General features: G+C 69.5%; 49 protein-coding genes and 2 pseudogenes (2 of these 51 only partly in view). 26 read left to right on the top strand and 25 right to left on the bottom strand.

Going from position 1 to position 57,671, the window contains the following annotated elements; all coding sequences use genetic code 11:
- From GR130_RS22535 to GR130_RS40855, 13 genes and pseudogenes are all read right to left on the bottom strand, one after another.
- Positions 1-816, bottom strand: the 5' portion of a protein-coding gene (locus GR130_RS22535) for a class I SAM-dependent methyltransferase (protein ID WP_159506368.1). It extends 429 nt beyond the left edge of the window; only the first 816 of its 1,245 coding nucleotides appear in the window; its start codon is at positions 814-816; the stop codon falls past the left edge of the window.
- Entirely contained in the window at positions 813-2,054 is a 1,242-nt protein-coding gene (locus GR130_RS22530; protein WP_159506367.1) for a glycosyltransferase, read from the bottom strand. The genes GR130_RS22535 and GR130_RS22530 overlap by 4 nt, the downstream gene beginning before the upstream one ends.
- A gap of 2 nt (positions 2,055-2,056) precedes the next feature.
- Positions 2,057-3,307, bottom strand: coding sequence for an O-antigen ligase domain-containing protein (locus GR130_RS22525; protein WP_236573379.1), 1,251 nt, complete (start codon positions 3,305-3,307; stop codon positions 2,057-2,059).
- 55 nt (positions 3,308-3,362) lie between these two features.
- Positions 3,363-4,901, bottom strand: coding sequence for a right-handed parallel beta-helix repeat-containing protein (locus tag GR130_RS22520; RefSeq protein WP_159506365.1), 1,539 nt, complete (start codon positions 4,899-4,901; stop codon positions 3,363-3,365).
- 8 nt (positions 4,902-4,909) lie between these two features.
- Positions 4,910-6,886 (bottom strand): alginate lyase family protein, encoded by a 1,977-nt coding sequence (locus tag GR130_RS22515; RefSeq protein ID WP_159506364.1) that lies wholly within the window; start codon positions 6,884-6,886, stop codon positions 4,910-4,912.
- Positions 6,883-9,075, bottom strand: coding sequence for a bi-domain-containing oxidoreductase (locus GR130_RS22510; protein ID WP_159506363.1), 2,193 nt, complete (start codon positions 9,073-9,075; stop codon positions 6,883-6,885). Before GR130_RS22510 ends, GR130_RS22515 begins: the two co-directional genes overlap by 4 nt.
- A 50-nt stretch (positions 9,076-9,125) precedes the next feature.
- A complete protein-coding gene (asnB, locus tag GR130_RS22505; RefSeq protein WP_159506362.1) occupies positions 9,126-11,039 on the bottom strand; it encodes an asparagine synthase (glutamine-hydrolyzing) in 1,914 nt (637 codons plus the stop codon).
- Between the two features lie 3 nt (positions 11,040-11,042).
- Positions 11,043-12,563, bottom strand: coding sequence for a Wzz/FepE/Etk N-terminal domain-containing protein (locus tag GR130_RS22500; protein WP_159506361.1), 1,521 nt, complete (start codon positions 12,561-12,563; stop codon positions 11,043-11,045).
- Positions 12,560-13,957 carry a Wzz/FepE/Etk N-terminal domain-containing protein gene (locus tag GR130_RS22495; RefSeq protein WP_159506360.1) on the bottom strand — a complete coding sequence of 466 codons (1,398 nt, stop codon included), beginning with the start codon at positions 13,955-13,957 and terminating at the stop codon, positions 12,560-12,562. Before GR130_RS22495 ends, GR130_RS22500 begins: the two co-directional genes overlap by 4 nt.
- Positions 13,954-15,234 carry a glycosyltransferase family 4 protein gene (locus GR130_RS22490; RefSeq protein WP_159506359.1) on the bottom strand — a complete coding sequence of 427 codons (1,281 nt, stop codon included), beginning with the start codon at positions 15,232-15,234 and terminating at the stop codon, positions 13,954-13,956. The genes GR130_RS22495 and GR130_RS22490 overlap by 4 nt, the downstream gene beginning before the upstream one ends.
- Entirely contained in the window at positions 15,224-16,549 is a 1,326-nt protein-coding gene (locus GR130_RS22485; RefSeq protein WP_159506358.1) for a nucleotide sugar dehydrogenase, read from the bottom strand. The genes GR130_RS22490 and GR130_RS22485 overlap by 11 nt, the downstream gene beginning before the upstream one ends.
- 73 nt (positions 16,550-16,622) lie before the next feature.
- Positions 16,623-18,101, bottom strand: coding sequence for a sugar transferase (locus GR130_RS22480; RefSeq protein WP_159506357.1), 1,479 nt, complete (start codon positions 18,099-18,101; stop codon positions 16,623-16,625).
- Between the two features lie 720 nt (positions 18,102-18,821).
- A pseudogene (locus GR130_RS40855) lies at positions 18,822-19,051 on the bottom strand (IS701 family transposase); the annotation flags it as partial.
- A gap of 484 nt (positions 19,052-19,535) precedes the next feature.
- On the opposite strand from GR130_RS40855, the gene GR130_RS22475 reads away from it, so the two are divergent.
- The 5 genes from GR130_RS22475 to GR130_RS22455 all read left to right on the top strand — a co-directional run bounded on the left by GR130_RS22475 (position 19,536) and on the right by GR130_RS22455 (position 24,201).
- A complete protein-coding gene (locus tag GR130_RS22475; RefSeq protein WP_159506356.1) occupies positions 19,536-19,643 on the top strand; it encodes a keywimysin-related RiPP in 108 nt (35 codons plus the stop codon).
- 226 nt (positions 19,644-19,869) lie between these two features.
- A complete protein-coding gene (locus GR130_RS22470) occupies positions 19,870-21,663 on the top strand; it encodes an asparagine synthase-related protein (RefSeq protein WP_328707564.1) in 1,794 nt (597 codons plus the stop codon).
- A 36-nt stretch (positions 21,664-21,699) separates the two neighbouring features.
- Positions 21,700-21,996, top strand: coding sequence for a lasso peptide biosynthesis PqqD family chaperone (locus GR130_RS22465; protein WP_159506354.1), 297 nt, complete (start codon positions 21,700-21,702; stop codon positions 21,994-21,996).
- Positions 21,993-22,409: a lasso peptide biosynthesis B2 protein gene (locus tag GR130_RS22460; protein WP_159506353.1), complete on the top strand. Its 417-nt coding sequence runs from the start codon at positions 21,993-21,995 to the stop codon at positions 22,407-22,409. The genes GR130_RS22465 and GR130_RS22460 overlap by 4 nt, the downstream gene beginning before the upstream one ends.
- A gap of 106 nt (positions 22,410-22,515) precedes the next feature.
- On the top strand, positions 22,516-24,201 hold the full coding sequence (locus tag GR130_RS22455; RefSeq protein WP_159510147.1) for an ABC transporter ATP-binding protein: 1,686 nt from the start codon (positions 22,516-22,518) through the stop codon (positions 24,199-24,201).
- A 407-nt stretch (positions 24,202-24,608) separates the two neighbouring features.
- Here the strand turns inward: GR130_RS22455 and tatC are convergent, their stop codons facing one another.
- The 7 genes from tatC to GR130_RS22420 form a co-directional block, all read right to left on the bottom strand.
- Entirely contained in the window at positions 24,609-25,556 is a 948-nt protein-coding gene (gene tatC / locus GR130_RS22450) for a twin-arginine translocase subunit TatC (RefSeq protein ID WP_159506352.1), read from the bottom strand.
- A gap of 313 nt (positions 25,557-25,869) precedes the next feature.
- Positions 25,870-26,163 carry a Sec-independent protein translocase subunit TatA gene (gene tatA / locus GR130_RS22445; protein ID WP_201304969.1) on the bottom strand — a complete coding sequence of 98 codons (294 nt, stop codon included), beginning with the start codon at positions 26,161-26,163 and terminating at the stop codon, positions 25,870-25,872.
- A gap of 2 nt (positions 26,164-26,165) precedes the next feature.
- A complete protein-coding gene (locus tag GR130_RS22440; RefSeq protein ID WP_159506350.1) occupies positions 26,166-26,477 on the bottom strand; it encodes a hypothetical protein in 312 nt (103 codons plus the stop codon).
- Positions 26,478-26,791: 314 nt separating this feature from the next.
- A complete protein-coding gene (locus tag GR130_RS22435; protein ID WP_159506349.1) occupies positions 26,792-27,208 on the bottom strand; it encodes a hypothetical protein in 417 nt (138 codons plus the stop codon).
- Positions 27,209-27,495: 287 nt separating this feature from the next.
- Positions 27,496-27,924: an ATP-binding protein gene (locus GR130_RS22430; protein ID WP_159506348.1), complete on the bottom strand. Its 429-nt coding sequence runs from the start codon at positions 27,922-27,924 to the stop codon at positions 27,496-27,498.
- Positions 27,925-29,129: 1,205 nt separating this feature from the next.
- Positions 29,130-29,918, bottom strand: coding sequence for an anti-sigma factor family protein (locus GR130_RS22425; protein WP_159506347.1), 789 nt, complete (start codon positions 29,916-29,918; stop codon positions 29,130-29,132).
- A 25-nt stretch (positions 29,919-29,943) separates the two neighbouring features.
- The gene (locus tag GR130_RS22420) at positions 29,944-30,546 is read right to left on the bottom strand and encodes a sigma-70 family RNA polymerase sigma factor (protein ID WP_159506346.1); all 603 of its coding nucleotides are present in this window, start codon (positions 30,544-30,546) and stop codon (positions 29,944-29,946) included.
- Positions 30,547-31,338: 792 nt separating this feature from the next.
- On the opposite strand from GR130_RS22420, the gene GR130_RS22415 reads away from it, so the two are divergent.
- The 14 genes from GR130_RS22415 to GR130_RS22355 all read left to right on the top strand — a co-directional run bounded on the left by GR130_RS22415 (position 31,339) and on the right by GR130_RS22355 (position 42,157).
- Positions 31,339-31,632 (top strand): cupredoxin domain-containing protein, encoded by a 294-nt coding sequence (locus tag GR130_RS22415; protein WP_159506345.1) that lies wholly within the window; start codon positions 31,339-31,341, stop codon positions 31,630-31,632.
- A complete protein-coding gene (locus GR130_RS22410; protein WP_236573377.1) occupies positions 31,629-32,633 on the top strand; it encodes a metallophosphoesterase family protein in 1,005 nt (334 codons plus the stop codon). The genes GR130_RS22415 and GR130_RS22410 overlap by 4 nt, the downstream gene beginning before the upstream one ends.
- On the top strand, positions 32,630-33,079 hold the full coding sequence (locus GR130_RS22405; protein WP_159506344.1) for a hypothetical protein: 450 nt from the start codon (positions 32,630-32,632) through the stop codon (positions 33,077-33,079). The genes GR130_RS22410 and GR130_RS22405 overlap by 4 nt, the downstream gene beginning before the upstream one ends.
- Positions 33,080-33,395: 316 nt before the next feature.
- Positions 33,396-33,668 carry a hypothetical protein gene (locus tag GR130_RS22400; protein ID WP_159506343.1) on the top strand — a complete coding sequence of 91 codons (273 nt, stop codon included), beginning with the start codon at positions 33,396-33,398 and terminating at the stop codon, positions 33,666-33,668.
- 523 nt (positions 33,669-34,191) lie between these two features.
- Positions 34,192-34,353, top strand: a complete 162-nt coding sequence (locus tag GR130_RS42010) for a putative leader peptide (protein WP_443043645.1) — start codon at positions 34,192-34,194, stop codon at positions 34,351-34,353.
- 392 nt (positions 34,354-34,745) lie between these two features.
- On the top strand, positions 34,746-35,831 hold the full coding sequence (locus GR130_RS22395; protein WP_159506342.1) for an ABC transporter substrate-binding protein: 1,086 nt from the start codon (positions 34,746-34,748) through the stop codon (positions 35,829-35,831).
- A 4-nt stretch (positions 35,832-35,835) separates the two neighbouring features.
- Positions 35,836-36,687 carry an ABC transporter ATP-binding protein gene (locus tag GR130_RS22390; RefSeq protein WP_159506341.1) on the top strand — a complete coding sequence of 284 codons (852 nt, stop codon included), beginning with the start codon at positions 35,836-35,838 and terminating at the stop codon, positions 36,685-36,687.
- Positions 36,684-37,610: an ABC transporter permease gene (locus GR130_RS22385; RefSeq protein ID WP_236573375.1), complete on the top strand. Its 927-nt coding sequence runs from the start codon at positions 36,684-36,686 to the stop codon at positions 37,608-37,610. The genes GR130_RS22390 and GR130_RS22385 overlap by 4 nt, the downstream gene beginning before the upstream one ends.
- Positions 37,611-37,653: 43 nt before the next feature.
- Positions 37,654-39,006 (top strand): LLM class flavin-dependent oxidoreductase, encoded by a 1,353-nt coding sequence (locus GR130_RS22380; protein WP_159506340.1) that lies wholly within the window; start codon positions 37,654-37,656, stop codon positions 39,004-39,006.
- Positions 39,003-39,179: a hypothetical protein gene (locus GR130_RS22375; RefSeq protein ID WP_159506339.1), complete on the top strand. Its 177-nt coding sequence runs from the start codon at positions 39,003-39,005 to the stop codon at positions 39,177-39,179. Before GR130_RS22380 ends, GR130_RS22375 begins: the two co-directional genes overlap by 4 nt.
- A gap of 13 nt (positions 39,180-39,192) precedes the next feature.
- The gene (locus GR130_RS22370; protein ID WP_159506338.1) at positions 39,193-40,092 is read left to right on the top strand and encodes a TauD/TfdA dioxygenase family protein; all 900 of its coding nucleotides are present in this window, start codon (positions 39,193-39,195) and stop codon (positions 40,090-40,092) included.
- A gap of 322 nt (positions 40,093-40,414) precedes the next feature.
- Positions 40,415-41,284, top strand: a complete 870-nt coding sequence (locus GR130_RS22365) for a tRNA-dependent cyclodipeptide synthase (protein ID WP_159506337.1) — start codon at positions 40,415-40,417, stop codon at positions 41,282-41,284.
- Between the two features lie 72 nt (positions 41,285-41,356).
- A complete protein-coding gene (locus GR130_RS22360) occupies positions 41,357-41,902 on the top strand; it encodes a hypothetical protein (protein ID WP_159506336.1) in 546 nt (181 codons plus the stop codon).
- A 90-nt stretch (positions 41,903-41,992) separates the two neighbouring features.
- Positions 41,993-42,157 carry a DUF1737 domain-containing protein gene (locus tag GR130_RS22355; protein WP_236573373.1) on the top strand — a complete coding sequence of 55 codons (165 nt, stop codon included), beginning with the start codon at positions 41,993-41,995 and terminating at the stop codon, positions 42,155-42,157.
- Between the two features lie 486 nt (positions 42,158-42,643).
- Here the strand turns inward: GR130_RS22355 and GR130_RS22350 are convergent, their stop codons facing one another.
- Complete coding sequence (locus GR130_RS22350; RefSeq protein ID WP_236573371.1) at positions 42,644-43,009, bottom strand: hypothetical protein; 366 nt, start codon at positions 43,007-43,009, stop codon at positions 42,644-42,646.
- Positions 43,010-44,245: 1,236 nt separating this feature from the next.
- Between GR130_RS22350 and GR130_RS22345 the strand changes: the two genes are divergently transcribed.
- Positions 44,246-46,063 (top strand): ricin-type beta-trefoil lectin domain protein, encoded by a 1,818-nt coding sequence (locus GR130_RS22345; protein ID WP_159506335.1) that lies wholly within the window; start codon positions 44,246-44,248, stop codon positions 46,061-46,063.
- A 422-nt stretch (positions 46,064-46,485) separates the two neighbouring features.
- Here the strand turns inward: GR130_RS22345 and GR130_RS22340 are convergent, their stop codons facing one another.
- A complete protein-coding gene (locus tag GR130_RS22340; RefSeq protein WP_159506334.1) occupies positions 46,486-46,914 on the bottom strand; it encodes a VOC family protein in 429 nt (142 codons plus the stop codon).
- Positions 46,915-47,623: 709 nt separating this feature from the next.
- On the opposite strand from GR130_RS22340, the gene GR130_RS22335 reads away from it, so the two are divergent.
- Positions 47,624-48,016: a VOC family protein gene (locus GR130_RS22335; protein ID WP_159506333.1), complete on the top strand. Its 393-nt coding sequence runs from the start codon at positions 47,624-47,626 to the stop codon at positions 48,014-48,016.
- An 886-nt stretch (positions 48,017-48,902) separates the two neighbouring features.
- On the opposite strand, the gene GR130_RS22330 is transcribed toward GR130_RS22335, so the two are convergent.
- Positions 48,903-49,412: a hypothetical protein gene (locus tag GR130_RS22330; RefSeq protein ID WP_201304968.1), complete on the bottom strand. Its 510-nt coding sequence runs from the start codon at positions 49,410-49,412 to the stop codon at positions 48,903-48,905.
- The gene (locus tag GR130_RS22325; protein WP_159506332.1) at positions 49,409-49,594 is read right to left on the bottom strand and encodes a hypothetical protein; all 186 of its coding nucleotides are present in this window, start codon (positions 49,592-49,594) and stop codon (positions 49,409-49,411) included. The genes GR130_RS22330 and GR130_RS22325 overlap by 4 nt, the downstream gene beginning before the upstream one ends.
- A 420-nt stretch (positions 49,595-50,014) precedes the next feature.
- Between GR130_RS22325 and GR130_RS22320 the strand changes: the two genes are divergently transcribed.
- From GR130_RS22320 to GR130_RS22310, 3 genes are all read left to right on the top strand, one after another.
- Complete coding sequence (locus tag GR130_RS22320; RefSeq protein WP_159506331.1) at positions 50,015-50,332, top strand: hypothetical protein; 318 nt, start codon at positions 50,015-50,017, stop codon at positions 50,330-50,332.
- Between the two features lie 1,065 nt (positions 50,333-51,397).
- Positions 51,398-52,300, top strand: a complete 903-nt coding sequence (locus tag GR130_RS22315; protein WP_159510144.1) for an RNA repair domain-containing protein — start codon at positions 51,398-51,400, stop codon at positions 52,298-52,300.
- Between the two features lie 849 nt (positions 52,301-53,149).
- On the top strand, positions 53,150-53,659 hold the full coding sequence (locus GR130_RS22310; protein WP_236573369.1) for a hypothetical protein: 510 nt from the start codon (positions 53,150-53,152) through the stop codon (positions 53,657-53,659).
- A 421-nt stretch (positions 53,660-54,080) separates the two neighbouring features.
- Here GR130_RS22310 and GR130_RS22305 read toward each other — a convergent pair.
- Positions 54,081-54,815, bottom strand: a pseudogene (locus GR130_RS22305) (class I SAM-dependent DNA methyltransferase); the annotation flags it as partial.
- A gap of 483 nt (positions 54,816-55,298) precedes the next feature.
- Here GR130_RS22305 and GR130_RS22300 point away from each other — a divergent pair.
- The gene (locus tag GR130_RS22300; RefSeq protein WP_159506329.1) at positions 55,299-56,015 is read left to right on the top strand and encodes an LmeA family phospholipid-binding protein; all 717 of its coding nucleotides are present in this window, start codon (positions 55,299-55,301) and stop codon (positions 56,013-56,015) included.
- A gap of 63 nt (positions 56,016-56,078) precedes the next feature.
- Positions 56,079-57,671, top strand: the 5' portion of a protein-coding gene (locus GR130_RS22295; RefSeq protein ID WP_159506328.1) for an ATP-binding cassette domain-containing protein. Its footprint extends 255 nt past the window's final position; the window shows 1,593 of its 1,848 coding nt (coding positions 1-1,593); its start codon is at positions 56,079-56,081; the stop codon falls past the right edge of the window.

Raw genomic sequence — 57,671 nt, 5'->3', positions numbered from 1 at the left:
GTCGGCCACCCTGCGGGTCGGCTCGCCGGCCACCTCGGACGGCCTGGCCCACAGCCGGATGGAGCCGCCGTGCGTGGGCAGCAACTCGACGTCCACGAGCGCGAGTCCGCCGCTGGCCAGCGCCCGGGTCGCGGACGCGACCGTGTAGTACTGGAAGTGCTCGTGATAGATCGTGTCGTACTGGTTCTCCTCGATCAGGGTCAGCAGGTGCTGCACCTCGATGGAGACCCAGCCGTCGTCGGCGACCAGGGCGCGCAGCCCCCGGGTGAACCCGACCACGTCGGGGATGTGCGCGTACACGTTGTTGGCCACGACCAGGTCCGCCGGGCCGTGCTCGGCGCGGACGGCCGATCCGGTGGCCGGGTCCAGGAACTCGGTGAGCGTGGGCACACCCGCGTCCCGCGCCGCTGCGCCGACGTTCACCGACGGCTCGATGCCGAGGCAGCGGATCCCTCGGTCCACCATGTGCCTCAGCAGGTACCCGTCGTTGCTCGCGACCTCGACCACGAAGGCGTCCTTCTCCACGGAGTCGAGACCCAGCCGCGCTGCGGCGTCCGTGACGAACGTGCGCGCGTGCTCCACCCAGGAGGTCGAGTAGGAGGAGAAGTACGCGTACTGCGTGAACGTCTCCTCCGGCGTGATCAACGGAGGGATCTGCGCCAGCCAGCAGTCGGTGCAGACCCGCAGGTGCAGCGGGAACGCCGGCTCCGGCTGGTCGAGTTGGTCCGCGGCGAGAAAGCTCTCACATGGTGGCGTCGTCCCGAGATCGACGACGCTCGCCATCGCTTCCGAGCCGCAGAGTCGGCATCGTGTCATCTACTGTCCCCATCCCCCCTGCTCGCGCGGGTGTCCCCGCCGCGAGTGAGTGCTGACCGATCCGCGATCGCGGTGCGGTACTCATCCACCAGGCGCTCCAGCCCGACGGCCGGGCTGAACCCCTGCTCGTAACGGCGCCGGGCCGCCTGGCCCATCTCCCGGTTGCGGGCCGGCTCGGCCGCGATCCGGCGAATGCAGGACGCGAGCGAGGCGGGCTCGCCGGGCCGGTGCAGCAGCCCGGTCACCCCGTCCTCGACGAGTTCGACGAAGGCGCCGTGCCCGGCGGCGACGGCCGGGACCCCCGCCGCCATGGCCTCCACGACCACCAGGCCGAACGCCTCCAGCCACGTCGAAGGAGCCACCACGGCGACCGACCGCGCGACGGCCTGCCGGCACTCCGCCGGGTCGTACAGGCCGACATACCGCACGTCGTCCCGGCCCGCCGCCCAGGCGGTCACCTCTCCCTCCAGCGGCCCCGCGCCGGCGACCACGAGCGGCACGCCCACACCGCCGTCAGCGGCGATCTCGTCCCACGCGGCCATGAGCAGCCGCACGCCCTTGGCCTCCGCGAGTCGGCCGAGATAGAGCAGATGCTCGCCGGCGTCCGCTCGACAGGCGCCCGGGTCGGGCACGAAGTTGTGCTTCACCGCCAGCCGGTCGGCCGGCATGCCGGCCCGCACCAGGACGTCGCGCTGCGCCGCGGAGATGCAGAAGAACCGCTCCACGCCGGACCACCACCGCCGCCGGTTGACCGACAGGCTGACCGCGAGCGGCACCGTCGCGAGGCGGGAGCCCCGGTAGCAGCCGTGCCGGACGGCGGGCAGCGGCGCCGACCCGACGCACTCGGTGCACGGCCGGCCGTCCCGTTGCAGCGTGCCGGGCGGGCAGACCTGGGTGTAGTTGTGCAGCGTGGCGACGGCGGGCACGCCGGCGTCGGCGCAGGCGGCGAGCACCGCGGGCGACAGGAGCGGGAAGACGTTGTGGACGTGCACCACGTCCGGCCGCTCGGTGCGCAGCCGGGCGGCAAGTTCCGCGCGGACCGCAGGGTTCCACGGCACCAGCAGCGGCACCGCGGCCTTGCCCGGCAGGGACCGGGCGGCGATGTCGTCGCTGCGCCGCTCGAACACCTCGACCCGGTGGCCGGCGGCGCGCAGCAGCGCCACCTCCTGGTCGACGACCTTGTTCTCCCCGCTCGGCTGTGCCGAGGAGTAGTGGTTGTGCACCACGAGGACGTGCATGCTCAGGTCACCTCCGATCTCTGGGCCCAGCGCGGGATGCGTCGTAGAGGAACTTCGGGCGTCGGGGCGGGCGTGGCCGCGGCAGGTGCCGCCAGCAGCGAGGCGGCGACCGCCAGATGCAGCAGATACGGCGAGGCGTCGCCCAGCCCGGCCTCGGTGTACGACGCGATCGCGCAGTAGCTGATCAGGAAGATCGCGCAGGCCCTCGGCAGCGATGTCGGCCGCAGCAACGCGACGCCGCCCAGCACGATGATGATCGCCGCCACGAGGGCGACGCCGATCAGTCCCTGCTCGTTGTAGACGGCCAGCCAGCTGTTGTCGATCGGCAGCCCGCCGAACGACTTGTCGCCCAGGCCCACGCCGAACATCTGCTCCGAGGTCGTTCGGGGCGCTGCCAACAGGGCGTCCCAGACCTTGGCCCGACCGGTGAGGCTGGAGAAGTTCTCCTGGCTCTGCCCGCGCAGGAACCACGCCTCCAGCACGGAGCCGAGCGCCACCGCGGCCACCGCGGCGCACAGCACCGCCCAGGTGAAGAACCGGCGGGCGGCGCCGCTGGTCAGGATCAGCGAGCCGATCGCCAACGCCAGCCCGATGAACAGGCCGAGTGTGGCCGTCCGGGTATGGGTCAACGCGAGCAGGACGAGCGACGGCACGATGACGAACGCCGCGCCGGCCCGGTCGGTCCGGCGGCCCAGTACGAGCAGCACGGTGAGCCCGGTGATCACCGCGGCGTACTGTCCGATCTGCGGAGGGGTGAGCGGCCACAGCGCGCCCACAAGGCGCCCGCCGTAGAGGTCGGGCAGGGCCGCACCCGGTGAGACGACCAGGCCGGCGGCCACCGACCCGAGCACCGCGAAGTACATCCGGATGTGGTGCCGCACGAACGTCAGGCCGCCGTCCCACCAGCGGCTGAGCAACCACACCGTGCCGACGAAGAGAGCCAGCCGGACACAGCGGAACAGCGCGCCGACCCCGGATTCCAGGTGCGCACTGGAGATCACGCTCGACACCAGCAGCAGGGTGAGCAGGAACAAGAAGGCGCTGGGTCGGATGCGCAGCCGGACATTGAGAGCGAGCGCCAGCGCGAACGCGGAGACCAGCGCGCCCATGGTGACCAACTGGATCAGGGAGCGGGGCAGCGGAATGATGGTCTTCGCCCCGGCGGAGCCGAGCGTGTTGAGGACCAGCAACCCCCAGACGACCCCGACGGTTCTCGGTGTGCCGGCAGGGCGCGGTTCGGCGCCGGGCCGCATGCCCGCCGTATCCGGTCCGCCCGGCAGCCCACCGCGCCTCAGGTCCCCGCCCACCTCAACCACCGGTCCGTGGGTCGAAGGTGCTGCCCGCGTCCTGCTGGTACGGCGTGCCCTGCCACTGCCCGGAGTCGAGTATCCGGCTCGGGTCGTGGGCGACGAATTTCCACGGTCCGAGGTAGACGTTGTGGTGCCAGCGGTTGTGCTGCTCGGTGGTGATCGCCGTAGCCACCCGTTCGCCCTGGTACGGCGACCAGTCCGGATAGGTGCCGTAGTTGGCCAGCATCGCCATGCGGTCGCACTTCGCCGTGCAGTCGACGACGGACTTGTCCAGCACGAAGCGGTTGTCGTGGATGTCCACCCGCTGGGTTTTCCACCGGCAGTCGGCGTAGAGCGGTGCGGTGGCGATCACCGGCCGCGCGCAGCGGTCGGGGCGCCGCACCAGCAACGTGCAGTCACCGGACGAGGTGTTGGCCGGGCTGTTGCAGAACCGGTCGGCGTTTTCCCACAGGGTGATCCCGTTCCAGTTGTTCTCCAGTACGTTCCGGTAGATCTCGATCTTGTCGGTGCGGGCTCGGATCCGTGGTTCGCCACCGGACTCGGACAGGTAGACGGTCGCGAACGGGAAGTCGTCGCCGCGGTCGGCCGCCCTGCGGCCTTCGACCCGGTTGTTCCGCCGGATCGTGTTGTTCCGGATGACCGCGTTGTAGCTGGTCTCGTAGATCAGCGCGGCACCGTCGTTGGCGTCGAGCACGTTGTTCTCGATGCGGAAGTCGTTGTTGTTGGTGTCCGCCCACAACCCTGTTCCGCGGTTGTCGTGCACCCAGTTGCCGCGTACGTCGGCGCCGTTGACGGCCCAGAACTTCGCGCCTCCGGTGCAGCCGCAGCCCGGCCGCCGCCGTTCCCAGTCGCCGGTGTTGTTGCCCACGATCTCGTTGTCCTCGACCACGAGGTCGCTGATGCGGCCGCCGGTCTTGTACGCGTTCATTCCGTACTGTCCGTTGTCGCGCAGGCAGTTGGCGCGGACCCGCTGGTGGGCGCCGGCCATCAGCCCGGACCCGGAGTTGTTCTGGATCGTCGCGTGCTCGATCACCCACCCGTCGGCCGAGTCATGGTTGACCACGCCCTCGTTCTGCGGCGCGACGAAACCCTGCACGGTCAGGTAGCGGATGGTGACGTTGCGGGCGGTACCGCCGAACGCGTACTGGTTGATCTTCCGGCCGTCGAGTACCGCGCCTGGCGCACCGAGATAGCGGTCTCCCTCCTTGGGGATGACCTGGGCGTAGCGGTCCGGGTCGAGCCTGTGCTTGCCCGGCCGAAGCCAGAACGTGGTGTTCGGGGGGTCGCTCTTGGTCTTCGCTGCCAGGTCACCGACCGCCGCGGGGTCGACCGTCACCGCGCCCGCCGGCGCCTTCGTCGGCCCGGCCGCGGGCTTGGCGCACACCCGAGCCACGGACGTGGGCAGCGCCCCGGACGTGGCCGGCGCGGCGGTCGGCTTTGCCCGGGCGCCTTGCGTGCTCTCACAGCCGGTCGCCGCCAGCAGGGCCAGCGCCAGCGGTGCCGCCGCCCACGCCCAGTACCGCCTCTTGATTCCCACGCGCCCCCCTAGCCGCGGAACCTGAGCACGGTGGTGAACCCCTCCGCGCCGTCGGCGAAGCCGGTGCCGACCAGCGTGGTGGTGGGTTCCTTGCGCCCGAAGCCGGCGGAGTACCAGCCCAGCGGTGGGTCGCTCTCGCCGCGATGCGCCCGCCAGCTCAGCTGCCCGGGCAGGTCGAGTACCGCGGAGCGGTCCTCGCCGTCCCGGGTCCAGGTGAGCACCGCCCGGTTCCCCACCAGGTCCGCGGCGATCGCCGGGCCGAGGTGGAACGCCAGGTGCGCGGCCCGGCGCGGGCCGCGCACCTCGTCAACCACCCGCAACTCCTGGCTCGCGGCGGTCAGTTCCACCCGGCGGCGGTGCACGGAGCGCTGGTAGCCGTCGTGCTCGGCGCACCAGCGGGCCGTCCCTCCGGTGGAGGCGCCGGATGTGTCCGCGGCCAGGACGCGGCTGCGGGCATGCCGGGTCCACAGGAACGGGCCGCCGGAGACGGACTGGTCACCGCCGTCCAGCTGCAGGGTGTTGTGGCCGAGGGTCGACCGGAAGTACTGCCGCCACTCGGGCTGCCCGTGGTAGCAGAACGTCCCCGGGTCGGCGAGCACGTCGACCCCGTCGTGCCGGACCTCCACGGACAGCGCGTCCGCGTGGGCATGCGCGGCGATGGACAGGAAGCCGTGCGGACCACCGTCGCAGCGACACCAGATCTCCGCCGGACCGCGCAGGATGGTCATGCCCGCGTCGGCGAAGTGGGCCGGTCGGCTTGCCGGGCGGGTCACGGCCGGTGTGGTTCCGGTTTTCGCGTACGGCCGGACGAGCGCGGCCAGCAGCGGGGTGCGCACATCGGTGCCGGTCACCGTCGGCCACCAGGCCAGCCGGCCGAACACGGCGTCCCCGGTAGCCAGCAGCGAGGCCCAGCGGTCGGTGCCCGCGCCGTCCACGACCAGACCGTGACCGTCGTCCGCGTCCCCCTGGCGCGGCGGCCGCAACCGGCTGTCCACGATGGCCGCGAGCGCGTCGGTCATCCGCAGCAGCACCAGCCGGAGGGACGCGGGGACCGGCACGCCGGCGGCATCCGCCTCGGCCACCGCGGCCAGGCCGAGCTCCAGCACAAGTCCGTGATACTCGGTGGCCAGCTCGCGGTTGAGGCCGGAGGCGAAGGTGTTGCTGCGCAGGTGCCGCTCCAGCGACCGCAGCGCGCCGGCCCGCCAGCGCGCCGAGGAGGGGAACCACCCGAACGCGCAGGCCGCGGCGAACTGCCCGGCGGCCTCGGCGATGACGTGGTTGTTGGCCGAAGACCCCCGGCTGGGGAAGGCGGCCAGCCAGCGCTGGTGGTGCCAGATCTGGTTCAGCGCCGCCGGGTTGCCCTCGAACAGCCCGGCCGCGCCCGGCCAGCCGTCGAGCAGCCGGCGGATCCACACCCAGGACAGCAGCCGGATCCCCAGCTCGATGCCGCTGGTCCAGTGCACCCCGCGCAGTGGCGCGTTGGCCGCCCACCACAACCGCAGGTGCTCGGCCACGCGCTCGGCGTACCGCTCGTTCCCGGTGATCGCGTAGGCGGCGGCGAGCACGGTGAGGTACTGGTGCCGGGACAGCTCCCAGATCTGCTTGATGTCCCCGACCGCGTCCTCGTTCCGGTACGGCACGTCGAAGGCGTAGCCCCACGGAGCCCGGCGCCCGGTCTTCGGGTCGTACCACCAGTCCGGGTCGGCCAGGTCGTCGCGGACCACCCCGAAGTACTCGGCGTGCCCGGCCATCAGCCGGTCCGCCTCGGCGATGAGACGTTTCGCGGCGTCCGGAGGTATTGCGGCGATCGTCCCGGCGGGCAGTACCGCGGTGAACCGGGCGCCGGTCACGCTCGGGCAGTCGGGCCGCGCCGACCGCCACCGCCGCCTGCGCAGCGCGTCGCCCACCCGGCCGCCGACCTCCCGCGGTCCCATCCGGGACAGCCGCCGCAGGTACCAGCCCGCACTCCCTGAATTCACAGTCATCGCGCCCTCGCCAACGTCACCGGGGCGCCGCCGGCCAGGCCGGCCTGCACGGCGAGGGTGGCCGCCGTGGTGGCGGCCAGCGACTCCAGCGGCACCGGCATCGGCCCGCCGGTCCGCACGGCCCTGACGAACGCGGCCAGTTCGGCGGACTGGCCCTTGTCCCGGGCCTTGGGCAGCCGCGAACTGACCCACCGCTTGCGGGCGTACACCGAGGCACGGACGAAGTCGTCGAGCCGCAGCACCTTGCCGTCCGCGACCAGGTCCAGCGTCTCCTTGGGGAAGCCGGGCGCGCCGGTGGTGACGTAGCTGATGGTGGCGGTCGACCCGTCCGGGTAGCGCAGCACGGCCTGGATGTCACTGCCGTCCTCATTGCCGGACGTGGCGACCGCGTACACCGAGACCGGGTCGGCCGCCAGCAGCCAGCTGGCCGTGTCGATGAAGTGCCCGCCCTCGCCGGCGAACCGCGAGCCCTCGGTGCCCTGCCGGAGGTACCAGCTGCCGTGCTGCAGCCGGCCCGCGTTGACCAGGTAGCGCAGGCTCGCCGGACCGGAACGGGCGCCGAACCGCTTCCTGGCCTCATGCAGCAGCGGCGCGAACCGGCGGTTGAAGCCCACCTGCAGCCGGTCGTTGCCGGACTCCTCCACCGCCGCGAGCACGCCCGCGAGTTCGTCCTCGGTGAGGGCCAGGGGCTTCTCCACGAACACCGCCTTGCCGGCCAGCAGCGCCCTTCGGGTCAGTTCGGCGTGCGAGCTGTGCCGGGTGACCACGAACACCGCGTCGATGGACGGGTCGCCGAGCACGGTGTCGAGATCGGTGGTCGCCTCGGCGAAGCCGAACTTCCGCTGCGCGTTGGCCGCCGACAGCGCGGTCGTGGTGACGACGGTCGACAACGCGACGCCGTCGCGCTGTGCCAGGTGTGGCAGCAGCATCGACGTCGCGTAGTTCCCGGCGCCGACGAACGCCAGCCGCACCGGCGTCTTGGCGGACCGCGCCGGGGCGGGCGCCGTGCCGCCGCGTCGGCGCACCGCGGGCACGGCCACCACCGGGGCCTCCGCTTCCCCCGCGTGTTCGGGGTACCGGAACAGCACAGCCACGGCCTTCAGTTCGCCGTCCTTCAGGCGCTGGTACGTCTCGACGGCGTCATCGAAGTCGGCGACGTGGGAGACCAGGGGCTCCACGTCGACACGGCCGCGGGCGAGGAGGTCGAGGAAGCACGCCAGGTTGCGGCGCTCGGTCCAGCGCACGTAGCCGATCGGGTAGTCCCGCCCCTCCAGCTCGTACTCCGGGTCGTAGCGCCCGGGGCCGTACGAGCGGGAGAACCGGACGTCGAGCTCCTTCTCGTAGTACGCGTTCCACGGCAGGTCCAGGCGGCACTTGCCGATGTCGACGACCCGACCGCGGTCCCGGCAGAGCCGGGCGGCCAGCTCGACGGGTTGGTTGCTGCCGCCGCCGGCGGCCAGGTACACCTGGTCCACGCCGTGACCGCCGGTGAGTTCGGCGACGGCGGTTTCCACGGCCGCGGAGGCGGGATCGCCGCAGGCCGCCGCGCCCAGGCGCTCGGCGAGCCCGCAGCGCACCGGGTCGGGGTCGGCCCCGACGACGCGGACCCCCGAGGCGGCCAGCAGCTGCACCACCAGCTGCCCGATCAGCCCGAGGCCGATGACCAGCGCCACGTCGCCGAGCTGTGGCTCGCCGCGGCGGACGCCCTGCAACGCGATCGACCCTACGGTGCCGAAGGCCGCGTGCCGCGGAGCGAGGCCGTCCGGCACCCGGGCGTAGAGGTTCTTCGGCACCCAGTTCAGTTCGGCGTGCAACGCGTGCTCGTTGCCGGCGCAGGCCACCAGGTCGCCGACCTTCACCTCGTCGATCCCGGTGCCGACCCGCTCGACCACCCCGCACAGCGAGTAGCCCAGCGGTGTGTAGGAGTCCAGCTTGCCCATCACCTTGCGGTAGGTGGCGGGCACCCCGTTGGTGGCCACGCTCTGCATGACCTTGGCCACCTGGTCCGGCCGGGAGCGGGCCTTGCCCAGCATCGACATGCCGGCCTCGGACACCTTCATGAGCTCGGTCCCGGTGGATATCAGCGAGTAGGCGCTGCGGACCAGCACACCGCCCGGCTTGCACCCCGGCACCGGCACGTCGAGCACCGCCAGCTCGCCGCTCTTGTAGTTCTGCACAACCTGTTTCACCCGAAGTCCCCTTGTTTCTGAGCCGTGTTCTACGCCGTCAAGCGAGCGCTCTAACCGGACCCGGAGGTCGCGCCGCGATACCAGTACTCGAGGGTCAGCACATGCCACAGATGCTTGGAGAAGTCCCGCTGCCCGGCGGCGTCCTCGGCGACGAGCCGCGCCAGCGCGTCGCGGCGCAGGAACCCGGAACGGACCAGCGCGCCGTCGTGCACCACCTCGCGCACCAGCGGTGCCAGATCCCGGCTCATCCAGGCGCGCAGCGGGGCGCTGAACAGGCCCTTGGGCCGGTACACGATCTCCCGGGGCAGGATCGAAGTGGCCGCCTCCTTGAGGACCGCCTTGCCCTGCCGTCCGACGATCTTGCGATCACCGGGCACGGCGAACGCCGCCCTGACCACCTCGACGTCCACGTACGGCACCCGCACCTCGGTGGACGCGGCCATGCTCGACCGGTCCGTGTACGTGAGGTTCAGGCCCGGCAGGAACATCCGGGCATCGCCCAGGCACATGCGGTTGACGAAGTCGTCGAGGTCGTTGTCCTGGTAGATGTCCGCGTGCTCGGTGAGCACGTCCTCGACCGTCCCGGCCAGGTCCGGATCGATCAGGGCGAGCAACTCGTCCCGGTCGTACATGGTGTAGCTGCGCCGGAACGCGGTCTCCTCCGGCAGATCGGCGAAGGAGAGGAACCGCTTCGCGAAGCGCACCGACCGGTACCCCCGGCGGGCCGTGGCGACCGGCAGCCGGTCCACGGCCCGGGACAGGCCGCGCCGCAGCGGCCGCGGGACGCGCTGGTAGCGCAGCGCGATCAGGTTGGCCAGGTGCTTGCGGTACCCGGCGAACAGCTCGTCGGCGCCCATCCCCGAGAGCATCACCTTGATCCCGGCCTCCCGAGCGGCCGAGCAGATCAGGAACGTGTTGATCGCGGCGGGGTCGCCGATCGGCTCGTCCAGGTGGTACGTCATCCGCGGCAGCAGGTCGAGCACGTTCGGAGCGATCTCGATCTCGTGCAGGTCGACGCCGAACCGCTCGGCCACCCGCCGGGCATGGCGCAGGTCGTCCGGCATCGCCTCGAACCTGGCGTCCTCGGCGCGGAACCCGATCGTGTAAGCGGAGATCCCGGGTCGGTCGCGGGCCGCCAGCGCGGTCAGATAGCTGGAGTCCAGCCCGCCGGAGAGGAAGGTCGCCACCGGTACGTCGGAGAGCAGGTGGCGCCGGGTCGACTCCTCGACGATGGCGGCGACATCCGGCTGCTCGCCGCCCCGGGCCCGCTCCCGGGCCTCGGCGGCGACGTCCCGGAGGTGCCAGAACCGGCCGCGCTCCACTCGGCCGTCGGGCCGGCACCGCAGCCAGCTCCCCGGCGGCAGCTTCTCCGCTTCGCGGAACGCGCACCGTGAGTCCGGCACCCAGTAGTAGAGCAGCGAGGCCACCAGCGCCGCATGGTCCACCTCCAGCGACCCGCCGGTCACGGCGGCGAGTGCCTTGAGCTCGGAGGCGAACACCAGACCCTCGCCGCGCCGGAGCAGGAACAGCGGCTTGATACCCAACTGGTCGCGGACGAGCACCAGTTCACCGGTTCGCTCGTCGAAGATCCCGAACGCGAACATACCGCGCAGCCGGGGCAGGCAGTCCGTGCCCCAGCGCCGCCAGGCCTCCAGCAGCACCTCGGTGTCGGAGGTACCGCGGAAGCGCACCCCGGCGGCTGCCAGCTCGGCACGCAGCTCGGGCGCGTTGTACAGCTCGCCGTTGTACGTCAGGACGAGGCCGCCCGAGACCATCGGCTGCGCGCCCGTCCCGGACAGGTCGATGATGGCCAGCCGACGGTGCCCGAGGTGCACTTCGCCGTCACCGGCGGGGTGGCTGTACCGGCCCGCGCCGTCCGGACCGCGGTGGGCGAGGGTGTCGGTGAGCCGGTCGGTCACGGCCTTCCCGTCCGGCCATCGGTAAGTGCCTGCGATGCCACACATGTCCTACCGCGCCTCCTGGTTGCTGTCCGGGACCCGTGCCGCCCACATCGGCAGCCGCTCCGTGCGCCGCCGGCCCGCCCGGTTCTGCCGGGCCAGCCGCTCGTCCTGGCCGCGCAGCGCGGTGTGCAGCCCGTCCCACAGCGTGCCGTCGGTCCGGTCACGCGGATCGGGGTCGATCAGCACCACACCGATCACCGGAATGTGCTGGTCCGCGAGCTGCCGCGCCACGGTGTGCAGCCATGCGGCGCTGCCGTGCCCGGCACGCACGACGAGCACGGTCTGCGTGCCGAGGTACTGGAGGTCGGTCCACGCCGCGCCGGGCGCCACCGAGCCGACGCCGAGCCGGCGCTCCTGATGCGACACGGCGGCGGCACGCTCGCCGCTGACCACGGTCGGGTCCCCTGGCTTCGGGCGGCGGCCCGCGAGCTGCAGGCCGGGCAGTCCATCGATGACGACCACCGGCCCCTCCGCCGCCAGTGCCCCGGCGAGGTCCAGGGCGATCACGCTCGTGCTGCGCGCACAGCCCAGTTCCAGCAGCGACACCGGTTCCGCGGAGCTGCGCACGGTGCGGGCCAGGGACGCGGTGAGCCGTTCGCGTGCCGCCCGGATCCGTCGGCGCTGCCACCTCCCGGCCGACCGGCGGGGCAGCTCCGCGATGACCGAGGCGCCCAGGTTCGCCGCGATGTCCCGGCGCAGCACGGGGCGGTCCGCCACCACCGTGCCGACCGCGGCCACCGCCAGCCCGAGGACGAGTCCGAGGGCGAGCCCGATAGCGGCGTTGGTGGCAGCGGTCCTGGGCAGGGAGTGCCGCACCGCGTGCGGGGCGTCCACGATCTGTGTGCCCGCGACGAGTTGGGGCGTGCCGATGCGCGCATCCGCGGCGCGCTGCCCGAAATCGGTGATGCGCGAGGTGAGTTCGGCCCGGCGGGCGAAGAGCGACTCCAGGTTCGCCGACGCCTTCGGCCCGCTCTTCGGTGATCCGTCTCCGATCTCCTTGTTGACCTGGGCGAGTTCGTCCCGCGTTCGGTCACGCTGGTCGAGCAGGGTCTTGGCCTGGGCGTTCGCGACGTCCTGTATCTGTTTCACATGGTCCGCGACGAAGGCATCGGCCAGCGACTTGGCGCGGGCCACCGCCTCCGCGTCGCTGTGGCCCGTCACATTGATCTGCAGCAGGTTGTTGGTCAAGCCGGTACCCCCGTAGTCCTGCATGAAGTCCTCTGGTTTTTCTGTGGACTTGAGGGACTGCAGGGCCTTACCGGCGATCCGCGTGGTCTGCAGCAGCGCGACGTCGGTGCGGATCAGCGTCCCGGGGTCGTTCGGCTGGTCCGCCTGATGCGCGACCAGCACCTTGGTCACGGCGCTCGGCTGCGGCGGCATCAGGACCGCCACCGCCGCGCCGACGAGCAGCCCCAGCAGCGCCACGGAGCACCAGAAACGGCGCCGCCTGCGCACCGCCACCACCAGCGCCTGAAGGTCCAGCAGCGGAGCGGCGGCCGACGACTCCGACGTCGTACTCGTCGTCACCCTGAACCTCCCGTCACGTCGTCGCCCACCGCGAGCGCCGGCGTGGCGGCTTCCCGAGGGCGGTCGGCAGACCGCGTCGGACGTGCCCAGACCGTGCCGGCGAGGACGATGCCGACCACCTCGTGCCTGGCGTCCGCACACGCCTCGGCGATGCCGGCGAGCTCCCCTGCGGTCCAGCTGCCCGCGCTGAGCACGACCAGGGCACCGGACTCGCCGTCGCGGTCCGGCACCATAGGCCGGTCCACCGAAACCCCCACGACCTGCAGCATGGGGTAGCCCCCGCTCGAAGAGCCTGGGGAAGGGTCGCTCTCGGCCTCGGCGACGAGCTGCCAGGCGGCCCGGCGGGCGATCTCGTCGCCGTCCGGGACGACGACCAGCAGCCGTCGGGAGGCCGGCAGTTGGTCCCGCAGGCGGGCGCACACCCGCCGGTAGCGGAGCTGCCTGCCGGCCTCGTCGCCGGATGTCTGCGGGGTGGGTATGTCCCACCGGACATCGACGCACAGCAGCCGGCGGATCCGGGCCCGCGGGCCACGGCCTTCCGGCCGTCGCACAGGCCGTTCACCAGGTACGTCGACGGTGCCCAGCAGCGTCGAGCCCAGCGCCGCGGCGATCTCCGGTTCGGCGCGCAGTCGTCGACTCATCCGTGCGGCGGTGAGATGGCCGATGATCGCGAGCAGGAAGAACAGCAGCGCCCCGGCGACGATGAGTTGCATTCTCGTCGGCGGTGCCTCGCCGGCCGGCCGGGCCGCCGGCCCCATGACGACCATGTTGGCCTTGTTGGCAGTCGGGTCGGCCTGGTCCAGCTTGTTGACGGCCTCCTGCAGCGCGGTGCGCAGATTCGCGAGTTCGGTGCGGGTCTGCACGCTCTCCACGGTCTGCCCCGGATCGGCCGCATCGGCCAGCTCGGTGATACGGCGGCTGGTCTGCGCCACCATCTGCCGCAGTGCCTCGGGCCGCGCCGCCGCTTCGGGGTCGGTGCCGTCGCCTGCGATCCGCGCGGCGAATGTGACGAACTGCTGGACCACCTGGTCGGAGAGTTGCTGCGCGCGCTCCGGGGTTTCGGCCGTACCCGAGATCGTGATGATGTTCCCGTCGGCGGCCGTGGCGCTCACCCGATCCCGCAGCTCGCTGCCGCTGATGTCCCTCCAGCCGAGCGCGGCGGCCGCACGGTCGACCACTGACGAACTGGTCGCGATGTCCACCTGGGTCAGCAGCGCACGCTCGTCCCACTGCCCTGGCAGCAGTACCGATGCCGACGTCGTGTAACTCGGCGGAAACAGCAGGGAGGTGCCGTAGCCGGCGAGCGCACCCACCACGGCGAGGACGGTGAGAAGCCGCCAGCGCCTCCGGATCATCCGCCCGATCGTGACCAGGCGTATCGTGTCATCGCTCACCGGCGGGGCCTCTTCCCTGCCCGGTACGGGTTGCCCGTCGACACCGGAGTGCGGTCACGGCAGGCAGCGGCGTAGGCGGCGAGCAACTGCGCTTGCGAGTTCCGCCAGGAGAGCGGACCGCCGATCCGCTCCTGGCCGATCTTGCCCATCCGGGCCCGCTTCTCCGGATCGTCCAGCAGCAGCGCGACGAGCTTGGCGAACTCGGCCTCGTCGTTGGCGGGTGCGTAGACGGCGGCGTCACCGGCGGAGACCCGCGCCTCCCGGAGGTCGAACGAGACGATGGGCCGGCCCATCGCCATGTACTCCAGGACCTTGTTCATGGTCGAGACGTCGTTGAGCGGATTGCGCGGATCGGGGGAGAGGCACACGTCCGCGGTGGACAGGTAGCGCACCAGGTCGGCGTCCGGAATCCGCCCGGTGAACCGCACCTGCTCGGAGAGCCCGAGCCGCCGGGACAGTTCCCCCATCGCGTCGAAGGCGTCGCCCGCGCCGACGAACACCGCATGCCAGTCGGTCCGCCCGAGCTCGTCGCGCAGCTTCGCGAGGGCCCGCAAGGCGTAGTCGACGCCGTCCTGCGGGCCCATGACGCCCAGGTAGCACAGCAGATGAGGCTTGCCGTGCTTCAACTCCGGCTCGGGCGGCACCGGTTGGAACCGGTCGACGGCAGGCGCGCTGCGTACCACGAAAACGTCCGCAGGCCGCCGACCGCCACGGCGCACCGCGACGTCCCGGTAGCTCTCGTTCGTGGCCAGCACGACGTCCGCGGCCCGGTAGGTCCGCCGTTCCAGCGCGCACACGGCGCGGTAGAGCAGATCTTCGCCGCGGTCGAACCGGGAGAGATACAGCTCGGGTACCAGGTCGTGCTGGTCGAAGACGAACCGCGCGCCGCGCCGCTTCAGCCACAGTGCCGGCAGGAACAGCAGGTCGGGCGGGTTGCAGGCGTGGACCACGTCGACCGGGCCGACCTTGCGGGCCAGCCGGGCCGTATGCCACAACGCCGATCCGTACTCCCGCAGGTAGCCGGCCGGCCCTCCGGTGGCCGCACGCAACGGGTAGCGGTGGATCCGCACCCCGTCGATCTCCGCCTCCGGCTCCGTGTCCCGCTTCTCCCCCCGGGGACAGATGACGTGCACCTCCCAGCCCGCGTCGCGCAGCGTCGTGCACTCCTGCCACACCCGCCGGTCGAACGGCACCGACAGGTTCTCCACCAGGATCAGCGCGCGCCGGTCCGGCCGGTCGCCGCTGACCGTGTCACCGAACGACGTGTCACCAAGCAAGGCCCAGATACCCCGGTTCGGCCCGGCGCGCCTCGGCGTCGGGAAGGCGGATGAGGTCGACGATCACCGGGCCGTCGCCATGCGGCAGCGCCGACAGCACGGCCGGATCCCTGGTCCCGACCAGGCACACCTCGGCGTGCTCGAGCACCTCGTCGACGGAATCCGCGAGCAGCTGCGCGAGGTGCGGCAGCCGGGTCTCGATGTACTCGCGGTTCGCGCCGAGCAGCCGGGAGAGGCTCACGTTGGCGTCGTAGATCCGCAGGTCGTAACCCTTGCCGAAGAGCCTCTCCGCGAGCTCGACGAGCGGGCTCTCGCGGAGGTCGTCGGTGCCGGGTTTGAAGGACAGCCCGAACAGGCCCGCCCGGCGCTTGCCGGTGCGCTCGACCAGCTCCACCGCGCGCTGCAGATGGTCGGAGTTGGAGGGCAGCACGTGGGCGAGGATGGGCACCGAGACGTCGGCCCGCTGCGCCGCGTGGACCAGGCTGCGCAGGTCCTTGGGCAGGCAGGAGCCACCGAAGGCGAAGCCGGGTCGCAGGTAGGCGGGGCTGATGTTCAGCTTGCGGTCGGCCAGGAACACGTCCATCACCTGGTGCGAGTCCACCCCGAGTGCCTGGCACACCGCGCCCAGCTCGTTCGCGAAGCCGATCTTGAGGCCGTGGAACGCGTTGTCCGCATATTTGATCGCCTCGGCCGTCGGGACCGGTACCCGGAACACCTCGCCGGGCAGGCCGTCGTACAGCGCCGTCACCGCATCGCCGCTTGCCGGGTCGAGTTCGCCGACGACGGTCTTGGGCGGGTCGAAGAAGTCCCGCACGCTCGTGCCCTCGCGCAGGAACTCCGGGTTGACCGCGACCCCGATGTCCACCCCGGCCGTGCCGCCGACGTACTTCTCCAGGATCGGTACCAGCAGGTTCAGGCAGGTGCCCGGGAGCATGGTGCTGCGGAACACCACGGTGTGCCGCCCATTTCGCCCGCTGCGATCCGCCAGTGCGGCGCCGATCTGCTCGGTGACCCGCTCCAAGTACGTGGTGCACAGGCTGCCGTTGGGCTCCGACGGAGTGCCCACGCAGACCAGCGACACCTCGCTGCCCGTGATCGCCTCGCGGACGTCGCCGGTGGCGCGCAACGCTCCGGTCCGCACGACCTCGGCGATGAGCTCGCCGATCCGCTCCTCGACCACGGGGGCCTTGCCGTCATTGACCAGGCCGACCTTCACCTGGTTCACGTCCACCCCGATGACCTCATGCCCCATGCTGGCCAGGCACGCGGCTGACACACAGCCCACGTAGCCGAGCCCGAAAACGCTGACCCTCACGACCCGTTCCTCCCCCCAGGCAGGCCCCTTTGGCCTGCTGTCCGTGCACCGGCTCGACGACGACCCCCGCGCATCAGTACGCCCCCTGACCCTGGAGCACCGCACGCAGCGTCTTCCACAAGATCACTGTGTCGAGGGCGAGCGACCAGTCCTCGACGTACCGCAGGTCCAGTCGGACGGCCTCCTCCCACGGCAGGTCGCTGCGTCCGCTGATCTGCCACAGGCCGGTGAGTCCGGGCTTGACCAGCAGCCGCCGCCGGATGTCCGGGCCGTACGCAGCGGACTCCTCCGGTAGCGGAGGCCGCGGACCGACGAGCGACATCGATCCGGTGAGCACGTTGAAAAGCTGCGGGAGCTCGTCGATCGAGTAGCGGCGCAGCACCGTTCCCACCCGGGTCACCCGCGGATCCCGGCGGAGCTTGAACAGCAGTCCCGCACCCTCGTTGCGGTCGGCCAGCTCGGCACGTGCCCTGTCAGCCCCGGCGACCATGGTGCGGAACTTGAGAATGGTGAACTCACGGCCGTCCTTGCCGACCCTGCGCTGGCGGTAGAACGCCCCACCCCGGCTGTCCGCCAGCACGAGCAGCCCGACGAACACCATCAGCGGAGCGAACAGCATCAGCAGGATCGCCGCGCCCATCCGGTCGACGACCTCTTTGACCGCCCGGCGGCCCCCGGTGAAGGTCGGCATGCTGACCCGCAGCAGCGGGATCCCGAGCACCGCGTCCACGTGCAGCCGTGGGCCGGCCACCTCCATCAGCACGGGCGCCACGACCATCTCGGCATCGCTGCCTTCGAGGTTCCAGGCCAGCCGCTGCAGCCGGTCCGGTGACCAGTGCGGGTCCGGTGTGACCGCGACGACACGGTAGCCGTCGCGGCGGACGTGGCCCGCGACGTCCGCCAGCCGGCCGACCACCGGCACTCCGTCCAGTTGGTCACCGGCGAGCCCGAGACCGTCCGTCGTGCACACCGCATCCACCCGCCAGCCGAGGTGCGGGAACTTGCGGGTTCGGGTGATCAGGTCGCGCACGGTGGCCAGGCTCCCGGCAGCGAGCACCGGTCGCAGGCACCGTCCTTCCTTCCGCTGCCTGTGCAGCCAGAGGCGCAGCAGATACCGCGCGGTCATGGTGATGAGCGCGATCGCGGGTATCGCGACGAAGATCCAGAGCTTGATGTTGCGCGAGGCGAGGGCGATCCCGCCGAGCGCCAGTACGACGGTCGCCGTGAACAGTGAGCGTCCGAGCCGGCGGAATTCCTCGGCGCCCTGGCCGAGCACCGCCGGAGCCCACGACCGGCTCACCGCAAGCGCCCCCAGCACCAGCAGCTCGGTGCAGAAGGCGAGAATTCCCCACTTCTCGTGCCAGTTGGCCGCGTCCCGGGCTCCGAAGAACTTGCCGATCGCCGCCACCACGAAGGCGGTGGCCAGAGTGTCGCTGGTGATCACGGTACGGCGGTACCGCTGCTCCCAGTCGATCGCGGGCTGGCTGATCGCCCCGTTCGCCGGACTCCCATGCGCCGACAGAAACGGGCTGACCAGTTCCCCCTGCTGCACAGATCCCCCCAGGTCTTCACTGGGCTCGACGTGTTCGCTCCACACGGTTCCTCCCCCCGGGAGGCCCGTGCCCCCCGACTGTCGCTCCCCTCGGGAGGCCCCCGCCCCCCGCGCCGCGCTGTTCCTCCCCCGGGGAAGCCCCCGCCCCCTGCGGATGACATCCCGGCTGTTGCAGCGCTACCTGAACACCCCACCCAGGCGGCAGCGGACCCGCATGTCCTGCCGGACTCTTGAGATGCGCGGGAACCCGTCGAAACCTCGGGTGCTCCCCACACCCAAGGCCCTCAATCGGGCTCCAGGAATTGATCACCCCCGCGTCTGGCGCCGGGCATGCGAAAGCTGTCTGTCCGTAGCGCCGGACCTAAAGATCATGATTTGTCGCCTCGTGTCATGTGAAGCAGCGTCAATGTAGACCATCGGAGCCCGCCTGAAGAGGGGAATGTGTGCAACTTGTGCCCAAACTTTGAAGCCGGATCTACCGAACGGGCGCCGCCTGCGGGTGCGTTGAGGCGAGGACGTACCTGTGACCTGTGATGACGGGAGTTCTCCGGGCTGCCGGCGCCGGCAACCCGGAGGCGGTCCTGGCAGCGCCAACTCGGCTGCGTTTGACGGTGTTTTCGATTCTTGCTCGGGTGAGTTTGAGCCACAGGTGGTGCAGGGGCCGGTCCAGCACCGCTGCAAGCTCCGCCGGGCATCAAGAACTTGACGGAAGGTCAGGCCGGTGTCGGGCTTCGGGTCAAGCCTGCGGATGGCGAGAAAAGCATGGGCGGCAGTGACGAGAGTGATGTGGTGTGGCCGGCCGCGCCGGCTGCGGCCTTCGAAGTGGTCCAGGTCCAGGCCGTGTTCAGCTCCCGGTGGTCGTGCTCGACGCGCCACCGCATCGTGGCCCATCGCGCCAGGTCCACAAGTCGATGTGGCGACGGGCCGGTTGGAGGATTGGAGATCCAGTATGCGGATTGCGGCGCACGCGGATTGCGGTGCGCCCCTGTGATGCACGATCACCACCAAGGGTTGGTTTAACTGGGAACTGAGTCGGTTATTCCGCTTGTTCGATATTGACAGTTGGCGTCAGCATCTCGTTCTTGTCGTCCATGAAAGGGATCGTGGGTGCGCGATGTTGCGTGTGTACTGGGGGTGTGCGTGGAATTAGGGGGCGCAGGATCACTTATTGGCGCCGGGTGTGTGCAATCTGTGCACGTCGTGCCCCATTGTCGATATGAGGGAGTCATATCGCTGCATGGATATGCGGGTCCGGGTAAACCGTAGCCGGTCTCCTCTGTCTGGAATTCGTCTGCGCGCATGGCTGAGGGCCGGGCTGGTCGTCGTCCGCTCGGGTACTCCCGACGGCTCGCCCTCTGGCGCGGTGCCGCGGCTCCCGCATCCATGGCAGGTGACCTGCGGCTCAACGTCCCCATAGAAGAAAGGAAATGAGTCATGACGTACGAGCGTCCCACCCTCGCCAAGGCCGGTAGCTTCCGCAAGGTGACGGGGACCGGCATCAAGGGCCCGAAGGATGTCCTCGGCGGCAAGAACCTCCTCTGAGGTCCCTACGGGGCCCGCTTGCACAGGTTGATTCCTCTGGAATGTGACCGGTGACGAGCGGGGCCATCCCCGGGATCGGGGGGTGATGGCCTGTGCCGTGCAGGGGCATTCCCCCCCCCGATTCCCTTTCGTTCACCGCATGTTGCCCACCAAACCGGCGACCGGAGGTAAGGGATCCGTGAATCGCTTTACGTTCCTGTCCGAGATATCGACATGGTTCCTCGTCTTGCCCGACACGCCCGACAAGGCGGTCGAGGACATCGTGGCGAAGGCCCGCCCGCACGCCCTCCAGTGCATACCGCACCCCTCCGACAGGCCGTGGCTGCTGGGGCGTTGGCCTCAAGACACCCTCACGGTGGGCGGCGTCGGTGACGCCGATGTGGCGGTCCTCGGCGAACATGAGGTGACGACGGCCGTGGCGACGCGCGCCGCCACGGCGGTGCGGAGCACCGGGTCCCTGGACGTTCTCGACCGGTTCGCTGCCGCCTGGCCCGGAAGTTTCCACCTACTGGCCCGTTCCGCCGACGCGGGCCTCCGCGTCCAGGGCGGCGTCGTCGGTGTGCGCAGGGTGTTTCACGGGCGCGCCGGTTCGACGGCCGTGGCCTGCGATCGCGCTGATGTGCTCGCCGAGCTCCTCGGCGCCCCTCTCGACGAGGACCGCCTGGCCCTCCAACTGCTCGCCATAGGCCTGGTGTACCCGCTCAACACGGTTCCGGTCTGGCGCGGTGTGGACACCGTGCCGGTCGGCCACCAGCTGACAGTCGGACCCAACGGGCAGGCCCGCACCAAGGGTTGGTGGACGCCGCCCGCGCCCGACATCCCTCTGCGCGAGGGCGCCGCCCGCTTCGCGGAGGCGCTGACCGCGGCCGTCGATGTCCGCACCCGGGGGCGCTCCCTGGTCAGCTGCGATCTGGGCGGACTGGACTCCACGGCGGTCTGCTGTGCCGCCGTGGCCGTTGGAGCGAAGGTCGTCGCCTATACCGCCGACTCCCGTGACCCGCTCGCCGACGACACCGTCTGGGCGAGGAGCACCGTCGCGGCATTGGGTGTGGTCGAGCACCATGTCATCGACGCGGACCGCGTGCCCCTGACGTTCGACGGCCTCGACTCCGTCGACGAACTCCTCGACGCGCCCTCGGAGATGGCCGTCGACCACAAACGGCGCATGAGTGTCGTACGAGCGGCGGGGGAGTGCGGGTCGGGTCCGCACCTCACAGGCATCGGCGGCGACGAACTGCTGAGCGGGTGTGTGGCGCGATTGCACCAGCTCGTCCGGACCCATCCGCGCACCGCCGTACGTCACTTGCGCGGCTACCGCGCCAAGTACCGGTGGAGCCGACGCCGGCTGGCCGGCCAGCTCGTCGACCGCCGCTCGTATCCGGCCTGGATCAAGCGGGTCGCCGCGGACCTCGCCAAGCCGCCGTCGCCCGCGAACACACCGGTGCTGCAGTGGGCCGAACCGCCCCGGCTGCCGCACTGGACCACCCCGGAGGCGGTGGCCTCGGTGCGCCGGCAACTCCTTGCCGCGGCGCCCGTCACCGAAGCCCTGGCACCGGACCACGGCACCCACCGTGAGCTGGTCACGATGGAGGCCCTCTCCCGTTTCGTCCGCCACATGGGGCAGTTGGCCGGGTCGTGGGGAATCGTCTGCTCCACGCCGTACTACGACACCCAGGTCGTCGAGGCGGCGCTCGCGGTACGGCCCTGGGAGCGGATCACGCCCTGGCGGTACAAGCCCCTCATCGTGGAGGCGACGCGCGGCATCGTCCCGGAGGTCAGCCGGACCCGCGCCACCAAGGCCAACGCCTCGCTCGAAGAGGAGGCCGGGCTGCGCGAACACCGCGCCCGATTGCTGGCCCTGTGCGAGGACTCCCGCCTCGCGCGGCTCGGCCTGATCGACACCGTCGCGCTGCGCGACTGGTGCATGCGCCCGCTTGACGTGGAGACCGAGAGCGCGCTCCTGCACACCACCGTGGCCTGCGAGGTGTGGCTGCGCTCGCGCGAGGCCAGGCACCTCTGAACCATGACTCGTCGACAACCCGATCGAGGGGGACGGATGGATACGTTGCGACTTCGCCCCGGCGTGCTGATGACCGAGACCGAGTACGGCATCGCCCTGCTCGACCAGTCCACAGGGGAGTACTGGACCCTCAACCCCACTGCGGCCCTCGTCCTGCGCGTGCTGCTCGACGGCGAGCCACCCGACCGGGCGGCCTCCGCGCTGGCCGAACAGTACGCCGTGGACCCCACCGAGGCGGAGCGCGACGTCCATCGCATCTTCGGCGAACTGCGGTCCGCCAACCTGGTCTCCGTCCAGCGCCGCCTCGGAAAGACTGGGGGGACACCGTCATGACCATCCCGGAGGCGGTGCCGTATTGCCCGGAAGCCGTCCCGTTCGGCCGCCGTTGGGCCGCTCGGCTCGCCGTCGGATGCGCCCATCTGCTTGCTACCCAGCCCCCCGGACGCATCTGCACGCTCCTTCGCCGGCTACGACGCGGCGCGCGCCCCGCCGGCCTGCAACAGGCGATGGACGCCAGGGACACCGTCCTCGCGGTCAGCCTCTCCTGCGGCGGCCAGAAGGGCTGCCTGCCCCGGTCACTGGCCACTGTGCTGCTGTGCCGGATGCACGGGCAGTGGGCCACGTGGTGTGTGGGTGCCCGCAAGCGGCCGCCGTTCGCCGCCCATGCCTGGGCCGAGGCCGAGGGCGAGCTGGTGGGCGAGGGGTGCCCGGCCGACTACTACCAGCGCTTCCTGACCGTGGAGTGACGTCGTGAGCGTGGATACGCGAGCGGAGCACCCCACCACCGCTCAAGCAGGGTCGGGCCGCGCCGCCACGACGCACCCCGCCCGGCGCGCCCTCGCCCGGCAGCTCATGCCGCGGCGCGGCGCCATCCTCGGCGGCACCCTGCTCGGCCTCCTCGGCGGTGCGGCGGGTCTCGTGCAACCCCTCGCCGCCAAGCACCTGGTCGACCAGCTCGGCGCGGGTCACCGGGCGACCGGCGACCTGCTCGCCCTCGGCGCCCTCGTGCTCACCGGCGCCGTTCTCGTCGCCCTCGGGTACTACGTACTGGAACGGGCCGCCGAAACCGTGGTCTGCGCCGCACGACGCCGCCTGGCCGGCCGGCTGCTCCGGCTGCGCGTACCCGTGGCCGAACGCCATGAACCCGGCGACCTCATCGCCCGCGTCACCTCCGACACCACCGTGCTGCGCCAAGTCGCCACCCAGGCCGTGGCATCGGCCCTCACCCAGACCGTCATCAGCCTGGTCACCGTGGGCATGATGGCTCTTCTCGACCCCGTACTGCTGGTCGTGACCCTGGCGGTGATCGCGCTGGTCGCCGTCGTCTGCGGCGGCATCGTCCCCCGGATCGGACGCGCCGCCCAGCAGACCCAGCAAGCCATCGGCGACATGGCCACCGCCTTGGAGCGAGCCTTCGGCGCCTTCCGCACCATCAAGGCATGCGGCGCGGAACAGCGTGAGATCGCCCGGCTCCACGAGGCGGCCGAGCGCGCCCGGCGCACAGGCGTACGCGCCGCCTCATGGGAAGTCGCTTCGGATACGGTCACCGGGGCGGCCACGCAGATCGCCTTCCTCGCCGTGCTCGGCGTGGGCGGGGCACGGGTCGCTGCGCACGCGATCAGCGTCTCGACACTGGTCGCTTCCCTGCTCTACCTCTTCTCCCTCGCGCCACGGATCAGCCAACTCGCCTCCGTGGCAGGACAGTTGCAGGTCGGTGCGGCAGCGGCCCTGCGCATCGGCGAGACCGAGGGCCTGCCCGTCGAGGAGACCGCGCCCGTCACTCCGCACACCGAGCCGCCCGGGCCGGCCGCCGTCGCCTTCGACGGGGTGAGCTTCGCCTACCGGCCGGGGTCGCCCGACGTCCACCGCGACGTGTCCTTCACGATCCCCGCCCGCGGCATGACCGCCTTCGTCGGCCCCTCCGGGGCGGGCAAAACCACCGTCTTCTCGCTCATCGAGCGGTTCTGGGAACCCGACGCGGGCCGCATCCTGCTCGACGGCCGGGACACACGCCACTGGCCCCTCGCCGAACTGCGCGCCGCCACAGGCTACGTGGAGCAGGACGCGCCCGTCCTGGCGGGCACCCTGCGCGACAACCTGCTCCTCGGCTGCCCGCACGCCACCGAGCACCAACTCCGCACGGTGCTGCGCCGCGCCCGGCTCGACACCGTCAGCGACCGGCTGCCCCAGGGACTCGACACCCCCGTCGGCCACCGGGGCAGCAACCTCTCCGGCGGCGAACGCCAACGCATCGCGATCGCCCGGGCCTTGCTGCGCACACCCCGGCTGCTACTCCTCGACGAGGCCACCTCACAGCTCGACGCCACCAACGAAGCCGCACTGCGCGACACCATCGCCGATCTGGCCCGCACCACGACCGTCCTGGTGGTGGCGCACCGCCTGTCCACCGTGACCAGCGCGGACCGCATCGTGGTGATGGAGGCCGGGCGCGTCCGGGCCGTGGGCACACATGTGCACCTGCTCCACGGCGACGCCCTCTACGCCGAGCTGGCGGCGACGCAACTGCTGAACGGCTAAGGGCGTAGGCGTCCGGAAAGCCGCTTGCCTGGACCGCCTGCGCGGCCTGGGCGATGGCCCAGGAAACGAGGTGGTCGTGGAGGTTGAGGGTGCCCTGCCCGCCGCGGGTATGGGCGGGGACTCCGAAGTCCTCCCAGACGCTGGTGAGGTGGTTGGTGGGAGCGGGGACTCGAAGCCCGGGTGATCGGAGGGGTCCCGGTCGAACCGGTGCTGAACGTCCGGATCGACGGCGAGACGCGGCCCCCCGACCTCGCGCCGGATGATCACGACGGCGGACGCTTCTGCCCCCAGCGGGTCCTCGCCCGAAACCTCATCGACGTCTTCATCAGCGACGGCGGAGACCTCCGATTCGATACCGACGACGTCTGCCACCGCGCCAGTCCCGACCCTACTGAAGGCCCCTCAGGTCATGTCGCCTCGCCGTCGAAGCGGTCGTCGTCGGCGTCCGGCTGCGCGGGAAGGGCCTGGCTCACGGACACCGATTCCACTTCGCCGATGTCCTGCGGCGTGAGGTCGAGGTCGGAGATCTCGTCGTCGCCGGGTCCCGCAGCCTCTCTTCGGGCCTTGCGCCGGTCGTTGAGAAGCGAAAGGACAACGGCGGCGAAATAGAACACCCAGATCGGCGCGGCCAGCGCCAGCATGGTCAGCGGGTCCGTGCTCGGCGTCGCCACGGCCGAAAAGACCGTGATCCCCATGACCATGCCGCGCCACCAGCCGAGCATCCGCCGGCCGGACAGCGCTCCGGTGAGGTTCAGCATCACCAGCAGCAGCGGCATCTCGAAGGAGAGACCGAAGACGAGCACCATGCGGGTGACGAGGTCGAGCAGATCGTCCAGCGGCAGCAGGTTGTCCACCCCGTGCGGCGTGAAGCCGATCAACACCTTCGCGGTCTTGGGCAGCACCTTGTAGGCGAAGAAGGCGCCGCCGAAGAACAGCGGGACGCCCGCGCCGACGAACGCGTAGGCGTATTTCCGCTCGTGCTTGTGCAGGCCGGGGGCGACGAACGCCCACAGCTGGTACAGCCATACCGGCGAGGCCAGCACGACGCCGGCCATCAGGGACACCTTCAGCGCCAGGGTGAAGGGCGCGAGCAGACCGCTGATCGTGATCCGCGCGCAGGTGGTGTCCGCGGTCTGCTTGGCCAGATCGGCGAAGGACGTCGGGCAGCCGACCGAGTCCAGCACCGGCCTGGTGAAGAAGTTCACGACGCCCTTGTAGTAGAAGGCCGCGGCCACCGTGACGACCAGGATCGCAAGGACGGCCTTGGCGAGCCGGTTGCGGAGCTCACGAAGGTGCTCCGCGAGCGGCATCCGCCCCTCGGAATCCTTCTCCTTGTTGCAGGCTGACTGGGGCACGCCACGTCCTCATCTCGTGCGGCGGACCGGAAACCACCGGCCCTGCGTCAGTACTTGATCGTCTCCGTCACTCCGTGGGGCGCGAGCCGGCCACGGTGCCGGTTGCGGCCGGTGGCGCGTCCAGGAGGCAGTTGGTCCAGGCCGGCACCACTCACCGCGAGCTGATCTGCCCTGCCCGGCCCGAGGGCGGGCGGCTTACGAAGGTCCTCAGACCGTCCACGCGCCGCGCTCGGGCCGGGAAACCGCGCTGCTCCGGCCCATACGCCGGCCGATACCGCAGACAACGACGCGGGCGGCCCGACAGGGCTCGGTCTCAGTGGCCGGTGGTGCTGTCCGTGGGCGCGGTGCGGGCGGTGGCGGTGTCTCCGGGAGCGCCCGAGACCGTCCGCGGTCCCGGTCCCGGTCCCGGTCCCGGTCCCGACTCGGGCTCGGGGCGTGGCTCGTTCGAGGCGCCGTCGTCCTTCATGGCGTTGGTCTCGCTCTTGAGGATCCGCATGGACTTGCCCAGCGCCCGGGCCGTGTCGGGGAGTTTCTTCGAGCCGAAGATCAAAACCACCACCGCGACCAGGATCACCAGGTGCCAGGGTTCCAGCGCATTGCGGAACATCGTCACACCACCCCTTCGAACGCGTCGGCCTTCATACCGGACTCGGCGATCCGTGCCGCTTTTTCCTGCGCGGCAGCGGTGGGCGGGGGAGCGCCCGCGGTCTCGTGCGCGGGCGCCTGGGAGGAGGTCTCCCGGTGGACTTGGCACGGCGGTTTCACCGGTGTCCACCGCCGCCCGTGCCATCGGGAGCTACCCACGGCGTCGTTCAGCCGGGCCTCGCAGGTGAATTCGTCGCCCGTCGCCGCCACAACGGCGGGGAGTTCGACCGGCAACGGGCGTACGGCGAGGCACAGTTCGCCGCCTGAGACCTGCATGGCCGCCTGTGCCGGCTGCCCGGCCCGCGGAGTGTGCGGGGGCGTTTGGGTCGGATGGAGGCCCGGCCGCCGCCCCTGGGAGCAACCACGTTCGGGCACCTGGAACATTCGATGGGTCTTCGCGTTCGGCCACGGTGCGTGCATCGGCTTTCCCTGGAGTGACCGTTCCTGTCGCCGACCGGCGCGATGTTCACGCGTGGCTGTCGGGCGTGGAAGGCGAGGCGAGTGGAGTCGGCCGGCTGCTGCGGGGGCGTGCCGGGTGTCGATGTCGTTGCGGGTCATGTCTCCTTCTTCCTGGCAGGTCGGGGTCGAATTCAGGTCCCGGGGCGCCCGGCGGCCGTCCAGGCGGCGTACTCCTGGCGGACGTAGAGGCGGCGACTGGGGCCGAGCGTGATCGCTTCGGGGTGGTGCGGGCCGGCCACCAGGTCGGGATGGCGGCGGTCGAGCAGGACGAGTCGTTCGGCGGTTTCTGCGGCGGCCGCGACCGGGCCGGGGCCGGGGTCGTCCAGGGCCATCCGGTCCATGAGGGCGGCCCGGCGTAGCCGCCAGGTGCGTTCGGCGGCCTTCGCATCGACCGGGAGGTCGGTGACGGGCCTGGCCTGGCGGCCGTCGCGTTCGGCCCCGAGAGCGAGCACGTGGTGTATCTCGCGGCGCAGGTCTGGCGCATTCGCGTACGCCTCGTGCGGGGGCGGGGCGCTGATGCGCTCACCGCTGTTCGGGGCGACGTTCACGTTCACACCTCCGCCGGTACGTAGGGGGCCGGCGCCGCAGCGTTGACGCAGCACCGTGTCGTGGTCGGGGTCGCCGTGATCAAGGGCCGACGGGTGTGCCGCGGACTGCACGGGCACCTGGGGCCGGGCTCGGGCGGTCGTCGATGGGGCACGGCTTGTGGGTCGCGAAGGCCCACTCGGCGGGTCGTCGGGTGACCCGGCGCCGCAGCCGCCCCCGGCGACCCGTCGCTGTGCGGCGGTGCCTGCCCCGGCAGGGGGGCGCAGCTCGTGTCGAACGTCCGGCCCGGTCATGACGAGCACCTCAGGCAGGCACGGACTTCGCGGCCGCTGCGTGTCTGGTGGACCTCGGTCGACTGGGCGAGGGACTGGACGATGCCGGTGCCGCGGCCGTGTTCGTCGGGGGCGATGTCGGGGCGATGGTGCTCCACGGTCGTACCGGAGTCAGTGACCACAATGTGCAGAGTGCCGTCGTCCAGGACGAGCAGCAGGGTCATGCGCTCGTGGCCGTACTGCGCCGCGTTGGCGGCGAGTTCGTCGACGATGAGAACGGCGGAGTCCCGCTCGCTCGCGGGCACACTCCAGGTCTCCAGCAGATCGGCAGCGAAGTGACGAGCGGCGGAGACGTGCGCCTCCTGCGCGGGCAGGGTGAGCAGCGCCTCGTGGCGGCAGGGCCTGCCGAGCAGCGAACTCGGGCTGGGGAAATCGGTGACAAACATGGTCTTCTGGCTCTTCTGTGCATGTGCGGAGGCCGGAAAGGGGGACACCGCCAACAACGTCGGGGGCGGCCGGTAGGCGGGTCCTGAATGGCCGCGCTCATTAAGTTCCACGGGCGACGCATGCCGAACGGTTCGAGTTGTTCACCCCCTTTTGTCCGAATTCTTGTGAGTCATGTCAATGCCGGCGGCCTGGCTGGACACACTCGCCTCTCTCGGAGCTCGATGCCGTACTCGGCCGGACCAGGCACCGGCGGTTCGGTCTCCTCGCCCGTGGTCTTCCGGACGGCCCTGCGGGAACCTCATGCCGTAGAGCCGGACGAACGTCCCTGCCCGCATCTCGGCTTGGTCGCGCCACTCGGCGTGCGGACATCCTGGATCCTCTTCTCCGGGCTGCACGGACCTCGGAGGAAAGGAGAGTTGAGGTCGCCGGCCGTTTGGTGAACCGCCTGGCGCTGCTCACGCGGGGGAGGGGGAACACCTCGGCCGGGCCGTCGTAAAGACCAGCGTGGCGCCACCGGCCACCCGGACAGGGAGTGCACGCCCGGTCGGCGCGCTCACGCATCAAGTCGGCTGATGACTGGGCCGATTCGTCGGAGCCGGGGGTGAGGGTGACCAGGGCGCGGAAACCGTCGGCGCGCTGCGCGAAGGGCCAGGGCGCCGGCTTCGGCCTCCTCCTGGTGGAGGTTGAGGTGCGTGCCGCCGGCACCTGCGCAGCGGTGCCCACCCATGTCCGCGGCGGGCACCCGAGGGGCCCGCCGCGGGGTGGCCGGCCTGCCACTGCCGGAAACCGCGTGACGGGAGCGGGTCAGGGCCCCACGACCGAGCCGCAGGACTGCCCCGGTGCCGACACATCCCCCGAGGACGGGTTGTGCGGGCGAAGCCGCGGCACCTGACATGCCCCGGGGACGTGTGACACCACAGCGGCCGGATCGGCCGGATGACCGCTTGCCCCGCCCCTCGCCCCGCCGGTCGTGCACCCGCACTGCCTTCACCTTGATCCGCCCGCCCGCGGAGGTGACCTTTCCCGGCCTGTGGCAGCCGCCTCGACCACCTTGTCGACCGGCCGGCTCCCTCACCCCCCGGCACGACCCTTCGGTGGCGACGTCTTCTTGGCCCCTTGTGCTGCCGTGCGCTCACACCCGACAGCTGCGGTCGCGCCGCCGGGCGGCCTCGCCGCCCGGCGACGCGACCGTCCCGGCCTCGCCTCACGCCCGGATGGTGACCAGCTTCTGACCGTTGCCTGCGTGGATCTCGAAGTGCTCGATGGCTCCCGGGGACATGGCGACCGCTCCTGGGATCGTGGTGCCGGGAGGGTACTTGCCCGCCCGCCAGGTAGCGACGTCCGTCCTGGCTCCGCCGGGCCCGATCGCCTGCAGCCGGCAGGTGATTCCGGCGGGTGCCCCCCTGGCCGAGACCTGCACGACACTGCCCCAGGCAGAGGGCGAGACCTTCACCGAGGCGGAGACGCCGGTGGTGGGATCGCTTCCGGAGAAGGTGCGCCAGGTAGTCGGCGCGGTCGGCCCAGGCGGCGTCGCCTGAGTGCCCACGGATCCGACGGTCGCCAGCCATGTGCCGCCGGCCGCTGCCGCGATGAACGTCAGCGAGGCGGCAGCGCCGGCCAGTTGCAGTCGCCAGGTCCTGCGGCGCCGGGACGCGGCCTGCTGGAGCAGCCTCTCCAGCACACCCCCCTCCGGTGCCTGCGACACCGCGGGCGCAGCGGGCCGTTCAGGCGGGGAGCCCTGCGCGCTTTCGGCCGCCCGTGCCACCAGCCGGTCGGCCAGGTCCCCGTCGGCCGTCGGCACCGTCTGGCCTGAGGCTTCGGCTTCGGTCACCGTCGCCAGCAGCGCGGACAGTCCCGCCAGCTGGGCGTGTTCGGCCTGGCACTCGGCGCATTCCGCGAGGTGGACGCGCACCCGTTCCCTTTCCGCCGAGGGCAGCGTGCTCAGGACGTACCCTCCCAGCGCCAGCCGGAGGGCGTCGTGCTCCGCACTCATGGTCGCCACCTCCTGCCCGCCGCGGTCACGGCTGGATGCCCCGTTCCCGCAGCGCCAGCCGCAGGGCGTGCAGGGCGTAGTACGTCCGCGACTTCACGGTGCCCAGCGGGATGCCCAGTACCTGCGCTGCCTCCACCATGGTCCGGCCACGGTAGTAGGTCTCCAGCAGGACGGCGCGGTGGTCCGGGGACAGCGACCGGACCGCCTCGGCAACCGCCCAGCTCTGCAGCGCCTGCTCGATCTCGTCCTCGCCGGGCTTCTGCTCGGCGGCTCGCTCCAGCACGTCGCCGCCGGCCTCGGCCGGCCTGGCCTGCCGAGCCCGGTGGGCGTCGATGACCAGGTGCCGGGCGACCGTACACAGCCATGCCCGGGCCGGGCCGCGTGCGGGGTCGAACGCGGCGGGATGCTGCCACGCTCGCAGCATCGTCTCCTGCACCACATCCTCCGCCCATTGCCAATCTCCTGAGGTCAGTCGCAGTACGTAGTGGAACAGGGCTCCTGCGTGCTCCGCGTACAGAGTGCGCAGCAGTTCCTCGTCTGCGGTCGAAAGGGTCCCTTTACCAGAGACACGGTGCGCGGAGCGATCCGGATCGGTCCTTTGACCACGTTTTCGGGAACTCCAGGGCATAAGTCGATCATCGCGCACATACGCTTCTTTGTCCCGTAACGCACGGCACGGTGCAGGTTGCGCTCTGTGAGCGCCGCGGGTGATACGTCCCCGCCGGGCCCTGTGGCACCGCCAGGGCCGAGCGCGTGCGGCCGGCCGGGGAGGCCGGCTGATCCGCGGCGATATCAAGAGGTCTCACAAAAAGTGCATATCTACCGAACCGTGGCAACCCCGCTGTCCGTGGAGCCGGACAAGAGCCGACTTAGGCGCAATTCCTCATCGAGTCCCCATGCGGCAAAGGATGGACCAGAGGTGATCGAAAAACACCACGCGACGCACGCGCTCCCGGCGCCGGCCACGCTCATCCCGCCCCCGCGCATGGAAGTCGGCGCCACCGCGCAACCCCGGCCGGCGCCCGATCGCCGGGTCTGTCTCGATCGCCGGGTCTGTGAGGGGCACGCGCCCAATGGACACGGCGTCCGCACACGCCCCGGCGGTTGCGTGCGCCGGTCGGCACAGTCCCTATCTCCGCCTGATCAGTGAGGAACGGACACCATGTACCTGAACTTTCGCACACCAGGCCGTCGATCACGGACTGCGGCCGGGCTGGCCGCCGCCACCATCGCCACTGCCGGCGCGCTGGGGCTCCTCAGTTCGTGCGGCCAGTCGTCGCATTCCTCGTCCACCGGAGCCGGCGCCATCACACCCGGTCCCGGTCAGCACCGGACGGCAGGCATGCCCGGAGCCACGGCGCGGGGGAACACGGCGGGCTCCGCTTCCGGCGCTTCGCCGATGCCGAGCATGAGCACGTCCATGAGTCCGTCGAGCACGGGCGCGCCGGCCGCACCGGTGACCGGGAACGCCGTGGCGATCAAGAACTTCGCATTCTCCCCGGCCACGCTGAAGGTCAAAGTAGGCACGACGGTGACCTGGACCAATCAGGACACCGACCCCCACACCGTCACCAGCACCGGATCGGGCGGCCCGTTGCGTTCGGCCGCCATGGCTACGAACGCCACCTACAGCTACACGTTCACCAAGCCCGGCACCTACGCCTACCTCTGCACCATCCATCCGTTCATGACCGCCACCGTGGAGGTGACATGATGACCAACTACTACGACAGTGACGACTGGGCATCGGCCGGAGACGCCGGTCGGCCCGATACCGAACACGGCATGAATCGGCGTCAACTCCTCAGGCATGCAGGGTGGTTCGGGGGCGCGGTCGTGCTGACCGTGGCCGGTGGAGAAGTGATCAGCCACATCGCGGACTCCCGGGACACCAACGCCGCGGCCGCCGCCGGGGCCGGTGCAGCCGGAAGCGGTGCGCTGCGGTTCGTGCAGGTCTCCGACAGCCATATCGGATTCCGGGGCCCGGCGAACCTGGACGTGGTCGGCTCGTTCACCGAGGCGATCAACCAGGTCAACTCGCTCGGGTTCAGACCGGACTTCGTCATGCACAGCGGCGACCTGACCCACCTGTCCACGGCCGGGCAGTTCGACCAAGTCAAGCAGCTGATGACCGGATTGAAGACGGACCGCATCTTCACCGTGCCGGGCGAGCACGACTCCATCGGCGATGCAGGCCGCGCCTACCGGCGGGCCTTCGGCAGGGGCACGCTCGGCGATGGCTGGTACAGCTTCGACACCCACGGCGTGCACGTCATCGCCCTGGTCAACACCCTGAGTCTGGAGAAGCTCGGCCACCTCGGCAACGAACAGATCGACTTCGTTCGCAAGGACGTCGCCGGACTGTCGTCGGACACTCCCATCGTGGTCTTCAGCCACATCCCGCTGTTCGCCATGTACCCGCAGTGGGGCTGGAGCACCGACGACGCCCTCAAGGTCATCGCCCTCCTGCGCCGCTTCTCCTCCGTCACCTGTCTCAACGGGCACGTCCACCAGCTGTTCACCAAGACAGACGGCAACATCACTTTCCACTCCGCCACCACCACCGCCTACCCCCTGCCCAAACCGGGCCGCGCCCCCGCCCCCGCCCCGCAGGTCGTCCCTGCCCGGCAGCTCAAAGAGGCACTCGGCATCCGGAGCGTCGGCTACCGCCAGGGCGACCGCGAACTGGCCATCAAGGATCAGAGGCTGGCATGAACACCCGAAGCCTCCTCGCCCCCACCCTGCGGTCGGCAACCGCCGCAACCCTCGCCGTCGGCGGATACATCCACGCCCAGCTCTACATCGACGGGTACCGCTTCATCCCCACCATCGGCCCCCTGTTCCTGCTCCAGGCCGGCACTTCCTTCTCGCTCGCCGTCCTGCTGCTGGTCGGGATGCCACCCCTGCTGCTGCGGACCGCCGCGGCAGGTGTCGCGCTCGGCGCCCTCGGCGGCTTCACCGCTTCGCGTACCGTGGGCGTGTTCGGATTCACCGAGCATGGTCTGCAGCCCGAGCCGCAAGCCGTCCTCAGCCTCCTCGCCGAAACCGGCACGCTGGTGCTCCTCGCCATCTGGCAGGTGACCGTGACCAGACAACCCCGTGCTGCCCGACCGCCCGTCAGGGCACCCAACCGGGCCACCACCCGCATACCACCCAACTGAACCACCAGCACGAAGCCGACCGGGATGCCTGCGTCCTGGCTCGGGGTGCGGCGGGACCGGCAGAGCCGCACACCGCCGCATGGGCCGTACGCGAACAGACAGGCCGGCGGGGCGCATCGGCTGCGACCCGCCGACCGGCACCGCCACCCCCGGCCGTGCCGGGGCCGCAGCACACTCCGCTCGCGGACACCGACGTCGTCGAGAGGCGGCCCAGGCGCAACGCCTGCGACATCGGCTTCGCCGCCGAACCCACCGTCGACCTCACCGGCGCTGTCTGCGCCGCCCGCCCCTCATACCGGAACCAAGGAGTACCCCCATGTACCTGGAACCGCGCCCAGGAATCGCCTGGTCGAGCCCGCACCTCCGCGAACTGGGGGATGCCGTACGCGCCCTGCTCGGCCTGGACGACGACACTGCCGTCATAATCCGCCAACTCACCTGTGGCGAAGTCGGCTACCCACCGCTGGAAACCGTCGTCAAAGTGCTGCCCATGGACGGCGAGGCCCACCGCTGGACGCTCTACCGCCCCGCTGAGCAGATCACCGAAAACGAGCTGCGGGCCGCCCTGCTCCACCACCGACCGAGCTGAGCGGAACCTGACCTGACTGCCCCTGAATCCCGAGAAGCGCGCGACGAGCGGCTTGCGGTCACCGCACTGATCGGCGTCCGAGGCTTCGGAAATGCCGCCCCTCAACCCCATACACACCAGGACGAGTTCGGCGCGGCCGAGGTCGGCGCGAACCTGGCCCCACACCGCCCGTCAACGAACACCGCCCGAGCTGCGGCCGTTTTCCACCATGGGCACGGCGTGGTCGACCTGGCTGCCGGGCCCCCGTGCCGGGGTACCGACCTGAAGTCGCAGCGGTCCCTCTGCCGCCACGACACCCCCGCAAGGGCACCTACGTCGCGATCACGACGCGAACGACGATCCGAACGACTACGCCGTTGCGGGGAGGTGGCGTTCCAGGCGCGTTGTGCGCCGTCGTCCTGCTAGCCGTCGGCTTCGCGAAGGTCCAGGTGTGACCCGGCCGAGCCGCCGGGTCACGACGGAGGCGGGGCGGCTGGACGACCCGCGATGCCCGAGGCGATTGTGAACGACATACTGCGCGCGCATGGCGGGAGAATCAGAAAGTGAGACGACGGCCGTCGCCACATTGACGTGGCTGATTTTCGCTGTCAGCCTCCCGAGTGTGAGCTTCTCGGAGAACTTCACCGCACGCCTGCACGTCGATCTTCGACGCCAGGCCAGTGCCATCTGTGCCGCTGGCTGCTAGAGCTGCCCACAAGCGTCAGCTCCTGAGCGACCCCTGATTCCGGTGCGTTGAGCGGCCGAAGCCTCCCGTCTCCCGGTAATTCCCGACGCAAATCCACCTGGAATCCGCCGGGTTCGGCGCGCGTGCCAGCTTATGCCCTCACCGTTCGCGTCTCCCTTCCCCCATCGCCTTTCGCGTCTCGGGCGGTCTTCACGTCCTCCGGAAGCGGAACAGCGGCTGAGGCAGGTATCGGCGCGCTCCGCGCGGACGCTCGGCCACCGCGCACCGGTCATCGCCACCGCCCCGTAGCCCGCACGGCGACTCCCTACCACCCTCCCCCTCGCCTCGCGTCCGTAGCAGACGTCGAACGCGCACCTCCCCGCTCCACCCACCGACTCGAACAGGACCCTGCCATGAGCTCCATAGCCCAGCTGACCACCTCATCGAGCCGACGACAGTTCCTCACCCTGCTGGGCCTCTCGGCGGTCGCGGTCAGCTGCGGTACCGGGGGTGGCGGCGCGGCCAAGGACCAGACCAGGACCCTGCGATACCAGGGCTGGGCGGGGTCCGTCATCCTCCCTGAACTGGCCGAAGACCTCGGCTTCCTGGAGGACGTGAAGCTGAAGTGGGTCGGCAACACGATCAGTGGGCCGCAGGACATCCAGTCGGCGGCCACCGGACAGGTCGACTTCGGCGGCGCCTTCAACGGCGCCGTCGTCAAACTCGCCGCGAGAAAGGCTCCCATCACGTCGGTCATCAGCTACTACGGCGTCGACAAGGCCGCCTACAACGGCTTCTACCTACTCCAGGACAGCCCGATCCGCTCGGCCCGTGACCTGATCGGCAAGAAGGTCGGGATGAACACCCTCGGCGCGCACTCCGAGGCGATGCTCGACATCTACCTGCAACGCCACGGCCTGTCACAGGCGGACATCAAGAAGGTCGAGCCGTTGGTGGTGCCCCCGGTCAACACCGAGCAGTCGCTGCGGCAGAAGCAGATCGAAGTGGGCGTCCTCGGCGACATCCTGCGCGACAAGGCGCTGCAGACCGGTGGCATCAGGCCGCTGTTCACCGACTACCAGCTGCTCGGCGACTTCTCCGCCGGCACGTACGTGGTCAACGACCGGTTCCTGAAGGAGAACCCCGACACCGCGCGCACCTTCGTCACGGGTGTCGCGCGCGCCATCGAGTGGGCCCGTGCCAGACCGCGCGAAGAGGTCGTCCACCGGCAGATCGAGATCGTCAGGAAGCGCGGCCGCAACGAGGACACCGCTCCGCTGAAGTACTGGAAGTCCTTCGGCATCGCCGAGACCGCCGGACGCATCACCGACAAGGACTTCCAACTGTGGATCGACTGGCTCGCCCAGCGCGGTGACATCGAGAAGGGCCAGGTCAAGGCTTCGGACCTCTTTACCAACAAGTTCAACGCGTACACCCAGAAGAACAGCCAGAAGGACAAGTCCTCCACGGTCGAGCCGACCTCGAAGAGCGGGAGCTGATCCCATGTCAGGACCCACCACAGCCAAGATCGCGTTCGAGCAGGTGCACAAGGCCTTTCCCGCCAAGAAAGGGAGGGGCCAAGGCCGCGGCTCGGTGCACGGGGACGGCGAGTTCACCGCCCTGAACGGTGTCGACCTGCGAATCGGCGCGGGGGAGTTCGTCGTCGTGGTCGGCCCCAGCGGATGCGGCAAGTCCACGCTACTGGACCTGCTGGGCGGGCTCGCCCGGCCGAGCGCCGGACGGATCCTCCTGGACGGGGAACCGGTGACCGGACCCGGCCTGGACCGCGGCATCGTCTTCCAGCAGTACGCCCTGCTGCCCTGGCGCACCGCCCTGGGCAACGTCGAGTTCGGCCTGGAGGCGACCGGGGTGCCACGACGTGAGCGCGTCGCGCGTGCCCGTGAGTACCTGGAACTGGTCGGGCTCTCCGGCTTCGAGAACCGTCACCCGCACGAGCTGTCGGGCGGTATGCGCCAACGCGTGGCCCTTGCCCGCTCCCTCGCCTACGCCCCCGATGTCCTGCTGATGGACGAGCCGTTCGCCGCACTGGACGCACAGACCAGGGAGTCGCTCCAGGACGAGCTGCTGCGCATCTGGCAGCGCACCGGGAAGACCGTCGTCTTCATCACCCACGGCATCGAGGAGGCCGTCTACCTGGGTCAGCGGGTGGCCGTCATGACCTCCAGGCCCGGTCGCATCAAGCACGTCGTGCCGATCGGCTTCGACTCCCGCACGGAGACGGACGACCTACGGTCCAGCCCCGAGTTCGCGCGGTACCGACACGAGATCTGGACGCTTCTGCACGACGAGGTGACCAGGACGCAACTGCTGGAGAAGGAGGAGGTCTCCGTATGAGCCTCGCAAGTGGTTCGAGCACACGGCACAGGACCGAGGAGCAACGCTCCGCGCCGACCACCGGTACGCCGTCGGCGTCCACCGAGCAGGCCGCGGCCGTCCCGCCGACCGTGCCGAGCAGGCCCAGACTGCGCCGCCCTTCCGTGCTGCCCCGTATCCTGCGCGTGGTCCTGACCGGCGCCACCAAGTCGGCGGCGATCGTCGTCCTGCTGCTCGCGTGGGAGCTGGCGCCCCGCTTCGGCCTGGTGGACCGGACCTTCCTGCCACCGTTCAGCGAGGTCGCCCAGGCATGGTGGGCGCTGGTGGCCAACGGCCAGCTCGCCGACAACGCGGAAGCGAGCCTGGTGCGTTCGTTCAGCGGATTCGGCATAGCCGTCGCCGTGTCCGTACCGCTGGGCCTGCTCATCGGCTGGTACCGGCCCGTCGCCGATCTCCTCAATCCGTTGCTGCAGGTCTTCCTCAACACCGCCGCCCTGGCCCTGCTGCCGGTGTTCGTACTGCTCCTCGGGATCGGTGAGACGTCGAAGATCTCCATCGTGGTGTATGCGTGCGCGTGGCCGATCCTGTTCAACACCATCAGCGCGGTACGCACCGTCGATCCCACCCTGCTCAGGCTGGCGAAGTCCATGGACCTGTCCGCCCCGCGGCTGTTCCAGAAGGTGATCCTGCCGGCCTCGGTGCCGACGATCTTCACCGGAATCCGGCTGGCCGGGGCGGTCTCGATCGTCGTCCTGGTCGCCGCCGAGATGATCGGCGCGAAGGCCGGACTCGGCTATCTGATCAACGCGTCCCAGTACAACTTCGCCATCCCACAGATGTACGCGGGCATCGTCACCATCTCCGTCATCGGCGTGGCCTTCAACCAAATGCTGGTGGCCGTGGAGAAGCGGCTCAGCTCGTGGCGCGTCCCCGCGACGAGCTGACGTCCCTATCCGCCCCTGCACAAGGAACCCGGAGGAGCTTTCCATGCCCGCAGCCACTCCCCGCCGTCTTCATCTCAACGCCTTCCTGATGAACGCCGGCCACCACGACGCCGCCTGGCGCCATCCGCGTACCCAGCCCGAACGCGTCACCGACCGGCGCTACTTCCAGTACCTTGCGCAGACCGCCGAACGCGGCAAGCTCGACTCGATCTTCCTCGCCGACGGCCTGGCCCTGTGGGGCAAGGTCAAACACAACGCGCTCGGCGGTTTCGAACCGCTCACGCTGCTGTCCGCCCTGGCGACGGTGACCGAGCGCATCGGCCTGATCGCCACCGTCTCCACCACCTTCAACGAACCCTTCCACACCGCCCGGAAGTTCGCCTCCCTCGACCACATCAGCGGTGGGCGCGCCGGTTGGAACATCGTCACCTCCGGTACGGTCGACGAGGCCCGCAACTTCGGTCAGGACGAACACCTCGAACACCGCCTGCGCTACGACCGGGCGCGCGAGTTCGTGGAAGTCGCCACCAGGCTCTGGGACAGCTGGGAGGACGATGCGGTCCTGCTCGACCGCGTGCGCGGGATCTACGCGGACACCGACAAGGTGCAGCCCATCGGCCACCGGGGGGAGCACTTCGCCGTACAGGGCCCGCTGAACGTGCCGCGCAGCCCGCAGGGTTACCCGCTGCTGGTGCAGGCCGGTTCGTCGGAGGACGGCAAGGAGTTCGCCGCCCGGTACGCCGAGGCCGTCTTCACCGCACAGCAGACCCTGGCCGACGGGCAGTCCTTCTACAAGGACGTGAAGAACCGCCTCGCCCGCTACGGGCGTTCGGAGGACGACCTGAAGATCCTGCCCGGGATCTGCCCGGTCATCGGCTCGACGGAGGCAGAGGCCCGCGCCCTGGAGCAGGAGCTGACCGACCTCCAGGTGCCGGAGTACGGACTCGCCCAGTTGTCGGCGATGCTCGGCACCGATCTGACCGGGCTGCCGCTGGACGGTCCGCTGCCCGCGCTGCCCGAGGAGCGGGACATCAACGGCAACAAGAGCCGCTTCACGCTGGTCGCCGAACTGGCCAGGCGCGACGGGCTGACCCTGCGCGAGCTCATCGCGCGCCTCGGCGGCGGACGCGGCCACCGGGTCTTCGCCGGGACACCGGAGCAGACCGCCGACCAGCTCGAAGAGTGGTTCACCCAGGGAGCCGCAGACGGTTTCAACGTCATGCCGCCGCATCTGCCGGGCGGCCTGGAGGACTTCGTCGACCACGTCGTGCCGCTCCTCCAGGAACGTGGCCTGTTCCGCACCGAGTACACCGGACGCACCCTGCGCGAGCACTACGGTCTGCCCCGCCTCGCAGGCCGGCTCGCCCGCTCCGTCACCGAGGATCAGCCGGCATGACCGGACTCGATCTCACCGCCGACGTCCTGGTGGTGAGCGGTGGCCCCGTCGCCGCCCTGGGCGGCGCTGACCCGCCGCGCGTCGCCCGGCTGGCCGTAAGTCCAGCCCTCAACCCGCCCAGCTCCAACGGAACTTCCCTGCCCATCACCTCCCGACACAGCCGAAACCCCTGAAGGGAACACGCACATGAGCACCAGCACAGGCTTCGACATCCGCCGGATCGGCGGGCGCATCGGCGCCGAGATCGTCGGCGTCGACCTCTCCGCCGGACTCGAACCGGCGCTCGTCGCCGAGATCAACGCGGCTCTGCTGGAACACAAGGCGCTGGTCTTCCGCGGCCAGCAGCTCGACGACGCGGTCCAGCTGCGCTTCGCCTCCCTCTTCGGCGAACTCACCACCGCCCACCCCACCGTGCCGTCCGTGGACGGGCAGCCCAACATCCTGCCCGTCGACGGCGACGAGGGCATCCGCGCCAACCACTGGCACACCGACGTCACCTTCGTCCGCACACCCCCGAAGGCGTCGACCCTGCGCAGCATCGTCGTCCCGCCCTATGGCGGCAACACACTGATCGCCAACTCGGCCGCGGCCTACCAGGACCTGCCCGAGCCACTGCGTGAGCTGGCGGACAAGCTGTGGGCGGTGCATACCAACGACTACGACTACGCCGCCCCCAAGAACGACAAGGCGGCCGAGCACCGCAAGCAGTTCGTGTCGCGTAAGTACCGCACCGCCCACCCCGTCGTACGCGTGCACCCCGAGACGGGGGAGCGGGGCCTGTTCATCGGCGGCTTCGCGCAGACCATCGAGGGCCTGGGTCCCTCCGAGTCCCGGGATGTGCTGCGCATCCTCCAGTCGTATGTGACGCGGCCGGAGAACATCGTCCGGGTGGCCTGGACGCCGGGTGACCTCGTCCTGTTCGACAATCGCATCACCCAGCACTACGCCCCGGACGACTACGGCGACCTGCCGCGCCTGCTGCACCGGGTGACCGTCGCCGGGGACGCTCCGGTGGGCATCGACGGCACCGCCAGCCGCGCCATCGAAGGCGGTGACGCCGACCACTACACACCCGCCGTGGCCTGACGCCCACGGTTCGCCAGCCGCCAAGGCCCACTTCCGGCACCTCCTGGGGCACCCCAGGAGGTGCCGGAGAGCGTCGGCCATAGGACCGCCGCAAGCGGCTCTCCGCACCACCGATTCACCATCGTGCGGCACTTTTCAGCCACCGGTGAGTGGCGCCGGAGGAGTGGACGCAGCCGGCCTCGGACTCTTGGAGTCCCTCTCGGAACTGGTGATTCGGCGGGCGACGTCGGCTGGATGGAAGGCCGAGGCGATGTGCTCAGCACTACATGATCGACTGGCTCAAAACCTTCTTTGTCGAGTCGATCGATCGACCGTACGGTGGGTGCCGCTAGTCATCAAGGGAACATTCGTACGGCCATTGCGGGGCGTGCTGCAGTGTGACCTCAACGCGGCTTGTGTCGCCTGCCTACCCCACGAACCGGTTGGTGAGATGCCGTCCGAAGCAACAGCCCCTCTGGCCGTTCCGCTGTCCGTTCCGCAGCAGACCTCTTCGACCTCGCGGAGAAGGCGCTACCAGACCGATGTCTCGTTCGTCGCGCCGATCTCCAGCCTGACGAGTTTCGAAGAGCACGGCAATTGCTTCCTGGGCATCAGTCTGGAGAACAGCAACTTCCGCCCGGCCAAGGTGCGTAGCATGGCTCAATGGATATCCGGGAAATTCCCGAAGTGCACCGTGCTCGTCGGTGACAGCATCCACCGAATCACCCTGGAGTCCACCCGCGGCCTGCGCCCGCCGGAAGCTTTGGCCGAGGCACTGCGCCTGGGACGTGAATTCATCGACGAGCAGGCTCACGTTTTTCATGAGTTCCAGGAGCGTACGGACTTCACCTTCATCAACTGCAGCGAGGTGCAGGCGTGGGATAGTTACCACGCCTATCACCGGATTCTCCGAGACTGGTTCCGTCAGGACGTCACGTTCCGCACCTCCCTGGAGTCGTTCGGTCGCCGCTACCACGGCAAGAACTCGGGCGGTGCCCCGGAAGCGGAACTGGAACGACGTGTCCGGATGTCCTTGGACTACTTCCTCGAAGAGTTCGCCGTGTTCTGCTGCCTCAAAGACAGCGGTCTGCCGGTCCTGCTCTACCCCGGCTCGTTCGGCACGCTCTCCGAAATCGCTGCGGGCGAGCACGAGGGAGCGCCGAAACAACTGCGCGATCTCATCGTGGTGTCCCTCAAACTCCGAGGGCGTTGATCGCGTCCGCTGCCCACCCTTCACGACAAACGATCACGGCGTGCCGATGTCGTTCCCGGCAGGATGGAGTCCGTGCCGAAGACTTGCGGCATCGACGACGAGGGGAGAACGGTGGATCACCGAACGCCGCTTCCGATGCGAGAGCTCGGACCGTACCCGTTGAACGAGGACGGGATCGCGTCCTTGCTGACACGCTACGAGTTCGGCGACTCCTGTCTCCGGCGCATTATCCTTGACCAGGAATACGGTCCGCAGAGATCGCCACGGGCCGCCAGGCTCGTGATCGATGCCAGAGTCGTGAGCGACGGCTACCGCTGGGAGCCGGTGTGCCTGGATCTCCATGACGTGCGACAACTTCGTATCGACGAGATCGCCGGGACCTCCTGCGTGCTTTTCGCTGCCCCGCAATTCACCCACTTCGATGGACTGTTGCAGGTGGATCTGTGTCCCGAGCGCTTCGGCCACGAGCACCCCGCGAACTCCAAGGAGGTCTTCGAGGGGGCCCATCTGGTCTTCGAGGCGGCCAGCGGCCACTGGAGTGCGCTGAAGCGGTGGGATCAGTCCGGGCACACCGCCGTGGCAGGTGCGGCAGGCGACAGCGCCGGCGGCGGAGTGTAACGACCTTGGGCGCGACTGGCTTTGGGAGATGCCGGCTCGGCGGGCAGGTGTGTCTGGGATGCTTCTCCGCATGAGCACACCACCAGACGGATGCCTGTCTATCGAATCCTGACCGGACCGGACGACGCCTCGTTCTGCCAGCGAGTGAGCGAAGCGACGGGTCTTGGTGACGAACTCCACGAAGGTCCCGCTGTCACCTTCAACGGTGAAAGCGTCATCGTCGCGCGGGCGCTGGTCTGGCCGGCACGGTCGTAGTGGTCTTGTGGGTGGCGGTGGTCGCGATCGGCCCGTGACGTGAAAAGGGACCCACGGGTTCGTGAGTTGCGAGGCTTACCAGGGCCCGTGCGGCCTGTTCTCATCCTGCCCCGTCCGGGGTCTTGCCCGCACACTTCGGCGAGTTGCTCGAAGAACTCTCCCCGAAGTGGCAAACCAGCCGGGAATCGGCGCTGCACCAGCGATGTGGCGGAGACTGGCGCCAGGCACCAGGCGGCCGGAGCCGGGCCCAAGCAGCGTCATGACCGGCCACCGGCGGGGCTTCCCCGAGAAGCCCGGCCGGCGGCCATTCGTTCCGAGTGCGGGTCGAGCGGAGTCCCGAGACCTGGCCTTGAAGAGGCCGAAAGGGTCCCGGCCCGGACTGTGGCGCGAACGCCGGGCCCCGGTGTCATTCCCCGCCGCCCCGCCTATCGCATGTACCGGGCCTTCCCCGCACTCCTTACCTTCCCTGCTCTCCGAGCCTCCGGCCTAGTCTTCGCCGCCGCCCCTGCCTCCCTTGCCTTCCCTGCCCCCCGAACCTCCGCTTCTGTCGTCGCCGCCACCCATGACGGCGCTGTTGTCGCAGCCCACGGACGAGCCCACCCTGGTGCTCTGCGCACCCGGGGAGCCCTCGCCGCCGAGCGCGTTGCCGAGCACGCCGTTGAGGATCCCGACCTCGCCGAGGACGTCGACGTTCAGGTCGTGCGACCGACACTGGCTGCCCTGCCTGATCTCGAAGTCGGTGCCGCCCCTCCCGCCTTCCTTCTCGCCGTGGGCGTACGCGGTGCCGGCGCCGAGGAAGCCGAAGCTGCCGAGGACGACAGCCACGACGGTGGCCTTCTGAAGCTTGCGCATTTCTCCTCCGATGGTCGAACGGTACAATCCGTGATAAAGCGACTTCGTACAGTAATAGGAGGCTATCGGAATATGTCGCAGGCATCAGGCGACGCGCCGGACTGACGGCTGTCCCGAACCTGCGGCCGTCGGGGAGCCCCCGCGCACCCTCGGCAGTTCAGGGCATCGACTGGCCGACGCGGGCCCAGACACTCCACCCCAACGGGCCAGCGGGCCCCAGCGATCTCCGAAGCTCGGCGTCGGTTCGCGCGTATCCGCGAGGGCGTCCGGGACTGGGACACGGTCAGGGACGGTCAGTCACGGGCCGAGGTGGGGATGGCCACCACACCCGCGCGCTCCATCACCTCTTCCCCCGCCGGCTTCCCGGCCCCTCCGATGGAGCTTTCGCGGATGCCGCGCAACATGCCCGGTTTCCCTCAACGTCCGTTGCCCGCTGTGTGCTGCGCACGGCGCCGCGGTCTCATGCCGGTCCAGTTCTCCATGACGTGGCGCAGACAGGCGTCGCGCGCTCAACGGCATCCGGACTCCTGCCTTTTACGGTCGCTGCGTAGGCGGCGGCGTGGGTGGGAGCGGTCGGTCGGTGGAGCTGGCGGGCTCCGGCGGTGGTGGAGGCGCTGCTGCGGGGTGTCGGTTCAGGCGGTGGAGGCAGCGGCGGGCGAGCTGCGCTTCCACGGTGATCAGCTCGTCAGCAGGTTCTTGGTCTGCTGGTGGTACAGCGCTCGTGGTGGCGCTGAGCTGCCGAAACGGCGGACGGGGCTGCCGTGGAGGGCGCGTTGATCCGTGCATGGTCCGGATCTCGGCCTCAACCACCGAAAGCTGGGAAAGGGTTGTCGGTGCCGCTCGGGAGGGCGACCGTTGCCAGGTCACGGGTACGGGGTGGTGATCCCCCGTCGACTCGGCGACGACCGCACCACTGGCCTCTGCGAAACCCGTCGCCTCTGCAGTGAAAGTGGAAGAGGTCGGCATGCGAATGCGAGCGGCCTGGGAAAGCTCTCCGCGAGGGCCCTCGTGCTTCTGCCAACGGATGTGGAGCCGGTCCCTGTTCGGCCCCGAGGCGGGGTCGATCCGGTGTGGGTCGGTTGCTTCCCGGTGCGACTGGAAAATTCACCTCACCCGAACCTCTTGACGGACAGGTTGCCCACCTGGAACCTTCTGAAAAATTCTGAGTGGAAATGCAATGTACCAAGCAGCTTCACTCATCCACGGGGGGCAATTCGGGAGGAAGGGGAGGCAAGGATGACACGACGCCGATTGATCACCGGGCTGTGCACCGCGGTGGTGCTGGCTGGGTTAGGGGGGACCGGAACGACCGCCCTGGCCGGAACGGCCGCCGGCCGGGCGCCCGCAGACAGCGGTGCCGCCAACACCGACACCCCCATCGGGCAGAAACCGATGATGGGCTTCAACAACTGGGCGCGGTTCACGTGCGCGGCGCAGGCCCGGCTGGACGGGACCCGGGCCGGCTACTCGTTCCAGAACTTCATGGAGGACCAGGCCAAGGCGATGAAGGCCACCGGTCTGGTCGCCGCCGGGTACAAGAACCTGACCGTCGACGACTGCTGGATGCAGCGCACCTCGGCCGGATACCTGCACGGCGCCGCGCACTGGGGCGGCAGCAGTCAGCCCGGCTTCGACTGGGAACTCACCGGCTACGCCGACCGCCTGCACGCCCTCGGCATGGAGGCCGGGCTCTACAGCACCTCCGGTGAGAAGACCTGCCAGGGCGTGCCCGGCGGCGTCAAGGGCCACGAGGACAACGACGCCCGCTCGCTCGCGTACTGGGGCATCGACTCGCTCAAGCTGGACAACTGCGGTACGACGTGGAGCGACCGGCAGCAGATCTTCACCACCATGGCCAAGGCGCTGAACACCGCCACCGCCGGCAAGGACCGCAAGATCCTCTTCAACGAGTCGGCGCCGGCCGCCGCTTCGGGTGCCGAGTCGGTCAAGTACAAGACCATGGACTGGGTGCGCGGGCTCGGGCAGATGTGGCGGGTCAGCCCGGACATCACGGTGTGGCCCAAGGCCGCCTGGAACGACCCGAGCGCCGAGTCGGCCTACCAGGGCGGCGTCTACCAGAACTTCACGGACACCGTGGCGCTGGCCCGGTACAACGGCGTCGGCAACCACAACGATGCCGACATGCTGCTGATCGGCGACAACAAGCAGCTCACGCTGCCCGAGCAGCGCAGCCAGTTCGCGCTGTGGTCGGCCATGGGATCGCCGCTGATGATCAGCACCGACGTACGGAAGATGGCGGCGCACCCGGAGGACTACCAGGAGCAGCTCGCCGTTCTGAAGAACAAGGACATCATCGCCGTCGACCAGGATCCGCTGGGTGCCGGCGGCTACCTCGCCTCCCGCGACAACGCCTCCGCCACGGCCGGGATCGACGTCGTGGTCAAGCCGCTCGCCGACGGCAGCCGTGCGGTGACCGTCCTCAACAAGAACTCCTCGTCGGTGCAGTACAAACTCGACCTGGCCCGGCTCGGCTTCGGCAACCTCAGCTGCACCCGCACCGCCCGCAACCTGTGGACCCACCAAGGCTCCCGGGTCACCGACTCGATCAGCACCACGATCCGCGGCCACGACAACGCCATGTTCACGGTGGCGCCCGGCAGTTGCGGCGGGGCGGCGGACGCGGTCGGGCAGATCCAGTCCGCGCAGAGCAACTTCCAGAAGACACCGTTCTGCCTGGACGCGCACCACGGCGCGACGAAGGGCGCCGAGGTCGCCCTGTGGGACTGTACCGGCGGCGCCAACCAGCAGTGGCGGCTGCGCGGCAGCGGGCTGATCTCCAGCCTTCAGGGCGACGGCCTGTGCGTGACGGGCGACCCGACCGGCCTGCGGCTGGCGGTCTGCGACGGCAGCGATCCGCACCAACGCTGGACCTACCACCGCTCCGGCGAACTCCGGCAGGCCACGGGTGCGTGCGTGGACATCAACGGCGGTGCGCTGGACGACCGTTCGGCCAAGGTGACCACCTACCAGTGCGGCACATACCAGCCCAACCAGACCTGGAGCGCCCCCTTCACCGCCCCACCTGCTGCCTGAACCGCGATCGCCGGCGGCGTACGCACGACGCCGACGCCGGGAAGGCGCCCCGTCACCACCGCACGGCCGTGACGGGGCGCCGCGTCGCGTGAGGGGGAGCGCCGGTCACGGAGCCTCCCAGCTGGGCACTCACCCCACGGGAAGCCGTGCCCACGCATGGCGGCGGCGGACGTGCGGACGTGGCGAGGGCAACCGTCGAGAATCGTGGATGAGTTCTTTGACTACGATCGCTGACCGGACCTACTGAGCGAGGTCGTCGGCAGGGAGGCTGCCGTCGACGGTCAGGCCGGAGTCGTCGCGGACGGGTTCGACGTGCCGGTCCTGGGCGGCGCGGCGGTGGTTGAGGTGGTTCGGGAAGCCGTCCCGCAGTGGAGCGTCTGCGCGGGCCCATGGGGACAGAACGAGGACACGTTTGCGGCTCCTCAGTCGATACAGAACTCGTTGCCCTCGATGTCCTGCATCGGGATGCACGAATCATTGCCGTCATACAGCGTTTGCACGTGCACCGCGCCGAGCGGGACCAGTCGTGCGCATTCGGCCTCAAGTGCGGCGAGGCGCTCGCTACCCACGAGTCCGGTGCCGACCCGCACATCAAGATGCAGCCGGTTCTTGGCGGCCTTCCCTTCGGGGACGCGCTGGAAGTACAGTCGCGGGCCCACACCTGAGGGATCACTGCAGGCGAACCATGAATCCCGCTGCTCAGGTGGCTGCGAGCGCTTGTAGTCGTCCCAAGTGGCAAACCCCGCCGGGGGCGGCGGCACGACGTACCCCAACACCTCGCACCAGAAACGAGCGAGGCGCTCGGGTTCTGCGCAGTCGAAGGTGACTTGGAACTTCTTGATCGACGTCATCGGTCCAGCATATTTGGCGCGTGCTGTTCACCGCGACCTGATTGCCGTTGCAGTCGAGGTCCAGGCACACCTGCGCCGCGGCGTAGGTGGAGTACCTGCCCGTGCCGTAGAGCGGGTTCATCGTGCCGCAGTAGTCGCCTGCAGGTACCAAGGCGCGGTGCTCCGCAGCCGAGGCCGTGCTGCCGACAACGGTGCCGACCAGCGCCAGGAGGACGGTGCTCAGGGCGACTGCGATTCTGCGGGCCGGGCGTCCGCCGCAATGCCGATGGCGTCAGGGGCCGAGGTGTTGCCGTTGGGGTGCGTCGTAGAAGCCGCCTGAGCCTCCTCCTGCCGCGTGTTCGCCCCTGGGGTGCGGGGCATGGGCCCAGCGTGGCCTATGCCATGGGCCGACCGACCGCCGTTGCCGCCAGCCTCGGTGATCGTTCCTGAGCCACTGGCTTCGGACTTATTCGCCGAGAACGACTGATGCCTCCGACAACTCCCCACGGCGGGACGGACGGCGGGCTTGACGTGTGGGGCTACGTCGGCTCGGCTGGAAAACCAGCAGCGCAGACCTGCCCAGCCATTGCGTTCCCCCCAACTCGTCGTCGATCTTCACGTAAAGTGCGGTGATGAGGGTGTCCAGTCGGTCGTCACAATCTGACCTTGGATGCCCTCGTCATGTTGTTGGGGCCCATGCTCGCGTTGCCGCTCTCCCAAGGGGATATCCATGGAACTTGCCCAGGTCCGCCTTCTCGTTGCGGACTTCCCCAGCTGCTACCGCTTCTACCGGGATGTACTCGGGCTGAAGCCGCAGTTCGATGCGGAGGACGGCCCGTACGCGAAATTCACACCCGACGGTGGTACCGCGGGCATCGCCTTGCAGGACCGCACACAGATGACCAAGGTGCTGGGCGAACTCGCCGCCGAGCCGACCGGCTACCGGTCCCTTGTCGCCCTGCGGGTTGACGACCTGGACCGCTACTGCGAGGAGATCATCGCGCGAGGAGCTGTACTCGTCCATGGTCCGGCCCCTATGACGGACCGTATGCGCGTCGCCCACCTCGTGGATCCAGCGGGAAACCTCGTCGAACTCCAGGAGTGGCTGGTCCTGCGCGGGTGACATGCCACGACCGAATCGCGCATAGGACTTCTTATTGAGCCGTTCGATCCGACACGGCAGCCCGGCCAGGCACCGATCGAAGGGCGCCGTTTGTGGAGCATCGCCAACGCTGTTTCGTGGTCCAGGCCATCGGCGGTAAGCCGCCAACTGCGATGCTCGCGGCGGCGCCTGAACACCGGGCCGCTGTCGGCCCGCCTCCGGTGGATGCGGGCTTGCTCTGTGTCCACCTCGAATACCCCCGTCCTATCTGTCCGTTCTCACGAACGGAGTGAAGGCGTGAATCCGCCGCACAAGGAAGACGGCTGTACCCCATGGGGGCTTATGCGCTGGCCCTCCCGCTCGCCTTGTCCCTTGCAGCGGTCCACGCCGCGAACTTGTGGGCCGACGAGATCACCCACTGGCTTTCGCCGAACATGTGAAACGCCGGCAACAGAGAACCAGTGACCTGCGAAGTTCTGAGGAAAACGGTGGGCCTGCATGGTCATCGAATCGGTTGGAGGCGCCTGTCTGGAGGGCACGGCTGATGGTGCCGGGGTGAGGGGCGAGTCGGGGGAGTGAGGGTCGTCGCTGAGCGGTGGGTTGAGGTCGGTGGGGGGACTTGAGACCTACGCACATGCCGGTGATGCAGGGAGAGTTGCGGCTGCCGCAAGGGAAATCGAGGCCAAGGAGAAGGCCAGCGAACCCTCGAACGTCCGCAGAGCGACCGACACGAACCGGAAACGTACGCATGACGAAAGTGAATTTGGTTGTGGTCCCACGTCGCCACAAGCACAACCACCTGCAGGGCACGAAGGCGTGGGGACGGCCGCATCTGTGTGATCGCGGCCGGCATCTCCGCGCTACTGGACCCGCACCACGTTGCTCCCGGCTCACGGGCAGGGCTCGTTCAAAGGTTCTTCTTCCCAAATACCGCCTTTACAGCGTCCGTCGCCCGCTCGGCGAGATCTTCAAGTGCCAGGAGGCGCCCTTCAATCCGGTTGCGGAGGCGCAGCCGCAGGCACATCCCTCGCAGCCACCATGGCAACTCCCAGAAAGGAACGAAGGTCATCGCGTCCTTGATGGCCGTGTCGGCTACGCCACCGAGTCCTTCAGTGCGTAGTTCCGCATAGATTTCCGGGGTGAGGGTGCCGAGCAGCCGGGCCATGTCGCCTGTGGCCACGAAGCCTAGGCTGCGCACTGTGGCATCCGATGAGCGCAAGGCGCGTAGTACCCGTGGTGCTACCACAGCGACGTCATCGGAGTTCAGCACCAGCCCGACAACGGCTGTACCCACGTACCTCTCGCCCCGGTCGAATGCCGCGTCGACCTCAGCCGGATCACGGATACCGATCAAACCGTCACCGGTCTCCCAGTCCAGCTCCTGCGGCACATCGGTTCCTCTCTCCATGCTGATCATTCACAAGGTGGCGGCAGCACTCGCTGCTTCTTGAGGTTGTTGATCATTCCAGCCCTCTTCAGCTGGTCGAGGTGACTCTCTGCCACGCTTGAGGATGGATGGTTCGACTGGACGTGACCGTGGTACTCCTCGGTGATGCCGCCGTCTTCGTTCTCGATCCGACCATGCCGATCCAGGACCACGATCTCATTGTTCCTGAGATCGACTCCGCGAGTCGGCAGGTGACGTTGGGGGTGTTCGGATCAAGGTCGAGGGACCGGCCGAGTGCTGCCTGACCGTCCGAGGGCGCCCATGAGATCTCGCGCCCTCCCGAAGAGCCGGCCGAGGCGCCGTGCGCTCCGTCGACTCGACGACGACCGCACCACTGCCCGCTGCAAAACCGTCGCCTCTGCAGCGCAAGGGGAAGAGGCCGGCATGCGGACGCGAGGGGCCTGGGCAAGGATCGCGCGGGCCAGAAGCCGCCATGCGCCTTCGTCGGCAGGCTCACCGAGAAATACCCGGTCAAGGGACAGGCCGGGAACGGCCTGGCCGGCGGTGGGAAGCTGACCTACAAGATCTCCAGTTCCGTCACCGGCGAAAAGAGCGAGACGGAGGGCTGGTCGGTGGGCGGCAAGATCACACCCAAGATCGGCGACGGGAAGAGTGACATTCCGGCGGAGGCGAGTCTCACCTACAGCTACGCAGCCACGTCCACCAAAAGGCTGCAGAACACAATGGAAACCGACGTCGAGATGATTGTGCCCGAGGGCAAACAGCAGGGCTGGCTGGAGCCCCGGGGAAACGGCGCGTACTACACCGGCTACATCGTCTACCGGGCGAACAACGACACCCAGCAGCGGATGGTGGCCGTTCCCACCCGTGTCTATGTCCAGTCGCGCGACACCACCAGCCCGATCACCTGGTTCAAGCGCGTGAAGTAGGACCGTACTTCACGGGCCGCTGAAACGGGCCGAGGGCCTGGATCCGTTACGACCGTCATGGGGCCAGGCCCTTGGCACGCAGGTGGTTGGCGGCGCGTTCGGCGGCGTCGGCAGGGCCTGGACCCGCAGGCGGCGTCTCCTCCTCCTCGCTGAATGTCTGTGTACCACGCCCGCCCCGCTGTTCACTCTGCGCGGCCGTGCCCACCATCATGTGAGGAAACGCCTGCGCGCTCACCGGGCCCCGGGGCGCCGCACTTCCAACGCCCGCCTCCGCCGCCTCTGCGACGCCCGCGCCCCGCCCCGCTGCCATCCGGCCTACTCCACGAAGCGTACGGCCCCCCTCCCCGAGCCGGTCGACCTCGAACTGGTCGGTCTGCGGCCGATGTTGACCGAACCGCTCATCCACCGCCGGCACCCTTGCCCGACATCCCGGCCTTGGGCACGCTTGCCGTGGACGCCGCGCACCGCGCCGGATTGCTCATGGACGGGGTCTAACTGCCGGTTGCCCCGATGCCGGCTGCGACCTCGCACGGCTCGTCGCCCTCCCGCACGGCGCACCGCTGCGGCAAGCCACCATGGACTACCTCGGCCTGGACCTCGTCGGCATGGAACACCTGTCCCTGGCCTACGCCTACGGCGGCCCGGCGGCGTCACCACCTACCTTGAGCCGCTCACCGTCGACCACGCCATCCCTGCCCGCGCCCAAGCGGCCATCCAGCCCCTGCGGCCCGCGCCCATGGGCACCGATGCCGCGCCGACCCCAGGTGCGTCCTTTGGGCGGCCTGCGAGTGAAGCCTGCTTCGTCCTCGTGGCAGATCCAGCCGTCGCAGGTTGTGCGAGCCGAACGTGGACCGGTGACCTGCTCGGGCACCCCGGTGGCGGCCAACTTGACGAGGACGTTGGCGATGGCTCCCTCATCCGTCGATCAAGAACTCGCCTCGACGCACGCCGTCGCCATCACGCACCGCACCTGATGCGTCGCGCTACGAAGCGGAACAACCGTCAAGGACAGGGTTGGCGGCATCCTGGGGGAAGAGAAGGGGGGAAGGCGGGAGAGGGGGCGTGATGCGAACCAGCGACGAGATCTATCACCGGGTCCGCTGGGACCCGCGGTTCGACCCGGCCCGGTTCGTGCTGGGGATCAGCCAGCGCAGGGAGGCCGTCAAACGCATCCCGCTGCCTTCCTTTGTTCCCGGGGGCGACATCCCGTGGCACCGGGTGATGTTCATCGAGGCGGACGGCGAGGTGGTCTGGGACCGGACCACAGGTGTGGACCGCATCGACGCGTCGGGGGCCGGCCGGGTGCGGGCCCCGCAGGCGCACCTGAGTTTCGCCAGGGGCGAGCCTGCCGACGCCCTCGATGTGTCCCCGACGGCCCGCACGGCGGTTGCCTGGATCCCGCCTGCCGAACTGTGGCCCCCGATCCAGGACATCCGCCGGGATTACGATCCCCAGATCCACCGCTGGCCGCCGCATGTCAATGTGCTCTTCGGCTTCGTGCCGGAGTCCGACTTCGAGCGGGCGGCCCCGTTGCTCGCCGCAGCGACGGCCGAGACGCCGGTCTTCACCGCCCGGCTGGACGGGGTGCGCACCTTCCAACAGAGGGCGTACGTCACCGTGTGGCTCGACCCCACGGCCACCGGCAAGGCACCGTGGGCGGATCTGCACCGTGTACTGCAGCAGCGGTTCCCGCGCTGTCGTGCGCACGCCAAGAACTTCACCCCACATCTGTCCCTGGGGCGGACCCGGGATCCGTGGCGAGTCACCCCCGACTGCGCCACCCGGCTCGACGCCATGACGGCGACGGTCTGGGAACTCGTCCTGCTCTCACGCAGGGGCGACGGGCCGATGAGACCACGGGCCACGGTCGCCCTGCGCTCGGGCGAGGTCCGCTGGCTGCCCGCGCTCGGCCCCGAAGCGCCGGGCCCGGAGGACACCGCATGGCTCTCCGCGATCACTGACAGGTGAGGCGATAGCCAGGTCGGGCAAAGCGCCGCCCGGCCCTGGCGGATACACGGGATCAGGCGGATACGGCGCTCAAGCGACTGTGTGAGGCGTCGTCCGGCCTCACGCCGCTCGGTACCCCGTCCCGGAACCTGCGGCGCGGCCGATGGATGGACCGCGCGACCGAAGCAGCCCCGAGCCGGCGGACGTCTCCCAGATCCGCGCTCTCAACGCACGCGAGCTTCGCTGTGATGGGGGAGCACAGCGAGACGGAGACGCAACCGCAGCCCCGGAAGCGGGAGTCCAGGCCGTGAGGTTTGTGAACGTCGCTGGAATTACGTGATGGGGAGGCAAGTTCGACCCATTCGAAGAGTGCGACCCCGACGAGGATCCGGGCTGTGGCTTGGAAGGGGAGGCGCTGGCACAACAAGGGGGCGGCTTCGGCTCGGTGAGCGCGAATCGGTCGTCCCCGCCTGGCGCGCTCGGGGTGTGCGGCTTCGGACCGCCGCGGGCTATGAGCGAAGACCAGGTCCTCCGGCAGGATCTCGACGAGACGCACGCGTGCACCTCCAGATCGAGCATGCAAAAAGCCCCCAACGAATCGGAGGCTTCAAGGCTTGCAGGCGCGCGAGGCTTCGTTGGGAGCAGTGCGACATTCAACTATCAAGTGTGCAACCACTTTGGGGTCGTCTCACATGGCAACGGTTTCGCCAACCCCAGGTTGGGCCGTTGGGGCGGGGGGTCCGTGCCTATCGCGGTAGAGCCACCCGTTCGCGACAACCGTGAATCCGGCGCGCCGCCCAACACCTGCGACATATCTCGCATTAGTCTCTTGTGACTGTAAGAAGTCGCTATATCACGGATTGCATCCGTGTGACCACCGGAGAAGAAATGCGCAAGCTTCAGAAGGCCACCGTCATGGCCGTCGTCCTCGGCAGCTTCGGCTTCCTCGGCGCCGGCACCGCCTACGCCCACGGCGAGAAGGGCGGCACCGACATCGACATCAAGCAGGGAAGTCAGTGCAGGTCGCACGACACCAACGCCGACGTCCTCGGTGAGGTCGGGATCCTCAACGGCCTGGCGGGCAACGCGATCGGCGGCGAAGGCTCCGCGGGTGGGCAGAGCACCAGGATGGGCTCGTCGATGGGCTGCGACAACAGTGCCGACATCAAGGAAGGCAAGAGCGGCGACGAAGACAGGGGCGGAGGCTCGGAGGGTAGAGGCTCGGAGGGTAGAGAAGGCAACGGAGACAAGGGGGGCGACGCACGCAAGTGCGGATGTTCGGACGGTGGAGAAGGCAAGGAGGGTAGGGAACAGCAGGGAATGACGCCGCGGCCCGGTCTCCGCTACACAGTCCGGACCGAGACGCTTACGACCTCATAGGGTCAGGCTGCGGGAGGCCGCTCGACCCGCATTCGAAACGGTTTGCCGCTGGCTGGACTTCTCGGGGAGGTTCGGCCAGCGGCCAGGGTTCTGGCCCGGTCAGGCCACCACGGGCAGTCTGCTGTCTCAGGCGCGACGACGCGGCCCCCGCCTGCTCCGGGATCCCGGCGTGAATCCGCTGATCGCCCGTCGGGGCACCGGGTACGGCTTCGGCCTGGACACCCAACGCTGGGTAGCGGAGGGTGTGTTCGCCTGTCTGCACTGGTTCCGCCGCCCGTGGATCCATGGGAGATCCGCGACGACGTCCACGATGCCTTCCTCGCTCTCGGTTGCTCACTCCTCTGCGGGCGACGGCTGAACTCCCGATAGGAGTTTCAAGGCAGGCACGCTTACGTTGACGGCCCGGTGGCTGACCTCGGGTTGGCTTGTGCCACACGGAGATGTGCTCCGCGGAGTCCTGGGTGAACGGCGCCCCGTCCCAGTCCGCGACGCGACGATCCAGCTCGAACCCAGCGATCCGTGCCATCAGGTCGAGCTCTGCCGGCCAGGCGTACCGGTGCCGGGAGTTGCCCCGTCGGTAGCGGCCGTCGTCGCCGTCGCGGGTGAAGTGGTGCGAGACGAGAATCTGCTCGACCAGGTCCAAGGTGTCGAAGCCGAAATGCGGCTCGGAGACGTCGAACGGCACCGCGGCCTAGGCGGGGGGCAGGAACCTCAGCGGCGGCACGCCCAGCTCGATGCCGAACCGGCCGCCGGGCCCCAGATGACGCGCGGCGTTGCGGAAGCACTCGACCTGCTCGTCCTGCGTGAGCAGGTTCGTGATGGTGTTGTAGACGAGATAGGCCACGGTGAACTCGCCGGGGACGACGGTGGTGGCCATGTCCCCGATGGCTACCGGGAGAGTGCCCTCGTCGAACTTGCGCCGCAGGACCGCTGCCATGTGCTCGGACAGTTCGATGCCCACTACCTGCACGCCGCGTTCCCCGAGCGGGACGCCCACTCGTCCGGTTCCGATGGCCAACTCCAGCGCCCGGCCGTCTCCGGCGAGTTCGGCACGGAAGGCGAGAGTCGGTCCGAGAACCTCAGCCGAGGACATCTCGGTCTCCTCGGCGTCGTAGCGGTCGGCGGCCGCACGGGTCCACAGCTCACTGCTCGTCACGGGCGGCCACGTTGCAGGGCCCCCGAGGGGCGCTGCCGACGCACTTACTTTCCACCGGCTCCGATTTCACGGTTCCAGGGCGGGCTGGTGCAGACCTTCAGGGCGCCGTCCGGCTCGGGGGTGCAAGGTCATGGCGATGGTGCGGTCCTTCTCCTCGGCGCAGCGTGCGCCGCCCTCAGCTCGTCGTCTACGTCCCATGGCTTCGCCCAAGCCCCCAGCAACCCGGATCATCAGTCTCGGAGTGATCCAACCGCCTTGAAGATCATTTCGTTAAGAGTCCTGGACCAACTGATGGGCAACCCTCGACGCTGACGGTGCGTCTCATCCCACACAAAAAGCACCTTTGCCTGCCCGTCACGGACCTCTCATCCGAACGAGGTAATCTCCCACCCCTGGGCGCAGCTGGGGGATCTCGGGGCGCAGGTGGGGGATTCGCGAAATTTCGCTGTATCGGGCCGTCACGTAACCGGGGAAAGAGAGCGCATGCGCGGGCGAAGGATACGAATAGTGCTGATGTTGGTCGTGGCACTCGGGGGGCTCGTCGTGGCCACCGACCGAATCGCAGTGACGTATGCCCAGTCAAGGGTGGCGAACAAGATCCAGAGTGCGCTGGGACTCGCGGCCGAGCCGAGTGTCTCCATCAAGCACTTCCCGTTCCTCACCCAGGTCCTCAACGGTGACCTGGACGAGGTCACGGTCAGCGCGGACAACCTCAAAGCGCACACCGGCGACCCGGGCACGGACGGCTCCGACCCGTTGAGCATCGATCGCTTCACCGCCGAACTCCACCACGTGCGCATCAACAGCAGCTTCAACGGCGGCGTCGCCGACTCGGCCACCGGCACTGCCCTGGTCTCGTACGCCGCCGTCACCAAGACCATCTCGCACCAGCTGTCCGGTATCGCCTCCGGCGTCGACGTCTCCTATGGCGGAAACAACCAGGTCAAGCTGGCCGGTAGCATCCAGATCCCGCTGCTCGGCAGCCAGCAGATCAGCACCTTGGCCAACATCACGCTCGGGAAGGGCAACACCCTGGGCATCACGCTGCCCGACGGCGCGCAGCAACTGATCGGCCAGGCAGACGCCCCGCAGTGGCCGATCTCCGGTCTGCCCACCGGCATCAGACTGAGCGGCGTGCAGGCCACGTCGGACGGGCTGCAGGTGTCGCTGAGCGGCAAGGACATACACATGACCGGGTAGCCAGGAAGCCCAGGTCCCCACCCCGCGGCGCGCAGCTGCTCCAAGCCAACCAGGAAGAAATACATGACCGACGTCAACGGCTGCCAACTGACGAGCCCCGAGGAGCACGTCGCAGACGAGCCAGGGACAGGCCATCCCAGTGACTGTCTGGAGGAAACCCACGCAACCTGCGAAGTCTCCCTCACCGCGACCGGGCTGACGACCTGGGTCAGGCACAAGGGGAAGACCAAGACCCTGCTGGACGACGTCAGCCTCACCCTGGAAGCCAACTCGCTGGTCGCGGTGATCGGGCCGTCAGGGGCGGGGAAGTCGACGCTGCTGCGTGCGTTGACGGGGTATCAGCCTGCCAACGAGGGCGAGGTGCTCTGCCAAGGCCTGGACCTGTACGAGGACTTCCCCGAACTGCGCCATCGCATCAGCCTGGTGCCGCAGGACGACATCCTGCACACCCAGCTGACCGTGCGCACCGCCCTTCGCTACGCCGCCAGGCTGCGCTTTCCGCGCGAGGCCGACCAGGCTGAACGGGACCGCCGAGTCGGCGAGGTACTCGACGAGCTGGGCCTGACCCACCGCGCCGAGAACCGCATCTCCGCGCTCTCCGGCGGCCAACGCAAACGTGTATCCGTCGCTCTCGAACTCCTCACCAAGCCCTCACTGCTCTTCCTCGACGAGCCGACATCCGGCCTCGACCCCGGCCTGGACCGCCAAGTCATGCAAATGCTCCGGCACTTGGCCGACGACGGGCGCACTGTCGTGGTCTCCACCCACAGCGTGGCCAACCTGGAACTGTGCGACCAGCTGCTGGTGCTGGCGCCGGGCGGCCGGACGGCGTACTTCGGCCCGCCGCAGGAGGCACTGGACTTCTTCGGGCGCCGAGACTGGGCGGACGTCTTCTCCGACTTCCACCAACAGCCCGACCGCGACTGGCCGGGAGAATACCGCGCCGCGCAGGCAGACCGGCACGACTCGGCGGGCCGGACTCCCCTCGCCTCGCCGGCCGGGAAGGTCGCGCACTCCAACGTGCCGCACAATCCGCAGCGTTGGGCCTCGCAGTTGGTGACACTGATACGGCGGAACTGCTCGGTGCTCGCCGCCGATCGCGGGCACGTCTGGCTGCTGGTGGCCCTGCCGATCATCATGGGCGTGCTGAGCATGGCCGTCCCCGCCCAGTACGGCTTCCTGCGAGCGACCCAGGCCGCGGGTCACCTGGCCGGCTACCCGCCGAACTACAACGTCGATGCGCAGTGCGTCCTGCTGGTCCTCGCGATCGGGGCCTGCCTGACCGGCACCGCGAACTCGGTACGCGAACTGGTCTCCGAACGCGTCATCTACCAGCGAGAACGCGCCACCGGACTGTCCCGGTCGGCGTACGTGGTCTCCAAGGTCACTGTGCTCGGCGTCATCACCGCCGTGCAGGGCCTCGTCGTGGCTGCAATCGGCCTGGCCGGACGCCGAATGCCGGCCAGCGGCCTGCTGCTGAAGTCGTCCGAGTCCGAGCTGGTGCTCACCGTGGTGCTGCTGGCCTTCACTTCGATGATGCTCGGCCTGATCGTCTCCGGCTTCGTCCGCACCGCCGAGAAGACCATGCCGCTGCTCGTCGCGGCCACGCTCGTCCAGGTGATGTCCACCGGCGCCGTCTTCCCGCTGTTCAACCAA

The sequence above is a fragment of the Streptomyces sp. GS7 genome, from assembly GCF_009834125.1.
Taxonomy (GTDB): domain Bacteria; phylum Actinomycetota; class Actinomycetes; order Streptomycetales; family Streptomycetaceae; genus Streptomyces.
Note: the sequence above shows the minus strand (reverse complement) of the source record. Positions and strands in the feature narration are given on the sequence as shown.

What these genes read in the sequence shown, in the direction of transcription:
- GR130_RS42010 (WP_443043645.1), top strand. Translation starts at nt 34,192, where the DNA reads ATGGCGGGAGAATCAGAAAGTGAGACGACGGCCGTCGCCACATTGACG.
- GR130_RS22465 (WP_159506354.1), top strand. Translation starts at nt 21,700, where the DNA reads ATGGATACGTTGCGACTTCGCCCCGGCGTGCTGATGACCGAGACCGAG.
- GR130_RS22335 (WP_159506333.1), top strand. Translation starts at nt 47,624, where the DNA reads ATGGAACTTGCCCAGGTCCGCCTTCTCGTTGCGGACTTCCCCAGCTGC.
- GR130_RS22315 (WP_159510144.1), top strand. Translation starts at nt 51,398, where the DNA reads ATGCGAACCAGCGACGAGATCTATCACCGGGTCCGCTGGGACCCGCGG.
- GR130_RS22415 (WP_159506345.1), top strand. Translation starts at nt 31,339, where the DNA reads ATGAGTCCGTCGAGCACGGGCGCGCCGGCCGCACCGGTGACCGGGAAC.
- GR130_RS22425 (WP_159506347.1), bottom strand. Translation starts at nt 29,918, where the DNA reads ATGAGTGCGGAGCACGACGCCCTCCGGCTGGCGCTGGGAGGGTACGTC.
- GR130_RS22375 (WP_159506339.1), top strand. Translation starts at nt 39,003, where the DNA reads ATGACCGGACTCGATCTCACCGCCGACGTCCTGGTGGTGAGCGGTGGC.
- GR130_RS22385 (WP_236573375.1), top strand. Translation starts at nt 36,684, where the DNA reads ATGAGCCTCGCAAGTGGTTCGAGCACACGGCACAGGACCGAGGAGCAA.
- GR130_RS22410 (WP_236573377.1), top strand. Translation starts at nt 31,629, where the DNA reads ATGATGACCAACTACTACGACAGTGACGACTGGGCATCGGCCGGAGAC.
- tatA (WP_201304969.1), bottom strand. Translation starts at nt 26,163, where the DNA reads ATGTTCCGCAATGCGCTGGAACCCTGGCACCTGGTGATCCTGGTCGCG.
- GR130_RS22350 (WP_236573371.1), bottom strand. Translation starts at nt 43,009, where the DNA reads ATGCGCAAGCTTCAGAAGGCCACCGTCGTGGCTGTCGTCCTCGGCAGC.
- GR130_RS22300 (WP_159506329.1), top strand. Translation starts at nt 55,299, where the DNA reads ATGCGCGGGCGAAGGATACGAATAGTGCTGATGTTGGTCGTGGCACTC.
- GR130_RS22475 (WP_159506356.1), top strand. Translation starts at nt 19,536, where the DNA reads ATGACGTACGAGCGTCCCACCCTCGCCAAGGCCGGTAGCTTCCGCAAG.
- GR130_RS22370 (WP_159506338.1), top strand. Translation starts at nt 39,193, where the DNA reads ATGAGCACCAGCACAGGCTTCGACATCCGCCGGATCGGCGGGCGCATC.
- asnB (WP_159506362.1), bottom strand. Translation starts at nt 11,039, where the DNA reads ATGTGTGGCATCGCAGGCACTTACCGATGGCCGGACGGGAAGGCCGTG.
- GR130_RS22355 (WP_236573373.1), top strand. Translation starts at nt 41,993, where the DNA reads ATGCCTGTCTATCGAATCCTGACCGGACCGGACGACGCCTCGTTCTGC.
- GR130_RS22530 (WP_159506367.1), bottom strand. Translation starts at nt 2,054, where the DNA reads ATGCACGTCCTCGTGGTGCACAACCACTACTCCTCGGCACAGCCGAGC.
- GR130_RS22340 (WP_159506334.1), bottom strand. Translation starts at nt 46,914, where the DNA reads ATGACGTCGATCAAGAAGTTCCAAGTCACCTTCGACTGCGCAGAACCC.
- GR130_RS22380 (WP_159506340.1), top strand. Translation starts at nt 37,654, where the DNA reads ATGCCCGCAGCCACTCCCCGCCGTCTTCATCTCAACGCCTTCCTGATG.
- GR130_RS22440 (WP_159506350.1), bottom strand. Translation starts at nt 26,477, where the DNA reads ATGCAGGTCTCAGGCGGCGAACTGTGCCTCGCCGTACGCCCGTTGCCG.
- GR130_RS22395 (WP_159506342.1), top strand. Translation starts at nt 34,746, where the DNA reads ATGAGCTCCATAGCCCAGCTGACCACCTCATCGAGCCGACGACAGTTC.
- GR130_RS22330 (WP_201304968.1), bottom strand. Translation starts at nt 49,412, where the DNA reads ATGATCAGCATGGAGAGAGGAACCGATGTGCCGCAGGAGCTGGACTGG.
- GR130_RS22455 (WP_159510147.1), top strand. Translation starts at nt 22,516, where the DNA reads ATGCCGCGGCGCGGCGCCATCCTCGGCGGCACCCTGCTCGGCCTCCTC.
- GR130_RS22405 (WP_159506344.1), top strand. Translation starts at nt 32,630, where the DNA reads ATGAACACCCGAAGCCTCCTCGCCCCCACCCTGCGGTCGGCAACCGCC.
- GR130_RS22390 (WP_159506341.1), top strand. Translation starts at nt 35,836, where the DNA reads ATGTCAGGACCCACCACAGCCAAGATCGCGTTCGAGCAGGTGCACAAG.
- GR130_RS22525 (WP_236573379.1), bottom strand. Translation starts at nt 3,307, where the DNA reads ATGCGGCCCGGCGCCGAACCGCGCCCTGCCGGCACACCGAGAACCGTC.
- GR130_RS22345 (WP_159506335.1), top strand. Translation starts at nt 44,246, where the DNA reads ATGACACGACGCCGATTGATCACCGGGCTGTGCACCGCGGTGGTGCTG.
- GR130_RS22460 (WP_159506353.1), top strand. Translation starts at nt 21,993, where the DNA reads ATGACCATCCCGGAGGCGGTGCCGTATTGCCCGGAAGCCGTCCCGTTC.
- GR130_RS22430 (WP_159506348.1), bottom strand. Translation starts at nt 27,924, where the DNA reads ATGTTTGTCACCGATTTCCCCAGCCCGAGTTCGCTGCTCGGCAGGCCC.
- GR130_RS22515 (WP_159506364.1), bottom strand. Translation starts at nt 6,886, where the DNA reads ATGACTGTGAATTCAGGGAGTGCGGGCTGGTACCTGCGGCGGCTGTCC.
- GR130_RS22420 (WP_159506346.1), bottom strand. Translation starts at nt 30,546, where the DNA reads ATGCCCTGGAGTTCCCGAAAACGTGGTCAAAGGACCGATCCGGATCGC.
- GR130_RS22400 (WP_159506343.1), top strand. Translation starts at nt 33,396, where the DNA reads ATGTACCTGGAACCGCGCCCAGGAATCGCCTGGTCGAGCCCGCACCTC.